Here is a 54,412-nt window from a genome sequence, read left to right on the forward strand (position 1 = left end):
ATTTGCGTGCGGCGCTGGAGTGGTCGTTCACGACTGCGGGCCAGGGCCGCGACGGTGTGCTGCTGGCGACGGACCTGCTGTATCACTGGATCACCAGTTATTACCTGGCCGAGGGCCGTTACTGGCTGGGTCGCGCGCTGGAGAGCCAGGCGGGGCAGCCGGCCGACCGTGGCCGGGCGTTGTGGGCGGCGACGTGGCTGGCGTTGCTGCAGGGTGACGTGCAGGCGGCGTACGCGCTGCTGGAGGAGGGGCATCGGCTGGCGGAGCGGCTGGAGGACGAGCCGCTGCTGGCGTACATGCGGATGTACAGCGGCATGGTCGCGATGTGGGACGGCCGTTCGGGGGAGGCGATCGCGCGTTATCGGCAGGCGTTGCCCCGGTTCCGGTCGATGGGTGATCCGGTGCCGCTGGCGTTGGGGTTGCTGCGGCTGGCGCTGGCGCATTCCAACCAGGGTGAGGCCGAGCAGGCGGTGGCGGCGGCCGAGGAGGGGTTGGCGCTGTGCGAGGCGGGCCAGGATCGCTGGCATCGGTCGTACACGATGATGGTGCTGGGCATCGAGCTGTGGCGGCAGGGCGATCTGGAGCGGGCCACGGAGCTGGAGCGGCGCAGTCTCGACGTCAACCGGTCGCTGGGCGATGTGCTGGGTGAGGCGATCACGATCGAGGTGCTGGCGTGGATCGCGGGTTCGCGCCGGCAGTACCAGCGGGCGGCGCGGCTGCTCGGCGTGGTGACGGGTGTGTGGGGGATGGTCGGTGCGCCGTTGAGCGGGTACGGGCATCTGGCCGAGTACCACGACGCGTGTGTGCGGCGGGCGCGTGAGGCGCTGGGTTGCGCGGCGTACGAGGCGGCGTTGCGGCGCGGTGCGGGGATGGAGCGCGGTGAGGCGGTGGCGTACGCGTTGCGGGAGGGCCGGGCGGCGCCGCGCGGCGGGGCGGCGGATTCGGGTGCGGGGCCGTTGACGCGGCGTGAGGCGCAGATCGCGCGGCTGGTGGCGCAGGGGATGACGAACAAGGAGATCGCGGCGTCGCTGGTGATCGCGCAGCGGACCGCGGAGGGGCACATCGAGCACATTCTGACGAAGCTGGGGTTCACCTCGCGGGCGCAGATCGCGGTCTGGGTGGGTGAGCAGGGCCGTGCGGGGGCTGGACCCGATTCCGGGGATTCCGGGGATTCCGGGGATGCGGTGGAGGAGAGGCGGGCCGGCGGGGCTGTCTCCTGAGGTCGGGTCGTCGCTGGCCAGGTCGTCGCGGGGGGAGAGGCGGCCGGGACCGGTCTTGGGCGATGGGTGAGCACCGGTGCCGGCCGCCGTTGACGGTTCCCTCTCAGGGGGCGGGGGTGGCGGTTCCAGTCACGCCACCTTCTCGCCTTCCTGGCGGCACGCGCGTGCGGCGGGCGGCGGGTCGTGCTCGCCGTCGTGCGCGTGCGGCGCCGCGGGCCTCGCGGCGTGGGAATCCGTCGCTCATGGTGGGTGCCCCCGTGGTCGGGGGTACGGCTCCAGGATGCTCCGCCGCGGCTCGTCGCTGGACGGGGAGAAATCCCCGTGTCGGTACCTGTCGGCGCGGCGCTTGCCGTTCTGCCCGGCGGTATTTCTATTCGCGCAGGTGTAGGGTGGCGGGCATGGTTCGTCCTCCGTTGACTCCTGAAGAGCGCCTGCGCGGCGAGCGGCTCGGTTCGGTGCTGCGCGAGGCGCGCGGTGAGCGGAGCATCGTCGAGGTCGCCGCGGCGGCGGGTATGTCGGCCGAGACGCTCAGGAAGATCGAGACGGGCCGGATCGCGACGCCCGCGTTCTTCACGATCGTGGCGCTGGCTGACGTGCTCGAGGTGTCCCTCGAGCGGCTCGTGCACCTCACGACGCCGGCCCGCACTCCCTGACCGGCGCCCCATGATCGTCGTCGGCGGTGTCCACGATCGCGGGACGCAGCACTGCGAGACCACGGCGCTGGGCGTGCTGCTGCGGCATGAGGGTCTCGACCTGTCCGAGCCGCTGCTGTTCGGGCTGGGCGCGGGCCTGTCGTTCATCTACTGGGACGGCAAGAACCTCGACTTCCCGTTCCTGGGCGGCCGGGTCAAGCCGTTCGAACTGACCAGGAACCTCACCGCCAGGCTCGGCCTTGACCTGCAGGTGCAGGAGACCACGTCGCCGCGCAAGGCGTGGGAGAGCGTGCGCGCCCACATCGACGCGGGACGTCCGGTGGGGTTGCAGCTCGACTGCTACCACCTGGAGTACTTCCGCTCGGCGGTGCATTTCGGCGGGCACGTCGTGGCCCTGTACGGCTACGACGAGCAGGAGGCGTACCTGGTGGACACCGGCCCGCAGGGAGGGGCGGTGCGCACGAGCCTGGCGAGCCTGGCGGCGGCGAGGTCGCAGCGCGGCCCGATGACGGCAAGGAACCGGTCGTTCACGATCGCCGTGCCGGACCGGCCGCGTCCCTGGCGCGACCAGCTCGTTCCGGCTATCCACGCCTGCGCGGAGGCGTTCCTGGCCGCGCCCATCGCGAATGCGGGGTATCGCGGGATCGCCAAGGCCGCCGCCCGGGTGCCCGCGTGGTGGGAGCGCGCCGGTGACCCGGAGCGTGACCTGCGGCAGGCGGCGCTGCTCATGGAGCACGGCGGCACCGGCGGCGGGCTGTTCCGCGCCCTGTACCGGGATTTCCTCGGCGAGTGCGCGGAACTGATCGACGACGGCGACCTGCGTACCGGGCATCGCCTGTACGGGGAGGCGGCCGGGTTGTGGACGGACGTGGCGAGGCTGATCGCCAAGGCGGGTGAGAGCGGGGATCCGGCGTACCTGTCCGAGGCGGGAGCGGTCCTGCGGGAGGTGTCGCGCATCGAGCACGAGGCGATGCAGGTGCTGCGCCGGCTGGAGCTGGCGCGCTGACATTCCGCGCTGACATTCCGCGCTGACACGACGGCGGCCCGGCGCGATCGAATCGCGCCGGGCCGCCGTCACGCCGCGCGTCGTCAGCGGCTCTCGGCTGCCAGGCGCAGGCCCAGGGTGACGAGGACCGTGCCGCTGACCGCGTCGAGCCGCCGCCGGATCGCCGGGCGGCGGAACCACGCGCCGGCCCGGCCGACCGCGGCCGCCAGCGCGAGGTACAGGACGGTCTCGATGGCCACCTGGAGCACCGCGAGCAGCGCGGTGGTGGCGAACAGCGGCCGGTCGGCCGGCACGAACTGCGGATAGAACGCGATCATGAAGGCGGCGGCCTTCGGGTTCGCGAGCATCACCACCGCTCCCTCGCCGAACGCCCGCCACCACGACAGCGTCGAGCCGGACTCCGTCGCCACCTCTTGGGCGGCTTCGCCCGTGGTGCGGCTGCGCCAGGCCGAGCGCCAGGCCTTGATTCCGAGGTACAGCAGGAAGCCCTCGCCTACCACGCGCAGCACCAGGTAGGCGACCTCCGAGGCGGCCACCAGGGCGGCGAGCCCGGCGGCGGCGAGCAACGCCCACACGTACAGGCCCGCCTCCAGGCCCAGCACCGTGGGCACCGCGCCGCGGAAGCCGTGCAGGGCCGCGCGGCGCAGGATCAGCGCCATCGCCGGGCCCGGTGATGCGGAGATCAGCACCACGGCGAGGGCGAAGGCGGGCAGGGAGGAGACGAGGTCCATGAGGCTCATCATGGTGATGCGGGTTGCATCGGATCAACGCGTTTTCGCCGGTGCGGGCGAGGGCAACCCCGCACCCGTCCTCGGCGCGTCCGCTCGGCGGGCTGTGGCGTGGTCTCGCGCGCCGGGGCGTCGTGGCGGGCTGGCTAGGCTGCCCGCATGACTGATGCGGTGGGACAGGCCGGGCCTTCCGGGGTGTGGGCCACAGCGGTGGGGGTGGCCCGGGTGCGGGCGATGGAGACGGCAGGCGAGCGGCCGCTGTTCCGCGACCCGCTGGCGCAGGCGTTCGCCACGGCCGGCGGGCGAGACCCCGGGGCGGCGCCGCCTGCGCGCGCGGACGAGGCGTCGCGGCGCCGCTGGCTCGGGGTGGCGTTCTCGATCGTCATCCGGACGAAGTTCCTGGACGACCTGCTGGAGCGGGCGGTCGCGTCCGGGGTCCGGCAGGTGGTGCTGCTCGGGGCCGGGATGGACAGCAGGGCTTTCCGGATGGACTGGCCGGCGGGGACGCGGTTGTTCGAGGTCGACACGGCTGAACCGCTGGAGTTCAAGGCGTCAGTGCTGCGCCAGGAGCGAGCCGTTCCGCGTTGCGAGCGGATCGTCGTCCCGGTCGACCTGCGCGACGACTGGCCGGGCGCGCTGGCCGCGGCCGGGCACGATGCGGCGCGGCCGACGGTGTGGATCGCCGAGGGCCTGCTGATCTATCTGCCCGAGGACGCGGTGCGGTCGCTGCTCGACCGGGTCGGAGCCCTGTCCGTCCCGGGCAGCAGGATGGGCCTGACGCTGGGCTCGCGCGGTGTGGTCGAACGTTTCCGCGACGACGCGGCCGCGGGTTCGGCCGCGTCGATGTGGGTGTGGGAGATGCCGGAGGACCCGGTCGCCTGGCTGGCCGGCCTGGGCTGGGAGGCGGAGACCTTCACCCTGCGTGAACGCGCCGAAGTCTACGGTCGCCCGCTGTCCACCCCGCCCCAGCGGGACGAGGGCCCCGGCGGCCTGGTCTCGGCGGTACGCCCGGCACACTGACGGGCCGGCCCGCCGACTGACCGATCATGACCCGTTCAGGCGGTTGAACCACGTTCTGGTACGGCGGAGCAGGTCGATGCGGTGGGCTCGCTCGACGATGTTGTGGCCTTCGCGCGGGTAGACGACGAACTCGTGTTCGACGTCGTATCTGCGCAGGGCCCGGTGGAGGAACTCCGCCTGGCTGAGCGGGACGTTGGTGTCCTGTGCGCCGTGCACGATGAGGACCGGGGTGCGGATCCTGGATGCGTAGGAGATGGGGCTTCGCTCGTCGTGCGGGTGCGGTCCCGTGCCCTCCCAGCCGGTGCTGCCGCCGAGCGCCTCCTCGAACGCGCCGAGTTCGCCGGTCGCGGCGAGCATGCCCCAGTCGGTGACCCCCGCGCCCACCAGCGCCGCCTTGAAGCGGTCGGTCTGGCCGACGGCCCAGGCGGCCAGGTATCCGCCGTGACTGTAGCCGCCGATGCCCAGCCTGTCGGGGTCGGCCACTCCCTGCTCGATCAGCAGGTCGATGCCGGTGAGCACGTCATGCCACTCCTGGCCGCCGACGGTGCCGTTGGTGGCGAAGGCGTGCCCGTGACCCTCGCCACCCCGCGGGTTGGGCAGGAAGACGGCGTGACCCGCGGCGGCCAGCCACTGCGCGGGCTCGTAGTAGTGCAGGAGCAACTGGTCGGCCCAGCGTCCGTAAGGTCCGCCGTGCGTGAACGTGACCAGGGAGAACGGGCCGTCATCGCGGGACTTGCCGGGCGGCAGGACGAGCAGGCCGTCCAGCTCCAGCCCGTCTTCCGCGCGATAGGACAGGCGTTCCTGGGCGCCCCACCCGATGGCGCGCAGCTCGGGTGCGGTGTCGGTGCGCCGTAGCAGGGGCCCATGGACGGGGCCCGCGAACACCGAGCGCACCTCGTGCGCCTCGCTTCTGGCCACCGCGACCGTCGCGCCGTCCGCGGCGGCCGTCAGCCACCACGCAGCCCCCCGCAGCGGCAGGACCTCGACGAGCGTGCGCGTGGCCGGGTCGAGGCGATGGATCGCCGAGTCCAGCCCGTCGGCGACGAGGACCAATCCACCGGACGCCAAGGTGAGCGGGCAGACCGACGCCCCTTCGGTGAGATTGCGGTGCACCCCTTCTGCCGGCGCGACGTCCGGCGCGACGTCCATCACGGCGTTCCCGCCGGCGATGCCGGGCGGCGTCGTCGCGATGTACGCCACGTGCCAGCCGTCGGCGGCCTCCCACCAGGTGAGCGAGCCGGCCGACACGGCGGCCGCGCCCAGGTCGCGTACGTCGTGGGTAGCCGGGTCGAGCAGGTGCAGGTGTGGTGTGAGCTCGCCGGGGTCGGGATCGGGCGACTCCTGCGTGAGTACGGCGAGCATCCCGCCGCCGGGCCGCTCGGCCACCTCGACCACATGCCGCCCCTGGAAGACCTGCGGGGTTTCGATGGTGCCGCCGCGCAGGTCGAGCAGTCGCAGGCGGCTGTGGTCGGCGGCCTCGCTCCACACCCACGGATCACTGTCGCCGGGGTCCGGTGAGAGGACGACCACGGTGTGGGAGTCGGCGAGCGGCAGGTAGCTGTCCACCGGTTGGCCGCCGACCGAGGTCTTCCACGATTCGCGGTCGCCGCCTTCGGGCCGCTCCCGGTGCAGCTGCGCTTCGGTGCGGAAGTAGACGTACTGCGAGTCGGGTGACCACCGGGGGCCGGACCCTTCGCCCAGCTTCCTGGCTGGCGCGTGCCCGTCCACGGCGGTCACCCAGACGGTGCTGCCGGGCACCACGCCGTACGCCACCCACCGTCCGTCCGGCGAAACCACCGGAAAAACCGGCATATGTGCGTCAGCTACCATCTCTTCGGTCAGCATCGCCCGATGATCGCACAGAACCCCGAAGCGGGCGCGCACTGCCGAGGCCGGCCGGCTTCAGGGTCTGCGAGAGGGCCGGAGCGGTTCGGCGGCCGGTGTACCGGAGCCCTGCTCGGGGGCGTACATGCCGGCGAGCAGGCGCAGGCGTTCCTCGGAAGCGCTGCCCGGCTCGGCGTGGTACGTGATCAGCGTCTGCCCGCCCGTGCCCGGGACCAGCAGCTTTTCGTAGCGCAGCTCCAGGTGGCCGACCTGGGGGTGCAGCAGCAGACTGGTGCCGCTGGTCTGGTGCTTGACGTCCTGCCGGGCCCAGAGCCGGCGGAACCGCTCGCTGCGCAGGGAGAGCTCGCCGACGATCTCGAGCAGGCGCGGGTCGTCGATGTCCGCGCCGGCGACGGAGCGCAGGTAAGGGACGATCCGGGCGGTCATGTCCTCCCAGTCCTGATGGAGTTCCCGCATCTCCGGTTCCAGGAAAGCGGCGAGAATGCCGTTGCGGCCGGGGGCGTTGAACGGGGAAAGGGCGACGGCGAGGCTGTTGGCGGCGAGGACGTCCATGTACCTGCCGTGGAGATACGCCGGGGTGAGCGGCCAGGTGCCGATGAGGGCGCGGATGCCCTCGCCCGCCTTCTCCGGTTGGCGGGAGCGCCTGCGCCGGGTGCCGGCCGGTGCGGCGATCCGCAGCAGGTAGGCCGTGGCCTCCTCGTCCAGCTGCAGCGCGCGGGCGATGGCGAGCAGGACCTGCTCGGAGGGGTTGTGGTCGCGGCCCTGCTCCAAGCGGTTGTAGTAGTCGGAGCTGATGCCCGCGAGGAAGGCGACCTCCTCGCGGCGCAGCCCGGGGACGCGCCGGTTGCCCTGGTCGGCCACCCCTGCTTGGCCGGGCTGGACCAGGGCCCTGCGGGCGCGCAGATATCGGCCCAGGGTGTTGGCGTCTGCGGTGGCGGTCATGCCGTCCAGGGTAGGAGGCCTGCGCAGGAGCTCTGGCAGGCCCTGCCGGTCCCTGTCTCAGCCCTGCCTGGTTCGCCTGGCGGCGTTCGGCGCAGGATGACGGCACAGTTGGCAACCAGACAGGGATTCGTCGCATGTCACAGCTCTTCACCACTCCGTTCGACCGCACCAGCACCGCCTCCGAGGTGATCGAGGGTGTCGACCTGTCCGGCAGGCGGGCGGTCGTCACAGGAGCCAACTCCGGCATCGGCCTCGAGACGGCGCGCGCTCTGGCGGCCGGCGGCGCCGAGGTCACGCTCGCCGTGCGTCGTCCCGACGCCGGCGAGCGGGCCGCGGCAGAACTGCGCGCGCTCACCGGGAACGACGCGGTCCACGTCGCCCGCCTGGACGTGTCCGACCTGGAGTCGGTACGCGCGTTCACCTCCGCCTGGCAGGGCCCGCTGCACATACTGATCAACAACGCCGGAATCATGATGCCGCCGCACCTCCAGCGCGGCATCGGCGGCCATGAGCAGCAGTTCGCCACCAACTACCTGGGGCACTTCGCCCTGAGCCTGGGGCTGCGCCGCGCTCTCGCCGCGGCGGACGGTGCGCGCCTGGTATCGGTGTCCTCCGGCGGCCACCTGTTCTCCCCTGTGGTCTTCGACGACATCGACTTCCGTTTCCGTCCGTACGACGCGCTCGCCGCCTACGGCCAGTCCAAGACCGCGACGGTCCTTCTGGCTGTCGAGGCGCAGCGCCGCTGGGCCGGCGACGGCATCATGGCCAACGCCCTGCACCCCGGTGCGATCGCCACGAACCTGCAGCGGCACACCGGCGGCCTGAGGACGCCTGAGCCCCACCGCAAGACGGTCGGGCAGGGTGCCGCGACCAGCGTGTTCCTCGCCGCGTCTCCCCTGGTCGAAGGGGTCGGCGGGCGCTATTTCTCGGACGTCAACGAGGCGCCGGTGCTCGATGCCCGCCCGGCGCGGCTCGGTGTCGACGGCGTGGCCCGCTACGCGCTCGACCCGGTGAACGCCGAACGCCTCTGGGAACTGGCGAGCGACATCGTCCGCTGAGTAAGGTCAGGCGACGTCGATCACGATCTTGCCTTGTGCGGTGCCGCTCTCCACGGCGGCGTGGGCGTCGGCGACGTCGGCGAGCGTGAAGTGTCTGGGGTCGAGCAGCGGCTTGAGTGCGCCCGCGTCGGCGAGCGCGGACGCCTCACGCATGATCTGCCCGTGATGCTCCCGCCCCCGGCCGGTCAACAGCGGCAGCAGGGTGAAGACACCGGAGTAGGTGGCCCCGCGAAAGGACAGCGGCGCGATGCTGTGGGTCCCCCAGCCCAGGGCGCTGACCACGTGACCCGTGTAGGTGCGCACCGCCGCGAAGGACGCGTCGAGCACGGCACCGCCGACGGTGTCGAAGATGACGTCGAAGCCCTCGCCGCCGGTGTGCTGGGCGACGTACTCCTGCACCGGGGTGGTGGTGTGGTCGATAGGGGTGGCGTGCAGGCGCTCGACGACCTCCAGCCGCGAGGGCGAGGCGGTGGCGAACACTTCGGCGCCGCGGGCCCGGGCGATCTGCACGGCCACGTGGCCGATGCCGCCGGCCCCGCCGTGGATGAGGACCTTCTGCCCCGGGCGGACCTGAGCCCGGTCGATCAGCCCCTCCCAGGCCGTGATGACGACCAGGGGCAGGGCCGCGGCCTCACGCATGCTCAGCGAGGCCGGCTTACGGGCGAGCAACCGGGCGTCGACGGCGGCGTACTCGGCGAGCGAGCCCTGCACGTCGCCGACGCCACCGGTCATGCCGTAAACCTCGTCGCCGGGTGTGAAGCCGCTGACGCCCGCGCCGACCTGTTCGACCACGCCGGCCAGATCCAGGCCGAGGACGGCCGGCAGGGTGCGCCGGGCGTGGGCGGCCTTGCCTGCCCGGATCTTGGTGTCCAGCGGGTTGACGCCGCTGGCCTTGATGGTGACGAGCACCTGGCCCGGGCCGGCGTCGGGCTTGTCGATCTCGGTGAGGATCAGCGGAGTGCCGAACTCTCGGAGAAGTGCTGCGCGCATGACTGCGCCTCCTTGTCGGGTTGGGTTGCGTCGCAGGCGGCGCGGCGGTCAGGTGTGACTGGTGACGAGCAGGCGGGCGGCGGATTTCGCTTCATCCACGACGGTACGGTCCTGGAGCAGGCGTCCTGAGGCCAGGGCGCCGTCGATCAGGAGCCCGATATGGCGGGCGAGTGTCTGCGGGGCGGCGGCGCCGGCCTTCTCGCTCAGCTCGGTCAGCCATGCCTGACGGCGCTGCGTGTGCTGCACGGTGATGGCCCGGGCCTGCGAGTCGAGGTCCGCCTCGACCGCCGCGCTGACGAACGGACATCCGAAGAAGCCGTGCCGGTCGAAGGCGGCCGTCAGTGCGTCGAACACCCCGACGAGTTGCTCGCGGGGATCGGCCCCGGCGCGTGCGGCGGCGTCCTGCAGTTGCGCCGTCCATGAGTCGTCGGTTGTGCGTAGGTACGCCGCGACGAGCTCGTCCTTGGTGCGGAAGTGCACGTACAGCGTCGATTTCGCGACGCCCGACGCCGCGATGACCTGGTCGATGTGCACGCCGCGAAGCCCGTTCGCGTAGAACAGGTCGGCCGCCGCGGTGAGGATTTTCTCCTCGGATCTCGTCTTCCTGACCTGCGCCACCACCACAAACCCCTTAATCGGACTCTTTCGTACGATTAAGTGATGCTAGCGCGGGCTCCTGGTTCGGAAGCGGCCGCCCCTGGCCTGCGGGGCGGTGGGCGGCCAGGGGTCCCCCTTCCCCCGGCCGCCGTTCCCCCCCCGGGAAGGGGCTACCAGGCGGTGGCGCCGCCGTCGGCCGCGTAGTTGGCGCCCGTGATGTACGCCGCCCGGTCAGAGGCGAGGAAGGCCGCCAGTTCGACGATCTCCTCCGGCCGGCCGAAGCGCTTCAGGAGCGTCTTGCGGGTGATCGCGTCCCTGGCCGCCTGGTTGCCGGCGAGGTCGCGGTCGCTGGCCGGGGTGAGGATCGGCCCGGGGCTGATCGACACCGCGCGGATGCCGTGGCGCGCGCCTTCGAGCGCCAGTTGCCGGGTCATGCCGATGACGCCGGCGTTGGCCGCGCTGTGCGCGATCATCGGCGGCATCTCGCCGGCGATCGTGCCGGCCATGGAGGCGACGTTGATGATGACGCCGCCGCCGCGCCGGACCAGGTGCGGCCAGGCGAACTTCGTCACGAAGAACGTGATGTCGAGTTCGCCGGTGATGGTCGCCCGCCAGTCCTCGACCGACAGGTCGGGCATCGGGCCGAAGCGGGGCAGGGCCGCGTTGTTGTAGACGACGTCGAGCCCGCCGTAGGCGGCCGCGGCGTCCTCGACGAGTTGCCGCGCCTGGTCGGGGTCGGTGAGGTCGACGGGTGCGATGCCGGTCATGTCGCCGCCGGCGCTGCGGACGAGTTCGACCGTCGCGTTGTTGGCGTCGACGTTGATGTCGCATCCGACGACTTTCGCGCCTTCCCGCGCGAAGATCAGCGACGCGACCCGGCCCTGTCCGCCGGCGGTGCCGGTGATCAGCGCCACCTTGCCGTCAAGCGTTCCCATGAGTGCTCTCCTGGTCGGTGAGGTCAGCGGGTGCGCATCGGGGCGAGCGCCCGGCTCCAGGCCACGACCTGGTCGAGCATCGCGGTGAGCGATTCGCGCTGGAACTCGCCGGGGGTGAAGACGCTGAAGTCCTTGAAGTCGGTGAACAGTGACAGCGCCACCTGGGCGCGCACGTCGGCCATCTGGAGTTCGCCGGCGATCAGGCGCAGGTGTTCGACGGCGCGGGTGCCGCCGACCGAGCCGTAGCTGACGAACCCGACGGCCTTGTTGTTCCACTCGGCGTAGAGGAAGTCGATGGCGTTCTTCAGCGCGCCGGACGTCGAGTGGTTGTACTCGGGGGTGACCATGACGAACCCGTCGAAGGAGGCGATCGTGTCGGCCCATGCGCGGGTGTGCGGCCGGCTGTACTGGCCGAGGGACGGCGGCATCGCCTCGTCGAGGTGGGGGAGCTTGTAGTCGAGCAGGTCGACGAGTTCGAAGTGGGCGTCGGTGCGCTGGGCGGCGACCTGGTGCACCCAGTGGGCGACGGCTTCGCCGTTGCGGCCGGGGCGGGTGCTGCCGATGATGATTCCGATCTTGGTCATGACGATATGTCCATTCCTGTCCGGAAATAGTTGCTTCGCGAAGAAAGAGTATGAGTACTTCGTTCGCGAAGCAACTAGACTGGGAGCATGACCACATCGCAGCCACCGGTGAAGCCGCTCACCCCCGAGGAGGAGGCGCTGGTCCGCGCACTGCCGCGGCTGATCTACGCGCTGCCCCGCGCGATCGACGCCGACATGGTGCGCGAACAGCAACTGCCGCTCATCGAGTGGACCGCCCTGGAACGGCTGCGCGAGGCACCGCAGCGGCGGATGAGAATGGGCGAGCTCGCACTCGCCTGCGAGCTGTCGCTAAGCGGGATGAGCCGCATCGTCACCGTCCTGGAACGGCAGGGCCTGGTCGAACGGGTCAGATGCGACGACGACGCCCGCGGGCTGAACGCCGTCCTCACCGACGCCGGCCTCGCCCGCCTGGAACAGGCGTGGCCGAGCAACCTCGCCAGCGTGCGCCGGCACTTCCTCGACCACCTCGACGGCATCGACGTCGGCCGCCTCGCCCAAGCCATCCAGAACGTCGCGGGCACCCCCTGACCACGGCGCGCACCCGCCCCGGGGCGCGCCTCACCCACTCGCCCGGCGGCCACCGACGCTCGGCCGGCGGCCGCTGAGGCCCGAGGCCACCGAGGCCGCCGGGGCCGCCGGTGCCTCCCCGGGGTCAGCCTGTGGAACGTCCGGGGCCGCCCCAGGGCCGCCCCAGGCAGCCTGTGGAACGTCCGGGTCAGCGGGCGGGACGGTCGCGCAGCAGCGGATGGGCGCGCATCGCCACCTCCAGCTCGCCCGGCAACTCGTCACGGTAACGGCCCAGCGTCGACAGGTCGCTGTGCCCCAGCACCCGCCGCACCGCGTCCATGTCGACGGCGTCGGCCAGCAGATGCGTGGCCGTCGTGTGCCGCAACCCGTGCGGGGTCACCGTACGCCGCTGATCGGCCGGCACCCGCGCCTGCACCCGGTCGATGACCGCCTGCACGTCGCCGCGCGCCAGCCGCCGCCCCCGCCACGACAGCAGCAGCGCCTTGTCGGCCACCTGCGGCCGCCCGCGCACCAGATATTCCTGCAGCACCTCGGCGACGTCGCCCGGCAGCGGCACGTCACGCGTGCGGCCGCCCTTGCCGAAGATCCGCCAGTAGCGGACCCCGTCGTTGGTGAAGAAGTCTTCGACGTTGGCGCGTACCAGCTCCGACACCCGCGGCCCCACCGTCGCCAGCAACAGCACGATCACCGCGTCACGCAACTCCATGCGCTGGTCGCGGCGCTTGCCCCGCTCCTGCGGCTGCTCGGGCAGCTCCCGCGCCGCCCCGATCAGCCCCTGCGCCTGCTCACGCGTCAGCGCCCGCCGCTCGGCACGCAGCCCGCCCCGCTCGCGCGCCGTCACCGTCGCGCGCGTCATCGGATTGAGCTGCACCCACCCGGCCAGCGTCGCGTGCTTGAACAGCGCGGAAATCGAACGGCGAAAACGCGCCTGCGACGACGGCGACTGCCCCGCACCACCCGGCTGAGCCGGATCAGCCGGGCCGGCCGCCGCACGCCGGCCGTCGGGCCTGCGCGCGAACGCCAGCAGGATCGCATCGACGTCGGCGCCCGACAGGTCGTCGAGCACCACCTCCGCGCCGGCCAGCTCGACCAGCGTGGCCACGTCACGCGCGTAGACCTCGGCCGTCGCCGGGGACAGCGCCCCCGTCAGCGTCTTGGCCCGCACCAGCTCGACGTAGCGCCCGGCCGCCTCCTCCACCGTCACCCGGTCGAGCTCCGCAGGCCGCACCGCCAACCCCCTTCAACCCTCGCACCCGAAAGGCAACCGAAAGATCCAAGGACGACGGTAGCGGCCCGCACCGACAGAAAATCAGATGTCGCGGAACGTCTCGATGCGCGCCCCGAGGGCGTTGAGCCGTTCGGCCAGGTCCTCGTAACCGCGGTTGATCACATACACGTTCCGCAGCACCGAGGTGCCCTCGGCCGCCATCATGGCCAGCAGCACCACCACCGCCGGGCGCAGCGCCGGCGGGCACATCATCTCCGCGCTGCGCCACCTGGTCGGGCCCTCCACCAGCACCCGGTGCGGGTCGAGCAGCTTCACCGACGCCCCCAGCCGGGTCAGCTCCGTCAGGTAGATGGCCCGGTTGTCGTACACCCAGTCGTGGATCAGCGTCGACCCCTGCGCCGAGGCCGCGATGGCGGCGAAGAACGGCACGTTGTCGATGTTCAGGCCGGGGAACGGCATCGGATGGATCTTGTCGATGGGGGAGACCAGCTTCGACGGCCGCACCGTCAGGTCGACCAGCCGGGTACGGCCGTTGGCCGCCGCGTACTCCCGGCCGCGGTCGTGGTCGAGCCCCATCTCCTCCAGCACCGCGAGCTCGATCTCCAGGAACTCCACCGGCACCCGGCAGATCGTCAGCTCCGACGACGTCACCACCGCGGCCGCCAGCAGGCTCATCGCCTCGACCGGGTCCTCCGAAGGGGAGTAGTCGACGTCGCACTCGATGTCGGCGACGCCGTGCACCGTCAGCGTCGTCGTCCCGATGCCCTCCACCCGGACGCCGAGCTGCTCCAGGAAGAAGCACAGGTCCTGCACCATGTAGTTGGACGAGGCGTTACGGATCACCGTCACCCCGTCGTGACGCGCCGCCGCCAGCAGCGCGTTCTCCGTCACCGTGTCGCCGCGCTCGGTCAGCACGATCGGCCGCGACGGCGCCGCCTGCCGGTCGACCCGCGCGTGGTAGAAGCCGCCGGTGGCCGTGATGTCCAGCCCGAAGTGCCGCAGCGCCGACATGTGCGGCTGCACCGTACGCGTGCCCAGGTCGCAGCCGCCCGCGTACGGGATCTGGAACTGGTCGGTGCGGTGCATCAGCGGACCCAGGAACATGATCACGCTACGCGTGCGGCGCGCCGCCTCGGTGTCCATCGCCTCCAGCTCCAGCCGGGCCGGAGGCACGATCTCCAGGTCGCTGCCCTCGTTGATCCACCGCGCGCGCACCCCGATCGAGGCCAGCACCTCCAGGATGCGGTAGACCTCCTCGATCCGCGCCACCTTCCGCAAGATCGTGCGGCCGGAGTTGAGCAGCGACGCGCACAACAGCGCCACGCACGCGTTCTTCGACGTCTTGACGTCGATGCTGCCCGACAGGCGGCGACCGCCCACCACCCGAAGATGCATCGGCCCGGCGTACCCGAGCGAGACGATCTCACTGTCGAGCGCCTCGCCGATCCGGGCGATCATCTCAAGACTGATGTTCTGATTTCCGCGCTCGATCCGGTTCACCGCGCTCTGGCTCGTCGCCAGGGCATCCGCCAGCTGCAGCTGTGTCCACCCGCGATGCTGGCGCGCGTCCCGGATCAGCCGACCGATCCGCACAAGGTAATCATCTGCCACAACAGCGAACCATATCTCACATATGAGATGTAGCCACTCCTGTAGCGGCCGACGCGCCGGAAAGCTCCCGATGCGGCGCCAGATGCTCCGGCGTCGCCTGCGCCGCGACCTTGTGCACGAACGCCCGCCGCGCCTCCCGGAACCCGTTGCGGTCGTCGAACATGTCGCGGCTCATCTCCGCCAGCTCCTCGGCCCGGTAGGCGTCCAACGGCCGGCGCCGCTCGTCGGCCTCACGCGCCTGCCGCCGCGCCGCCAGCAGCCGGTCATAGCCCGGATCGGCCGCCAGCCGCTCGGCGTACTCCAGCACCCGCCGCTCGAACTCCATCCGCGGACCCACCAGCGCCTTGTCGGCCAGCCCCAGCTCCACCGCCTGCGCCGCACTGATCGGCAACGCCTCACCGGTCAGCCGCAGCGCCTGCTCGGCGCCCACCCGGCGCGGCAGCACGTACGTCCAGTACTCGCTGCCGAACAGCCCCATCGTGCGGTAATGCGGGTTGAGCACCACCGACTCGCGCACCACCACCCGGTCGGCGCCCAGCCCCATCATCACGCCGCCCGCGCCCGCGTTGCCCGCCATCGAGGTGACCACCAGCTGGCCCGTACAGTCGAGAATCTCCCGGCACACCGCGTTGATCGCGTTGATGTTCATCCACGCCTCCAGCTCCGGACGGCGCGAGGCCTCGATCACGTTCAGATGGATGCCGTTGGAGAACACCTCCCCGCCCCGCACCACCAGCACCCGGGTGTCCTGCGTGGCCGCGTACCGCAGCGCCGAGGCCAGCCGGCGGCACTGCTCGGTCGACATCGCCCCGTTGTAGAAGTCGAAACTCACCACCCCGACACCCTGGCTGCGGTCGTAGGTGATCTCGCTGTAGCCGCTGCGCTCCGGAACGCCCGCCACCACCTCGCCCAGCGCCATCGCCGCAGGCAGTTTCACCTCGCCAGGACCCTCCACCCGCAGATGACCCACCCACACCGTGCCGTCGCCGGTGTGCACCAGCACCGCCCCCTCGCGCCGCGCCGCCACCACACCCGGCGCGCCGCCCGCGAGCTCGGGACCCCGGTGGACGTCGAACACCCGCACCGGCATCCCGCACAGCACCGAACGTCCGCCGGGGGAGCCGTCGGCCGCACGCACCCGCCGCAGGATCTGCTCGGTCGGCTCGGCCCAGGAGAACTCCCGGTCGGCGTGCCGCATCGCCCGCCGCAGCCGCCCGCGCACCTCGGGGGAGCGGTAGTCGAGCGGCACCGGCGCGAACGCCGCCTGGCCCGCCTTGGCCGCCACCTCCACGGCCAGCTCCACCGCGGCGTCGGCGACCGGCCCGTTGTACAGCGCCGACTTGCGCGGCGCCTCGGCCGGCACGCCGAAGAGCCGGTAACCCCAGATGGGGCCCGCGTCCATCTCCTCCACCGCCTGCAGCGCCGTCACGCCCCATTCGCGCTCGCCTTCGGCGATCGCCCAGTCCAGCGACGACGGCCCGCGGTCACCGGGCGGCCCGGGGTGGATGATCACCGTACGGTGGGCGCGCCAGAGCGCCTCCGGCACCCGCTCCTTCAGGAACGGGCAGAGGATCAGATCGGGCTTGGCCAGCGCGGCGGCCTCCACCATGGCCGCCTCGGAGACGGCCAGCTCGACGCTCACGTCGTGACCGGCCCGCCGCAGCTCCATCCAGCACCGCTGGGTCAGGCCGTTGAACGACGAGCAGAGCAGCAAGATACGCAACGCGGAACTTCTTTCCAGTCAGGGGGAACGGCGCGTGGGGGACGGTGCGCCGGGCGGTGTGGTCGGCGGCTCGTGCGTGGCGAACTCACCTGTCCCAGAACTCACGATCGTCCCGTACGGCCCATCCATGGTCCCCGATATTGACACGAAACCACCACCGTTGGTGACAATTCACGTCAAACTCGTCCCGAAGCGAGACCTTCGCGCAAAGCCCCGGACCGGGTTACCCTCGAAGTGCATGGGGGGCCTCGACACCGGAAGGCACCCCCCAGGAGCCCCACCGGCCGAGGCAGGCCAACCGAAGGGCTTCCACTCGATGCAGGAGTTCATCTCCACCGCCGGCGACCTCGCCGGCCTCCTCGCGCTGATCAGCAGCATCCCCAACACCGTCCTCGCACTGCGCCGACTCACCGCACCACGCCACCGCGACAACCACGACAACTGACCACCCACGGCCCCGCACCGGGGGAGCGGGGCCGCCCCTCCAACCTGGTGACTACGCTGAAAGCACCACCACAAGGAGGCCACGATCAGCATGGGTGACGGGCACCAACCCGAGCACCACGACCCGCTCGGCACCACATGGCAGACGCACCGCCCCGCCGTCTTCGGCGTCGCCTACCGACTCCTCGGCAGCGTCGCCGACGCCGAGGACGTCACCCAGGACGTCTGGCTACGCGCGGCCGCCACCGACCTGCACGACATCGCCGACCTGCGCTCCTGGCTCGTCACCGTCGCCGCACGACGCTGCTACGACATCCTCAAGAGCGCCCGCCACCGCCACGAGACCTACGTCGGCCCCTGGCTGCCCGAACCCCTCCTGACCGGCCCCGACGCAGCACAACCCGTACTCGTCGACGAATCCGTCAGCACCGCCATGCTCCTCGTCATGGAAGAACTCACCCCACCGGAACGCGTCGCCTTCGTCCTGCACGACGTCTTCGGCACCCCGTTCAGCCACATCGCCGACGTCCTCGACGTCTCCCAGCCCAGCGCCCGCCAACTCGCCTCCCGCGCACGACGACGCGTCACCCAAGCCAAACAAACCACCCCGCAAGCCTCCAAAGCCGAACGCGAACGCGTCCTCACCGTCTTCCGCGCCGCCTACGAAACCGGCGACCTCGCCGCCCTCGTCAAACTCCTGCACCCCGACGCCGTCTACCTCACCGACGGCGGCGGCAAGGCCTTCGCCGCCCGCAAACCCATCCACGGCGGCGCACGCATCGCCGAGGTCATGCTCCGCGTCGCACACCAATGGCAACCCGACCGCATCGACCTCACCGAGATCGGCGGCGAACCCGCCCTCACCCTCCACAAGGACGGCCGCGTCCTCGCCGTCGACACCGTCCAGATCGCCAACGGCCTCATCACCACGTACCGCAGAGTCCTCAACCCCGACAAACTCGGACACATCTGAGCTGTCACACCACGAGGGTCCACCTCGTCTCCCTGAAGAGAACGCAACAAGGGCGACGACAAACAGGGGGAACCGACCACACCACGCGTCGCCCCTCCTCAGTAAGGACCCGCATGCAAGCCATCACTGTGCAAGACCGCACCGCCGGTCCCACCGGGATGTCCCTGACGGACATGCCCCACCCCCAAGCCGCCGAGAACGACGTCATCGTCCGCGTACACGCCGCCGGCTTCACCCCTGGCGAACTCGACTGGCCCGCCACCTGGACCGACCGCGCCGGCCGCGACCGCACGCCCACCATCCCCGGACACGAACTGTCCGGAGTCGTCGCAGAACTGGGGTACGGCACCACCGGCCTGGCCATCGGACAACGCGTCTTCGGCCTCACCGACTGGGCCCGCAACGGCACACTCGCCGAATACACCGCAGTGGAGGCCCGCAACCTCGCCCCCCTCCCCGCCGACATCGACCACGTCACCGCCGCCGCACTACCCATCTCCGGCCTCACCGCCTGGCAGGCCCTGTTCCACCACGGCCACCTCACCACCGGCCAGACCGCCCTCATCCACGGCGCCGCAGGCGGCGTCGGCTCCATCGCCGTCCAACTCGCCCGCGAAACCGGCGCCCGCGTCATCGCCACCGGCCGCGCCGCCGACAGGGACAAAGCACTCACCCTCGGCGCCGACACCTTCATCGACCTGCACAACGACCGACTCGAAGACGCAGGAGAGGCCGACGTCGTACTCGACGTCATCGGCGGCGACATCCTCGACCGCTCAGCCGCCCTCGTCCGCCCAGGCGGCACCCTCGTCAGCATCGCCGCCCCGCCCAGAACCCACCCCACGAACGGCCGCGCGATCTTCTTCGTCGTCGAACCCGACCGCGCCCAGCTCACCGAACTCGCCACCCGCGCGAGACAAGGACTGCTCACTCCCTTCGTCGGCGCCGTACGACCCCTCGCCGAAGCACCCGCCGCGTTCACCCCCGGCCGACGCGTCCCCGGCAAGACGATCATCCGCGTCACCCAGGACCCCGCATGATCGCAACCCGGATCGCCGCCGCCCTCCTGACCGCCACCACCCTGACCGCGACCACAGGCTGCTCAACCGAACGATCCGCCCAAGCTCAGGAACCAGCACCCACGGCCACGGCCGCCACCTCCGAGAGCCTGAAACCCCTCATCAAGCAGCCCCTCCCCGACGTGGACGGCAAGACCTTCACCTCGGCAATCGTCGAACTGCCACCCAACGTCCGCGCCACACCACACCGGCACGGCCAGGCCTTCGTCTACGCCTACGTCCTCGACGGCACCGTACGCAGCCAGGTCGACGACCAGCCCGTGACCACCTACCACCAGGGCGACAACTGGGTCGAGCAACCAGGCGCCCACCACGTACTCACCGAGAACACCAGCCCCACCGAACCCGCGAAACTCCTGGTCGTCTTCGTCTCCAACACCGGCGACGCCCTCAAGGTCAACGACCCCACCTCCTGACACCCGACACGAAAGAACCCCACACCCATGACCAACCGCGTCAACATCAGCCAGCAGCACCCCGCCACCTACCAGGCCCTCATCGCCGTGTCGATGGAAGCGGAGAAAGCCGCCACCGCGGCAGGCCTCGACCCGCTCCTGGTCGAACTACTGAGAATCCGCACCTCCCAGATCAACGGCTGCGCCTTCTGCCTACGCATGCACACCCGCGACGCCCTCAAGAAAGGCGAGAACCCCGACCGGATCGCCGTCCTGCCCGCCTGGGCAGAAACCAGCTACTTCTCCGACACCGACCGCGCCGCCCTCCGCCTCGCCGAAGCCATCACCCTCGTCCCGGACGGCCACGTCAGCGACGACAACTACCAGGCCGCCGCGACCGCACTCACCGCCGACCAGATCTCAGCCGTCGCCTGGATCACCACCGTCATGAACGCCTTCAACCGCGTCGCCATCACCAGCCGCTACCCCGTCGGCAACTGACACCGACACGCGCACACCCAACCGGGGCAGCTCCCACCAGCCGCCCCGGCCCACCGCAGAAGCCCACCTCCCACCCCGCTACCGCCCCGCCGAGACGGCCGCCGCAGGCGGCACCCGACACGTCAGCCCCGATACCGCAGGCCGGCACCGGAGGAGGGGAGCGGGAAGCCGGCGGCGCGAAACAAGCGGTCCCGGGACGACGCCGCCTCCTGCAAGACCGTCGCACCACCCCTGAGCACACCGCCCTCCTTGAGGACCCGGCCGGCCACGACGACCAGGTCCACGTTGCCCGCATGACCGCCCGCGACGATCGAGGCCGCGGCATCGGTGGCGGGCAGCAGATTGACGTCATCCAACCGGATCATGATCAGATCCGCTTCCTTGCCCGGCGTGAGGCTGCCCGCACGGTCGTCGATCCCACAGGCCCGCGCACCCTCGACGGTGGCGAAAGCAATCAGGTCGGCGGCATCGAAGGTAGACAGGCCGTCGGCCCGATCCATCGCACCGCCCGCTCCCGCCACGATGAGCTGCTGGTAGGCGAGTGCCGCCCGCATGACGCCGAACATGTCACCGCTGACGATCGTCTCGGTGTCGACACTCAGGCTCGGGCGCACGCCCGCCGCGAGCAGACGGTTGGTCGCCGGCTGGCCGAGGCCCGGCATGAAAACCTCCAGGGCGGACGCCACTGACGCCGTGGCACCATGACCGGCCAGCATCCCGAGCTCCTCGTCGGACGACGTGCAACAGTGGATGAAGGTCATGTCACAGCCGAGAAGCCCGGCCTCGGCGAGCCGCCGGATCGCCTGCTGCCGCGCTCCCCGTTCTCCGAGCCCCACGTGCATGCTGATGCGCAGCCCCAGGTCCCTCGCGAGCCGGATGTCATGATCCGCCACCTCCAAGGTGGACAACTCCGGGCCACGGAGCATCGCGTTGAGCGTGACGCGGGCGCCGTCGTCGGCGAGCACCTCGCCGCGGACGCGCCTGATGTCGTCAGGATGGGTCCGTACGCTGCCGAACTGCCACTCCTCAGCCTCCGTGGACGGCCAACCGTGGTCGAAAACAGCGCGGACGCCCGATTCCCAGTGCGCGGCGATCGCAGCGTCGGTGTGCTCGGGGCTGTTGCTGATGTGCGACTCGTCCCGCACCGTGGTCACCCCGGAGTCGATGGACATCATGTCGGCCGCCAGGTTGCCGATGTACACGTCCTCCGGCTCGAAGTACTGGCCGAGACCTATCTGGACGCGGCGGCGGTACTCCTCGTAGGTCCAGGCCGGGCCGAGGTTCCGCAGCGCTCCCTGCCAGTTGTGCCGGTGCGTGTCGATGAAGCCGGGGAGTACGGCACCGCCGGAGCCGTCGATCACGCGGGCGTCGTCGTCCTGAAGCTCGCGACCGACAGCCTGGATCGTGCCACCCGTCACGAGGACGTCGCCGACGAGATCACCGAGCCGTTCGTCCTGCGTCATCAGGTACGCGTTCTTGATCAGGATGCGGTCGTGAGACACCATGCTTCGTCCTTCCGTGGCTCGTTCAGGTGGTCCTGGCGGCGGACGCGCGACGGGAGGCGATCCACACCGCCGCGAAGGGTGAGGAGCACCCCGGCGACGGTGAACAGGCCGGGGGAGCGGTCACCTGACGACCTCCACGCTGATCTCCTACATGACGCGCGGCGATGGCCGATCCCGCCGGGCGGCGACAGGCGTGGACGAGGGGAGTGGACGGTCGGTTCGCATCGGCGGCGTGATCAGCGGATCCTTGCGTGTGCACGAGGCGTTCCGTGGGATGACCTGTCACGTGGTCGGCCACCGACAACTATGCGGAGGACGCTTGACGTCGACGACGCCCCCACGGATCGAGCAGCCGTCGCATCGAAGGAACCAGCCCTTGTGCGACTTTTCCGGCAGATTGCGTAAACCAGACAGAATCCATCTTCTGTTTGGTTTCGGGAAAAGAGTGTTTGACCGTCCGAAGGCGGGTGAGAGAGGGACTTCGGCTCATAAGCGGTTGACGAAGCGACTGGCGGCGCGGTGGCTCATGCCGGTTTCACCGCGTACGAGGAAGACGGCTTCCTGGATCTGGCCGTGGGACTTCAGCTCCCGGGCTTGATCAACAAGATCGACGCTGACGCCGGGGCTGTTACGTGGCCGGTGTGCGAGACGCACGGCGAGAACGATCAGCCAGATGGCGGCCGCGGTGAGGACGGCGGTGACAGCGACGACGCTCGGGCTGATCTGCAGGGCTGGCAGGGCGAGCATGCGGGCCGTCTTCCCGCGTTCGTACGGTTTATGCGAGCCGTCGATCGTTGCTCGATAATGAACATTATGTCAAGTAAGCATCGTCAGCCTCTCCCCACGAGGAGGATCACCTGACTCGGGAATCCCCCGTCGTCAGCGTCCTTGCACGGCACGGCTCGGCGCCACGGGTCACCTTCTCGGCCTGGGCAAGCACATCGGCGGCGACGGCTGCGCGGTGCGTACGTTCGAGGCACCGCTTCCCGGTCGCCGGCGAGCCGGAGTTCGGTGACGAGCCGCTCAATGCCGGTGCGCGCGGCCTTGGCTCGCTCGGCCGTCGTGCGTGAGGGGTCGGTGTCTTACACGGTGCGGTCCGCCAAGGTTCTCGGAGCCTGCTCCCCTGCCGCCCGGGCGGCCTCGCGCCGGTGAAGCTGCCGTGCGGTCGCACCTGCTGTCGGTGATCGGCTGGTACCTACCTGTTACTTTCCGGGCAGTCGGACGGCGATCATGGCGATGTCGTCCTGGCATGTCGTGGTCAGCCCGGTGAGCAGGTTGTCGCAGAAGTCGTCGAGGGCTGCGTGGGCCAGGGACGCGCCCCTGCGGCGCAGCCGTTCCAGTCCGTTGTCGAGGTGTTCGCCCGGCACTTCGATCAGGCCGTCGGTGTAGAGGAGCAGCGTGCTGTGCGGTGGCAGCGTCGTGACGGCGCTGGTGCGTGGCAGGTCGGAACCCACGCCCAGGAGGGGGTTGACGGCATCGGGGAGGTAGTGGGCCTCCCCCTCGTCGGTCACGAGCAGGGGTGGCGGGTGTCCGGCCACTGAGTAGCTGAGCGTCCAGTCAGCGTCGTCTGGGTGATGCAGACGGGCGAGGATGCAGGTCGCCGTCCACTCCGGGTGGAGCGATTCGGCGGCGACGTTCAGTCGGCGGAGGATCTCCCCTGGGGATTCGTCACGGTCCATGGCCAGCCCTCTGAGCATGTTGCGCAGCTGGCTCATGGCAACCGCTGCGGTGAGGTCGTGCCCGGCGACGTCGCCGATGGTCAGGAGGGTGGAGCCGCACGGCGAGACGAAGGAGTCGTACCAGTCGCCACCGATCTCCACCGCGGTGGCGCATGGCTGGTAACGGGTGGTGATCTCGAGTCCTGGTACGTGTGGCGGGTCCGGGAGGAGGCAGTGCTGCAGCGCCAGGGCGATGCGCTGGGTGCGTTGGAACCGCATGGCGTTGCTGAGATGGGTGTGCGTGTGGTCGAGCATGCGGTGCAGTAGGTCGACGTCGGCCGCGCGGAGTGGTTCACGGTCTTGGCAGACGACGGCGGCCACTACTGCTGCCACCGTGCCGTCCACGACTACTGGCAGCAGGGTCAGGCTGTTGACCTGGGCGGCGGTCCACCAGTGCCTGACGTCGTCCGCGACGCCTGACGGGGATTCGCCCTTGCGGAAGTTCCAGTGGATCGGTCGGCGGGTTGTGACGGTTCGGACGAAGTGGGGGTCGGAGGTGAACGTGGCTCGGCCTGTGGGTGGTGGGGCGACTCGGGTCCGTGCGATGGAGATGAGGAGTTCGGCGGCCGAGGGTGGGGGTTTGGACGGGTTGTGTGTCTCCGGTAGTACGTAGATGCCGCATCCGTCTGCCAAGGTGGAGACGATCACTTCGGCGAGCGCGTGCAGTACCTCTTGGGGGCCTGCGAGGTCCTTGGTCGCTGTGGCGGCCTGGTGGAGTAGCTTCCTGCGTCGTTCCTCCTGCCAGTCTTGCTCGATGTCGGTGATGGTGCCGACCCATTCGAGTGTCTGGCCGTCCTCGATGATGGGTACGGCGCGACTGCGGACATGCCGGTAGGTGCCTTCGTGTGTTTTGAGGCGGAAGGTGTGGTCCCAGCGGTTGGTTTGGCTGTTCACCGCTTCGAGCCATGTTGTCTTGGTTTGGTCGCGGTCGTCGGGGTGTACGGTGTTCAGCCAGCCGTCGCCGCGGTACTCCTCCCAGGCCAGGCCGGTGTACCTCTCCCAGTCGTGGCACGGCTCCTTGGGCTTTCCTTGCGGGTCGGCTGTCCAGATCGCTTGTGCTTCCAGTCGGGCCAGGTTCTGGTAGCGCTGCAGGGTGGTGCGTCGCTCTTGGCGGAGGTGCTCCATTGCCCTGGTGATGTGTGTCTGTTCGGTGACGTCCGCGGTCATGATCAGCAGGCCGGGCTCGCCGTTCTCGAGTGTGACTTTCGAGATGCCGACCGAGACGTAACGTGTTGCTTGCGAGGGGTCTGGTTCTCCGAGGTCGACGGGGATTTTTTCCAGGCTTGTGGCTTTACCTGTTTCCAGGACCTGGTCGAGTTGCGCGAAGAGGTTTGTCTGGTGGAGGTCGCCGAACGCCTCGCGGGCGGGCACGCCGAGCTGACGCTCGCCGACGATCTTCTTGTAGGCCTGGTTCATGTAGATGAGCCGGTGGGTGGAGCCGCTGGTCACGGCCACGCCTACTGGGTCGGGGTCGAAGATGTCGAGGGCTGCGCCGGCCAACGTTGGGGCGTTGGTGTACCTCATGGTCTCGTCTCTGTTTGCGCCTTTGGCGAGAAAGCTAAAGGTGCGGGCGACGTACGCGGTAGGTGAAATTCGCACTCTTTGTACGGAGATTGCGGAGGATCTCCGAACGTTATGTGTCGAATCCGTCGCGGCGCCGATTAGGCCGCTCTTCGTCAGAGTCGCGAGGTTGGGCTGGCCGTGGGCGGCCCCGGGGAGGCGCGCGGACAACTGCCGGCCCTCTCCCCCGCGGGTTGACGGTCGGGTTGACCTTCGGTTGATTTGGTGGGCCTGTTGGGGTGTGACGTTTTAGGGTGGGTGCTTCTGCTATTGCACCGCGAGAGGAGCTTCCGTGGGGAACGAGTCGGTGCTGTGCCCGGTGTGTCGGGGGGTTTTGCCCGCGTCCGGTAAGGGATCGTACACGGCTGTTCGGGGTCGGTTGATCGTGTCGAACGGTTACTGTGCGGGTGGTTGCGCCGAGGTGGTGGAGCAGCCGGTGGTGGATGAGTCTCAGGTGCGTACGCAGGAGATGGCGCGTACGCGTCCGGTGGAGGCGCTGGGCGTGGTGGTCGCGCGCTGAGGGGTCAGTGGTGGCCGTCGGTGGTGTGCCAGTAGTCGCGGGTGTGGGTGGCCAAGCCGTCGGGGTCGAAGCGGGCGAAGACGCAGCCGGCGATGGTGATGGGTTTGCCGTTGTCGTGGGCGTGGACGCGGAATTCGATGGCTGCGTGGTCGCCGTCGACGATGGGGTTGGCGAAGGTGACGTGGGGGTCGGTTTCGTCGGTGAATGACCAGCGGATGTAGTCGGCGATGGCCTGTTTGCCCTGGTGTGGTGGGCGGAAGGGCATGCTGGTGTGGGTGGCGTCGTCGTGGTAGAGGGCGATGATGGCGTGGGTGTCGTGGTGGGTCCAGCCGTGTTGCCAGGTGTCGGCGAAGCGTTGGGCGGCGTGGCGGGTGTCCATGGCGGCCCTGTTCAGGGTGTGTAGGGGTGTACGGCGGTGACCGCGCTGGTGGGCAGGGGTCCGTACAGGTGGGGGTAGCCGTTCTCGATGCGGATGTCGAGGTGGGTGGGGTCGATGTCGAGGACGAGCAGTGGTTCGGTGAGGTGGGCGTAGAAGGCGTTGTGGACGGCGCGTAGCTGGGTGTGGTCGGCGCTGCAGTGGATGAAGCCTTCTTCGTCGAGGGTGCGGCCGAGGGTGGAGATGCGGTACTCCCCCGCGTGCTGGGCGGCTTCCCAGTCGGTTCGCAGGGCGAGGTGGTGGATGGTCATGGGGTCCATTCGGTGGCGAGGATGGCGTAGATGGTTTCGCTGGTCCATTCGCCTTTGACGTACTCGTTGTCGATGAGGGTGGCTTCGCGGCGCATGTGGAGTTTTTCCAGGACGCGGGCGGAGGCGGTGTTGCGGGCGTCGAGGCGGCCGGCGATGCGGTGCAGGCCGAGGCCGTTGAAGCCGAGTTCGAGGAGGGGGCGGGCGGCTTCGGTGGCGTAGCCGTGTCCGTGGTGGGCGGGGTTGAGGACGTAGCCGATCTCGCCTTGGCGGTGTTGTTTGCTGGTCCAGATGAGCAGGCAGTTGCCGATCAGTTCGCCGGTGTCGCGCAGGGTGATGGCGAGGTCGATGGCGTCGCCTTCGTCGTGGATGGCGGTGCGGTTGATCTTGTTGTCGAGGATGGTTCGGGTGGCGTCGCGGTCGCATGCTTCCCAGTAGAGGTAGCGGACGACGTCGGGGTCGGAGTAGTAGGCGTGGAGGGCGTCGAGGTCGGCGTGGGTGAAGGGGCGCAGGGCCAGGCGGGGTGTGGTGATGGGGTAGTCGGGTTTGAGCACGGGGGCAGTGTAGGGAGGGGTTTGGTGGGGCGGCAACGGTTTTGGGCGCGGGTCAGTGGGCGCCGGCGAGGTTGAGGATGACGACGCCGATGATGATGAGGAGGATGCCGCCGATCTTGAGTGGGGTGAGGGTTTCGCCGAGGAAGAGGGCTCCGATGAGGGCGATGGCGGCGGTGCCTGCTCCTGCCCAGATGGCGTAGGCGGTGCCGACGTCGAGGTGGAGTTTGAGTACGCGGGCCAGGAGGATGAAGGAGGTGATGTAGCCGGCGGCGACGACGGCGCTCCAGCCGAGGTGGGTGAAGCCGTTGCTGAGTTTGAGTGCTGAGGTGGCGAGCACTTCGCTGGCGATGGCGAGGGCGAGCAGGAGCCAGGGCATCGGGGTTCTTCCGGTAGTGGTACGGATGGCCTGACTTTAGAGGGGGTGCGGGCGTGCCGGGTGTGGGGGTTCCGCTTGAAATGGAAGTCGAATGCGTGTTCCACTGTGGGGTGTGGGTTGGGACGCGCTGGAGCTGGTCGAGGGGGTCGACGAGCGGCCGCTGATCGAGCGGCGTGCGGTGCTGCGTGGCGGTTTCTACGAGATGCAGGCTCGTACGGTGATCGAGCGGGTGCCGGTGGAGGTGGGGATCGCGCAGCGGTGGGGGGTTTCGCCGTATCGCGGGTGTGTTCATGCGTGTCGTGGGTGTGGTGCTCGGGCGGGGCATCTGCGGTTGGGGCTTGATGCGGGGCGTGACTTCGACACGCGGGTCGTGGTGCGGCCGAACGTGGTGGAGCGGTTGCGGGTGGAGCTGGCTCGTTGGGAGGGCGGCGAGCTGGCGGTCGGGGTCGGTGGTGACTGTTATCAGGCGGCGGAGTCGACGTACCGGTTGATGCCTGGGGTGATGGGGGCGTTGGCGGGCGCGGGGGTGCCGTTCACGGTGTACACGCGCAGTGCGTTGGTGGCGCGGGATGCGGCGTTGCTGGTTCGGGCGGGGGCGCGGGTTGCGGTGTCGATCGCGTTCGTGGACGAGCGGATCCGGCGGGTGGTCGAGCCGGGGGCGCCGTCGGCGCAGGCGCGGTTGGAGTTGGTGTCGGCGCTGGTGGAGGCCGGGGTGGAGTGCCGGGTGCTGATGGCGCCGGTGTTGCCGTTGCTGAGTGATGCGGCTGATCAGTTGGCGGCGACGGTGCGGCGGATCGCGGCGGTGGGGGCGCGGGCGGTGGAGCCGGTGGTGTTGCGGCTGCCGCGGGCGACGCGGGCGTGGTACGTGGAGTGGCTGGCGCGGGCGCATCCGCAGTTGGTGCCGCGTTATGAGGAGTTGTACGACGGGGTGGGGTTGCCGTCGCGGGATTATGAGCGGCGGATCGTGGAGCAGATCGAGCAGTTGTGCCGGGTGTACGGGATGGCGTGCGGGGCGCCGGAGCCGGCGCGGGTGCGGCCTCGGGTGGCGCAGTTGTCGTTGGTGTGAGGCGCGGGTGTGCGGCCTCTCCCCCGTTGGTTACCAGCGGCTGCGCTACTTCCCCGACTTGGACTCGCCGCGCTCATCGTGCACGTGCAGCTGCACCCCCTGGTGAAACCGGCATCGACGAACGCCTGCATGGCCTTCAGCAGCTCCGGGCGCTCCTCCCTGGCAGCGGCCTTCGGCTCGGTCGCGCTGCTGTCCGCGCTGCTGGCCGCGCTGCTGGCCCGGGGGTGGCCGTCCCGGCCGGCAGTGCGGCGGCCAGCGCTGTGATGGCTACGCGCCGCAGGGCTTGATCGTGGGTGGCGGTTGGGTTCTCATGGTTCCTCGTCTTCAATATCGTGCTCAGGGCGAACCGTTCGCCGGGCACTGCGGGGGTGGGCAGGCCGGGTGCCGGTAGGCGGCCGTGTGCTCGTCGGCTCGCCTGCCGGCATGTCCCTGGCGTGTTTGGTGCTCAGGTCTGGCTACTGAGCCGGTCCGGTCTGCTCGTTGCCGAAGACTTCCGCGACGAGGCGCTGGGTCGCCTGCTGGAAGGCCGCTCCCAGGGACATGGCGGGGTCGTCGACGTAGTTGAGCGCGGCGGTCAGGGTCTTGCTGCCGTCAGGGGTGCTGTACAGGAGCGCGGCGTGACCGGCCATGCCGCCGTTGTGGGTGATGACGGTGCCGCCGCCGGGCGCCTCCTGCACGAACACGCCCAGGCCGTAGCCGGCCTTGGCCTCCGGGGTGCACATCTCGGCCAGCAGCTCGGCCGGTAGCAGCTTGCCGCCCAGCAGGGCGGAGATGAACGTGTGCAGGTCACGGGTGGTGGAGATCATGTCTCCGCCGCTGGAGATCCAGGACGGGTTGTGCCGAGTGACATCGACTGTCTGGGTCTGACCGTCCTCGTCGTAGCGGTAGTAGGCGTGCGCGTGCGGCTCGGGGATGTCCGTCTCGTCGGCCGGCTGGACGGTGCCGGTCAGACCGAGCGGCCCCAGGATCAGCCGGTGCATCTCCTCGGCGACCGGGCGGCCGGTGACCTTCTCGATCAGCAGGCGGGCCAGCACGTAGTTGGTGTTGGCGTAGCTCCAGTCGGTGCCGGGCTCGAACCGGGCCGGCTTGGACAGCGCCAGCCGGACCAGCTCTTCGGGCCGGTAGGTGTGGAAGCGGTTGTCCACCCAGTCCTTGCCCGCGGGGGTGGCGGGGATTCCCGGCGCGAACGTGCCGTCGGGGTCGAAGTCGCCGGTGAAGTTGAAGATTCCGCTGGTGTGCTGCAGCAGCATCCGCACGGTGATGCGCCGGTCCAGCCCGAACTCGGGCAGGTAGTCGTCCACGGAGGAGTCCAGGGCGATCCGGCCCTCGGCGACGAGTTGCAGCACCACGGTGGCGGTGAAGGTCTTGGTGTTGCTGCCGATCCGCACATGCCCGTCAACCGGAGGCTCGGTGTTCTGGCCCAGCTCGGCCACTCCGGCGCTGCTGGCCCACTCACCCCGCTTGTCGTGCACTCGCAGCGACACTCCGGTGAAACCGGACTCGACGATCTCCTGGATGACCTTCTGCAGTTCCGGGCGATCCTGGGCGGCAGTGTCCGTCGGCACGCTCCTGCTGCCGGAGGTGGCTGAGGCGGCGTCGAGGGCTTCGGTGATCTTGCGAGCCATCTCCGTCATGGCGGGGCCGGCTTCGCCCCTGGTGGTTGCCTCGACGGCGATCAGGACGGTGCGGCGGAAATCGCCGGCCTCGGCCGGATCCTGCTGCTTGAGCAGGGTCATGGCCGCTGTCAGGGCCGGCAGCACCTGGTCGGCGAGGTCGGCCACGGTCTTGCCGTACTTCACGCCCTTGGGCGCCTTGGCGAGCACATGACCGATGTGGCCGGTCGCCGATGTCAGGGCGACAGATCCTTCGGTGGCGGCCCGGTGCGCCGAGCCGGCGGCACCAGCCGCGGACATCAGCGACACGGCGCCCCACGCGGCGGTCTGCAGGGTGAGCCGGTCCTGCTCGGTAAGGGTGAGGGACATGGTGACGTATTCCTTATAAAGGTGAATTTTCACATGAACGGACACATGATGGAAGGGTGTGCTGATGGCTAGCGGGGTCTGGATCCGAAGGGAGACCGCCCGGTTGCCGTCCTGGCGTCGCCGCTGACATGGCAGCGTCTGGCCGGCGGTAAGCACGATGGCTGTCCGCGCCGTGGGTGAGCGCGTGCACGCCGGTGGGGACCGGGGCTTCGGTTGCCGCCGGTCACGGCGGCCACCGTGCGGCGAAGCTGGGTGCGTAGTCCTTCAGCCTGACGAGGTGCGTGCGGGGCATCTCCCGTGTGCCGGCTGCGATCATGTCCGGCGCCTCCTGGGTGGGCATGCCCATGAAGAACCGGTCGGCGTCTTCGCGTCCTATCTGCTGGTGTTCGGCGACGAAGCCGCGCATCTCCCGCTCGTAGGCGGCGAACGCCGCCGCGTGCTCGCCGCCGGCGACGGCCAGTTCGCCGGCCAGGATGTAGGCGCCGATCAGCGCCTGGGAAGCGCCCAGTCCCGAGGTCTGCGCCGCGCAGTAGCCGGCGTCCCCGAGCAGCACCACCCGGCCCGAGGACCAGTGGCACATCTCCACCTGGGCGTTGGCGTCGAAGAAGAAGTCCTCCGCCCTGCTCATCTCCTCCAGCAGGCGCGGGATGGGCCCGCCTTCGCCGGCGAACTGTCCGGCCACGATGCGCTTGTGCTGCGCGACGTCGTCACGGTCGTAGGCCAGCGGTCCGGAGGTGAAGTGCAGCACCGCGTGCGCCTCGGCGTTGTTGCGCATGCTGAGGATGTCGGCCGCCTTGCCCGGCATGCTGGGGAGCCGGCCGGCGGGCAGGCCGAGGTCGAGGGGCAGGCTGAAGGTCGCCGTGTAGATGCCCAGATGCGGGACGAACCACTCGCGTGGCCCGAAGACCAGCGAGCGGATACCCGAGTGCAGCCCGTCGGCGCCGGCCACCAGGGCGAAGCGGCGCGGCCGGCCACGTTCGAAGGTGACCCGCACGCCGTCGGCGTCCTGCTCCACCGTGGCGATCGAGTCGCCGAGGATGTGCTCCACCTCCTGGCGGGTGGCCTCGTACAGCAGGCCGATCAGCTCACCTCTGAGGATCTGCAGGTGGTGCGGGCTCCCGTCACGGTCCGCACGCGCCGCACCGCCCGGCCGCGTGTTCAACTGCTGAATCCGCTCCAGCAGGGCCATGCGGTCCAGCACGTCCAGAGCCTCGCCGCGCAAACCCGCCACGCCCCCGCCCGCACGCACCCGCGGGGCCCGCTCGACCACGGTGGGGGTGAAACCGTGGTGGCGCAGCCAGTACGCCAGTGCGGTCCCGGCGAGGCCGGCGCCGGAAATGAGGACGTCCATCACCCTGCTCCATCGAACCAACGAATCGTTCGATTCGAGGATCAAGTACGGTGAGCACCCAGAACAATGATGAATGCTGAAAGATCACCTTCAGCGGGAGTAAACGGAGCAGGTCAGGCGTGGAACTGCGCGACATCGAGATCTTCCTGACGCTCACAGAGGAGCTGCACTTCGGCCGTACCGCCGCCCGGCTGTGCCTGTCACCCGCCCGCGTCACCCAGGCGATCCAGAAGCAGGAACGGCAGATCGGCGCGCCACTGTTCGAGCGCACCAACCGCACGGTACGGCTGACACCGGTCGGGCGGCAGCTCCGCGACGACCTGCGGCCTCTCTATGCCGGGCTGAAGCACAGCATGGAGCGCGCCCAGCTCGCCGGCCAGGGCATCACCGGCATCCTGCGCGTCGGCATGCTGCCCGCCAACGCCTACGACCTGCGTGCCTACTGGGACGTCTTCCGCCTGCGGCATCCGCAGTGGAAGCTGCGCGTCCAGAAGGCCCAGTTCAGCGACGCCTTAGCCACGCTGCGCCGCGGTGACATCGACGTCCTGGTCGCCTGGCTGCCCATCGACGAGCCCGACCTCACCGTCGGACCGGTCCTGCTCGCCGAACCCCGGGTGCTGGCCGTCTCCACCGGCCACGAGCTCACCCAGCGCACGTCGGTCTCGCTGGAGATCGCCGCCGACTTCCAGCACCCGCAGTCCGACACCCGGCCCGGCTACTGGTACGACGCCTACATTCCCCGCGAGACCCGCCGCGGCCGCACGATCGAGCGCGGCCCCGTGGTGCAGAACACCGAAGAAGCCATCACCCTCGCCAGCATGGCCGAGATCGTCGTGCTCTTCCCCTCCCACATGACCCGCTACTGGGCACGGCCCGACATCACCTACCTGCCCGTCACCGACATGGGACCGCTGCCGTACGCGCTGGTATGGCGCAGCGAAACGGACAACGAGCCCATCCGCGCCCTGGCCGAGGTCGTCCGCGACCTTGGCCCCCTCACGCCACAGAGCTGATCGCCGAACGACAGGGTGGACCCGGAAACGCCTCGCCAGACCGGACGTCATCAGGTTCAGCGCCCCTGGGAAGAGCCGCAGCCCATTTCAGCCAATCGACGGCAGGGGGGACCGGCGAGGCGGCGTCGTGTGAGCGAACGTGAGCACGGGTATCTCCCACCGTTTGCGTAACTGGCTTCTTCTGTAACCGCTCGGCTACCAACCGGTATGCCACATTTGTGATGGCGACGCAATGTGCCGGAGACATAACAAACTGCTACTTTGCGGCCTGGGCTCATGAAGGATGCTGTGGTCAAGCCGCACAGCGGCAGTCACCCAGCGTTACTTTTGCGGTTGGTGACACGGGCCCGAGTGCAGGCCCCTCTGGACCCGTAACGGCGACGGTTCAAGTTACAAGTTTTGACATCTGTTACCCGCTCGCTTAGCGTTCCTTGTATGGAGCAGAGAACACTCGGCGCCGACGTCTGTGTGGGGGCGGTCGGGCTCGGTTGTGCCGGCATGTCCGGCGCGTACGGACGCAGCTCCGACGAGCAGAGCATCACGACGCTTCGCAACGCGCTCGACGCCGGGATCACGTTCATCGACACGGCCGACCACTACGGGATGGGGCACAACGAGACGCTCATCGGGCAGGCGCTGCGACCCGGCGATCGCGACCGCGCCGTGGTGAGCGTCAAGTTCGGCGCGTTGTTCGGTGTGGACGGCAGCGTGCGCGGCATCAACGGCCGGCCTGAGGCGATCCCGAACTTCCTGGGCTACTCGCTGCAGCGGCTGGGCACCGACTACGTGGACATCTATCGCCCGGCCAGGCTCGACCCCGCCGTCCCGATCGAGGAGACCGTCGGTGCCGTCGCCGAGATGGTGCAGAAGGGCTACGTGCGCGGCATCGGGCTGTCCGAGGTCGGCGCCGAGACGATCCGCCGCGCCCACGCCGTGCACCCGATCACCGACGTCCAGATCGAGTACTCACTGTTCAGCCGCGGTGTCGAGGACGAGATCCTGCCCACCTGCCGCGAGCTGGGCATCGGCGTCACCGCCTACGGGGTGCTCGCCCAAGGAATGCTGACCGGGACGTGGCGACCGTCGGCCGGCGACGCACGGCATCGCGGGCACCTGCCCCGCTTCGAAGCCGGCAACATCGAGACCAACCTCGCGTTGGTCGAGCGGCTGCGGGAGATCGCCACCGCCCGCGGCGCCACGGTCGCGCAGCTCGCGGTCGCGTGGGTGCTCGCGCAGGGTCGCGCGCACCGGGACATCGTCGCGCTGGTCGGGGCCAGCCGACCGCACAGCATCACCGAGGCGGTGGACGCCGCCGGCCTGCGGCTGACCGAGGACGACCTGGACACGATCGAGCAGGCCGTCCCTCCAGGGGCGGTCGCGGGAGAACGCTACGCCCCCGCCCTGCTCGCGCTGCTGGACAGCGAGCGAACGGGCGGCAGGCACTGATGCCTGCCCGAACCCCGCTGGATGCGAGCGCCATCCTGGCGGCCACCGAGGAGATCCTGCGCCGCCACGGACCGGACAAGGCAACGGTCGTCGACGTCGCCCGGGCACTCGGGGTCAGCCACGCCGCCGTCTACAAGCACTTCCCCTCCAAGCAGGCGCTGCGCGAGTCCGTGACCCGGCGCTGGCTCGACCGCAACCGCGACGCCCTCGCCGTCATCGCCGCCGACAGCGCGGTCCCGCCGGTGCAGCGACTGCGCAGCTGGCTGCACGCCGTCCTGGCCGTGAAGCAGGCCAAGATTCGTGAGGACCCGGAGCTGTTCGCCGCCTACGGAATGCTCGCGGCCGCGCACAGCAGCGTCGCCACCGACCACGTCGCCGACCTCTTGGGCCAACTGACGGCCATCATCGCCGACGGCGCCGCCGACGGCAGCCTCCGCATCGACGACGCCGAGGCCACCGCCCGCGTGGTCTTCAACGCCACCGCCAAGTTCAACCACCTCGCCCACGCGGCCGAATGGCAGAACCCCGGCATCGGCGCCGAACTCGACGAGGTGTGCAGCCTGCTGCTCGAGGGTCTTCACGCCCCCACATCGCCGTAGCCGAACCCGGTCGATCACACGCCGCGCCTCGTCGGCGGCGCGGTCGGCCCTGCCCATCGCCACCCAGGCGGCAACGCATAAGGAGTACGAACGACCATGGTTCAAGCAATCGGAGTGACACAGCCAGGCGGACCGGACGCTCTCGGCGAGTTCGACCTACCAGCTGAACCGATCGGCCCCGGTCAGGTCAGGATCCGGGTGAGCTGCGCCACGGTGAACCCGACCGACGCGATGATCCGTTCTCGTCCGCGACAGGGTGAGACGGACGCGGTGCGGGTGCCGGGCATGGAGGTGGCCGGCGTGATCACCGAGATCGGTCCCGCCGTCGACCGCCCGTTCGCGATCGGGGACGCCGTCATGGCCATCGTGGTGCCCTCAGGTGCGCACGGCGGCTACCGGGCAGACCTCGTCGTGTCGGCACGCTCTGTCGCGAAGATCCCGGCCGGGCTCTCGGACGTCCAGGCCGTCACCATCCCGATGAACGGGCTCACCGCCCGGCTCGCACTCGACACGCTGGCGCTCCCGGCCGGCGCGAGGGTCGCCGTCACCGGCGCTGCCGGCACCGTCGGCGGGTATGTCGTCCAGCTCGCCAAGCAGGCCGGGCTGGTCGTCGTCGCCGACGCCGCCCTGCAGGACGAGGCTTTCGTCCGCGAGTGCGGAGCCGACGAGGTCGTGCCGCGGGGGGACGACTTCGCCGCAGTGGTCCGCCGCCACCACCCGGGCGGCGTCGACGGGCTCGTCGACGCCGCCGTGCTGGAGGCCGCCGTGCTCCCTGCCGTCAAGGACGGCGGCACCGTCGTCACCGTCCGCGGCTACCAGGGAGACGGGACCGACCGGGTCCGCGTCGCCCCGATCTTCGTCCGCGACTACGCCGAGGCCGCGGCCGAGCTCGACCGGCTCGCCGAACTCGCCGGTGCGGGACGGCTCACCGTCCGCGTGGCCGGCCAACTGCCCGCCTCCCGAGCCGCCGACGCGCACCGTTCGCTCGAACGGCGCGGCGTTCGCGGGCGGTTCGTCCTGCGGTTCGGCTGACCGATCCTTGCGCAGGGTTGCACATGACTCCCGCGAGCGTCGTCACCGCTGGACAAGCCGTCGCCGCCGTCGAACCGCGAAGGGCGACCGAGACGAACCTGCTGCTTGTTCGGATCGCCGCACTGCGGCGTTTTCCTGCGCGTATGGCGCTGCTAGGGAGTCGCACCCGGTGTGGGGGCCACGCGCTCGAGCTTGGTCCAGCCCGTCCAGCCTCGCTGCTTCAGCAGTTCGATCAGCCGACGCGCCGGCGGCACAGTGTCGAACGCCAGCGTGTCCATCAGCTTGACGAGCGGCAGCTCGATATCGGTGTCGTCGACATAGTCCTCGCCCCGCTCGTCGGCCATACGCGTGATGTAGGCGGCCAGCTTGTCGGCCAGCTCGACCAGCCGCGGGTCGTCGTCGGCTCGGTCAAGAGCCTGGCCCAAGGTGAGGTAGAAGTCGACCAGCCGGGGATCGTCGAGCTGCTCCCGCTTGCGTGACATCCACTCCGGGACTCGCTCGGGTGAGTGCGCGGCCAGCGGTATCCAGCCGTCACGCTCGGCCTGGACGATCCGCTCGTCGACCCCGAGCGCCCGCAGCCGGTCGAGATACTCGACCACTTCCTGGGGCAGGACCAGGCTGTCCCCGGAGGCGAGCCGGGCGATTCGCTCGCGGTGCCGCTGTCTCTCCCGGATCTCCGCCTGCAGCCGCCTGTCGATGTCCGCGACCGCCGCGGCGAACTCCTCCTCCCCTGCCCGCAGCAGCTCCCGCACCCGCGCCAGCGGAACCCCGGCCTCGGCCAGGGTTCGGATTTTGATCTGCTCGATCACGGCACCGGCGTCGTATCTGCGGTAGCCGGAATGATCCCGGTCGGGCTCCGGCAGCAGCCCCTTGGCGTGGTAGTGCCGCACTGCGCGCACTGTCACCCCCGCGTACGACGCCAGCTCGCCAATGGTCAGCATCAGACCAGTCTCCAGGAATTACTCAAGAGATCGCCCGACCGGCTGGGCCTGGTGCGTCCAGGAGGATCTGGGCGATTTGCGGGGCATGGGTGAAGACCAGCTGATGATCGGCGTCGAGCCAGCTGGCGGCAATGTGCGGATGCTCGCGGACAAGCCGCTCGACGCCGGCACGCCAGTTCTGGTTGAACCGCGGCGCAGGCCCCTCGCTGCTGTCGCCGGCCATCGAGGTCGACATGATCATACTGACGGGACGGTCGATGTTCCTGTACCGGTCGAGGATCTCGGACCGGATCACGTCGATCTCGAGGTTCAGGTCGAGAATCTCCTGGGCGCTGAGCAGCACCTGACGCGCGGTGCCCCGCTCGGCCTCCTGCTGAGTCGCCAGGTCCTCGCACATGGCGCGGAACGCCGGCAGGACTGCCTCGGTGATGAACGGTTCGGGCACCGGGTTCGCCCCGTCGATGAGAACGAGCCCGGCGACGGTGTCGGGATGCTCGCAGGCATAGTGCACGGCCAGGTCGGCGCCCAGCGAGTAGCCCACCAGCATGGGCGCTGTGGGGAGGCCGAGGTTGCCCAGCTCCGCCATCACTGCGGCGAGATCGTTGAGGAAGTCCTCGAAGGAGTACCGGTCGGCGGCCGAGGCGAGGCCATGCCCCCGCAGGTCGAAGGTCACCACGTCGTGATCGCGTCTCAGCAGCTCGGTCAGCTCACGTAGGTGGGCCTGGGTCGAGCTCAGGCCAGGGCACAGGACCAGCGGTCGTCCCTGACCGCCGCGAGACACCGGGATCGTGACGCCGTCGTGGTGGATCGTGAAGCGCCGGATCGTCCTGTCGCCTCTCTCCGCCCGCTCTCCGTCATCGTTGTGCTCGTCGTACGGCTCGGCGACCTCAATCGCCTTGGCGGTTTCCGTGGTCATGCCACCATGCTGAAAGCTTGACCCTGCGTCAGGGTCAAGCGGCGCGGCAACATGACGCCCATACATCCGCGATCGCCCTCGTCCGTTCCGGGGGTGCCGGGTAGGGGCAGGTGCTCGGGCTGGTCCGCCGATGTGCCTGGAGGTCAGGTGTGTGTACGCGTCTGTGCAGCGTAGGCCCCGCTGGTTGGCGGGCCTGCTGGGCGTCGCGGCGTTGGGTGTCGGTGGTGGTGAAGCGTCGTGATCGTCGGGTGCCCGGGGTGATCAGCGGCGGGCCGGGCTCACCGCTGATCGGGTGTCGCTCGTCGGTTGTGGTCGCGGTCGCCTGGCGACGGTGTCGCGCGGGGCGGGTGGTCAGCCCATGCTTTTGGCGCCGTCGAGGGATTCGCGGATGATGTCGGCGTGGCCGGCGTGCTGGGCGGTCTCGGCGATGATGTGCGTCAGGACGCGGCGGGCCGTCCAGGTGGTTCCGGGTTCGTTCCAGGGGGCCTGCGGCAGCGGGTGGGCGATGTCGAGGTCGGGCAGGGTGGCGAGGAGCTCGTCGGTGTGGCGGGCGACTTCGGCGTAGGTGTCGAGGAGGCCGGCGAGGGTTTCGCCGGGCAGCATGCGGAAGGCGTCGGTCCACTTGGCGAAGTCGGCTTCGGTCATGGTGTCGAAGTCCTGGGCCGGTCCGTTGAGGATGAAGTCGGTCCAGCTGCGTTCGGTCGCGGTGACGTGCTTGATGAGGCCGCCGAGGCAGAGTTCGCTGACGGTGGTGCGTCGGGCGGCTTGTTCGTCGGTGAGGTCGCGGGTGGTGTGGCGCAGGAAGTGGCGGCTCTGGGTGAGGGCGGCGAGGAGGTCGGCGCGTTCGCCGGTGAGGGTGGTGGTGGTCATGGGGTCCTGCCTTTCGGTGTCTTCCCGTCGGTGAGGTTCACGTTAGGGAAGATTGCGGCAGGTTTCGTTCCGCGATTCGGGTGAGGCGGTGTTGCGGGAGCAGGCCGGGCCACTCCCCCACGGTGGAGGGGGGATGCGGGTGCGGCGGCAGCTTTCGTGGTGGGCGACGAGGCGGCCGTCGCTGTCGGCGATGCGCATGCCGCCGCTGTCGGCCCGGGTGGTGACCTGCCGGTTAAGGGGGTGCTCCCCCACGGGCCGCTACGGCCGTGGGGGCGAGTCAGGCGACGGCGCTGTCGAGCATGGCGGTGGTGATGGCGGGGGGTGATGTCGGCGGGGTCGCCGGGTGGTCACGCGTTGTCGGAGGTGAGGGCGCTGCCCTTCTTCCACTGGGAGAAGGACATCTGCCAGTAGCCCCAGCCGTTGTTCCATTCGAGTGCGCGGTTGGTGCCGGTGATTTCGACGACGTCGCCGCGCTGGACGTGGTCGTAGAACCATTTGGCCTGGTCGGGGCGGGAGTTGATGCAGCCGTGGCTGACGTTGCGGACGCCTTGGGAGGAGATGTTGTCCTTGGCGTGGACGTATTCGCCGGAGTTGGAGATGCGGACGGCGTGGTTGATCAGCTCGTCGTAGTAGCCGGGGTCGCCCTTCTTGCGGCCGGGCGAGATCATGCGGACGGGGTTGCCGCGTTCCATGGTGAGGTGGACGCCGGAGGTGGTGGTGTATTCGCGTGTGGTGCCCATGCCGGCGCTGATGCGCATGGTCTGTACGCGCTTGCCGTCCTTGTAGACGTACATCATGTGCTTGTTGACGTCGACCTTGCTGATCTGCTTGGCGCCGACGTCGAGGGTGGCGGTGTAGTCCTTGACGCCCCACAGGCCCTTGCCGGCTTTGACGCCGGTGATGTCGGCGTTGAAGGTGACCTTCTGGTGGGCGGGCCAGTAGGTCTCGGTGCGGTAGATGACGACCTTGTCGTTGATCCAGCGCCAGGCGCCCTTGACGGGCTTTTCCGCGTCGACCTTGAGTGCCCGTTCGACGGCGGCCTTGCTGGTGACGGGCTGGTTGAAGGTGACGATGATGGGCGCGCCGACGCCGACGGTCTCGCCCTTGCGGTTGGGGGTGACGTCGGCGACCTGCAGGGCGCGCTCGGGTGCGGCGGTGGTGAAGGAGGCGGTGACGTTGGTCGGGCCGGCCTTGGCCGCGACGGTGTAGTCGGTGGACGGCTTGAGCCCGCTCTTGGAGGTCCAGCGGGTGCGGTCGGCGTTGTAGGAGCCCTTGAGGTGCTGTCCGCCGGCTTCGACGGTGACCTCTTCGAGGGGGCCGCCGGCCGCGGTGACGACGACCTTCTTGTCCGGGCTGACTTTGGTGGCGCCTTCGGCGGGGGTGACCTTGATGGTGGGCGCCTCGGGGGTGGCGACGGTGGTGCCGTCCGGGCTGCCGGGCTGCTGCTGGCCAGAGCCGCTCGAGCAGGAGACCGTCAGCGTCGCCGCGGCGAGCAAGGCCAACGCGGAGGCGTATCTCTTGCGAGCGGGTGCAAAGTTCAAGGCTGTCCTTTCCACGGTACCTAAAGGCACGACAAAGACCTTAATATTCCTCCTGGTAAGACGCCGAAGCATTTGACCGAGTTGTGTCACATTTGTGTCACTTCGGCGGGAGTGGGATGCGGGTCAGCGCAGGTCGAGGCGGTGCGTCAGGCCGGTGTGCCGGCGGCCCGCCCCCCGGGTGCGTACGGCCTGGGCGAGCGCCCGCCGCGAGCCGACGATCACGACGAGTTTCTTGGCGCGCGTGATGGCGGTGTAGAGCAGGTTGCGTTGCAGCATCATCCAGGCGCTGGTGGCCAGCGGGATGACGACCGCCGGGTACTCGCTGCCCTGGGAGCGGTGGATGGAGACGGCGTAGGCGTGCGCGAGCTCGTCGAGCTCGTCGAAGGCGTAGTCGACGTGCTCGTCCTCGTCGGTCAGCACGGTGAGCTTGTGCTCGTCGGGACGGATGTCGGTGACGATGCCGACCGTGCCGTTGAACACCCCGGCCGCGCCCTTGTCGTAGTTGTTGCGCAGCTGGGTGACCTTGTCGCCGACGCGGAAGACGCGGCCGCCGTAGCGGCGTTCCGGCATGCCCTCGCGGGCGGGGGTGAGCGCCTCCTGCAGGGCGGCGTTGAGCGCGCCGGCGCCGGCGGCGCCGCGGTGCATCGGGGCCAGTACCTGGACGTCGCGGCGGGCGTCGAGCCGGAAGCGGCGCGGGATGCGGCGGGCCACGACGTCCACGGTGAGGGCGGCGATCTCCTCGGGCTCCTCGCAGGGGAACAGGAAGAAGTCCTTCATGCCCTCCAGGGCGGGGTGGCGGCCGGTGTTGACGCGGTGGGCGTTGACGACGACGCCCGACTCGGCCGCCTGGCGGAAGACCTGGGTGAGGCGGACACGGGGGACGCCGTCGGCGGCCAGCAGATCTTTGAGCACCTCGCCGGCGCCGACGGAGGGCAGCTGGTCGACGTCGCCGACGAACAGCAGATGGGTGCCGGGCGCGATGGCTTTGACGAGTTTGTTGGCCAGCAGCAGGTCGAGCATGGAGGCCTCGTCGACGACGACGAGGTCGGCGTCGAGCGGGTTGTCGCGGTCGAAGGTGGCCTCGCCGCCGGGACGCAGCTGCAGCAGGCGGTGGACGGTGGTGGCCTCGTGCCCGGTCAGCTCGGCCAGCCGTTTGGCGGCGCGGCCGGTGGGCGCGGCCAGGATGACCTTGGCGCGTTTGGCGCGGGCCAGCAGCACGATGGACCGCACGGTGAAGCTCTTGCCGCAACCGGGGCCGCCGGTCAGCACGGCGACCTTCTCCGTCAGCGCCAGGCGGACGGCCTGGCGCTGCTCGGCGGCGAGGTCGGCGCCGGTCTGGTCGTGCAGCCAGCTCTCGGCGCGCTCCCAGTCGACGTCGGCGAACGCCTTGAGCCGGTCGTGGCCCGTACGCAGCAGTGACAGCAGGCCGAAGGCCAGGGACGTCTCGGCGCGGTGGAAGGGCGGCAGGTAGACGGCGGGCACGACGTTGTCGCCGGCCGGGACGGGCTCGCGCACGACGCCCTCGTCGGCGACGAGTTCCTCCAGGCAGGTCGTGACGAGGTCGGCGGGCACGTCGAGGATCTTGACGGCGTCGGCGACGAGGTTGGGCGCGGGCAGGTAGCAGTGGCCGTCGTCGGCGGCCTGCGACAGGGTGTAGCGCAGGCCGGCCTTGACGCGGTCGGGGCTGTCGTGCGGGATGCCGACGGCCTGGGCGATGGTGTCGGCGGTCTTGAAGCCGATCCCCCACACGTCGTCGGCGAGTTTGTAGGGCTGGTCGCGGACGACGGCGACGGAGTTCTCGCCGTACTGCTTGAAGATGCGCACCGCGATGGAGGTGGAGACGCCGACGCCCTGCAGGAAGATCATCACCTCTTTGATGACCTTCTGTTCCTCCCAGGCGGCGGCGATCATCTTCGTCCGTTTGGGGCCGAGTCCGGGCACCTCGACGAGGCGTTCAGGGTGCTGCTCGATGACGTCGAGGGTGTCGGTGCCGAAGTGGTCGACGATGCGCTCGGCCATCTTGGGGCCGATGCCCTTGATCAGCCCTGAGCCGAGGTAGCGGCGGATGCCCTGCACGGTCGCCGGCAGCACGGTGGTGTAGGACCACACCTCGAACTGGCGGCCGTAGCGGGGATGGGAGGTCCAGCGGCCGCGCAGCCGCAGCGACTCGCCGACCTGGGCGCCGAGCAGCGGCCCGACCACGGTCAGCAGCTCGGAGCCGGAGCGTTCGGTGGCGACGCGGGCGATGGTGTAGCCGGTCTCCTCGTTGGCGTAGGTGATGCGTTCGAGGACGGCGTCGAGGGAGACACCGTGTGCATCGTCCGCGCCGGGCTTCACGCCAACCCCTTCTCCGCCGGTCTTTTCGTGGCAAGGGTAGACCAGGCGGGCCGCGGCACGGAGAGGTGATCGGGTCGGCCGGTGTTCGTGCAGGTGGCGGCCCGCGGTGCGGCGTGCGGGTTAGGGCGGTGCGAACCAGGAAAGGCGGAGGGCGCCGCGGAGGTTCGCGGCTGACCGTTTCGGAGGGAGAGCCATGCTGGGGACGACCGGCCGCAGGCGGACGCTGGCGACGGCCGCCATGGTGGCGATGATCGGGCTGACGGGGGCGTGCGGCGACGACGACGGTGCTCGCGACAATCCCGCCCCGGCCAACACGCAGGTCCCGGGCGACAACGACCGCGACGACAACAACGACCGCGACGACAACGATCGGGATGACAACGACTGATCAGGTGGTACGGCGAACAAGAGGTCCCGGCTCGTCCGGGACCTCTTGGTTCGCACGCAGCCGGACGGCGCGGGCGAGGTGGAGCCGGCCGGGTCGGTGTCGATGGCGTTGCTGGTCGTGGGCGTTGCTGGTCGTGATGGCGGGCGGTCGAGGTCGACGGCGGTCCCGGCGTGGTGGTCACCACCCCGGAAGGGGTGGACTCGGTGGCCTGCCTGAATCTGGTCGACGGCAGGATCAGCACGATCCGGCTGGTCCGCAACCCGGACAAGCTCACCAGCATCGCCCGCACCTGACCCCACAGCGGCCAGATGCGATGCCGGCTCCCGCCGCCTGCCGAGTGCCCACCGTCGCGTCCGGGTTGCAGGCGGGCGGCGCGAGAGCGGGTTCCCGGCTTCTTGCCCTGTGGCGGCCACCGTTGACTCCGGAGAGTTTGTCCCGTCGGTCAGCTCCGTACGTGCAGGGCCTTCGGGGAGGATCGGACCGGATTTTGGCGCTACTGCTCGGCGTGTCCGGCTCGATGTGGCCAGAAGGGGTGACCACCCTGGCCGGGAGGTGGACAGCCGCCTGCGCACCGCTCAAATGCGCGAAGCGTCCAGCCCATTACCCCGGCATCGGCAAGCCCTGGACTCCACCGTGACCAGGTACGGGCCGCCGCTGCGCCCGTTGCTTGTGCGTCTATTTCGCTCTTGATGCCCTCTCAGATGGTCGACTGCGAGCCTGCCCTGGCCCGTCCTGTTCTTCCCGCCCCTCTCGGTGCGCCGACATCGGAGACTCGGCCGTTGACGGGAGGGCCGCGGCGATACAGTCGAGGATGCGCTGGAGTCCGTGCCGGAACTGGTCGTCGCGACTCAGGTGGAGCCGGTGTGCCTCCATCACGATCTTGCTGAAGATCGGGTACTCCCCGCTCTCCAGCAGCTGCTCGACGTGCGGGCCGTTCCGCACCATCCACTCCGACTCGCTGAGCCCGCTGCGGCGGACCTCCTCGGCCCAGCCGATTTCCTCGCGGACGGCGCCCTCGACGTAGCCATTCAGCATGGCCATGAGGGCGAGGTTCTCGTCAATGGAGACGTGGGCGTCGAGGGCACCCATCACCCGTTCGATCACGAGCAGCTGATTGGGGCCGAAGCTGGGGAGTGACCGCTGCACGGTGGCGATCCACGGGTGCCGCAGCCACATCGCCCGCAGCCCGCCGGCGTAGCGCGTCAGATCCGCGCGCCAGTCGCCCGAGGGCATGCCCTCGACGTCGATCTCGCCCTGCAGCCGGTCGGCCATGAGCTCGATCAGGTTGTCACGGCTCGGGACGTAGCGGTAGAGCGACATCGCGCCCGCGCCGATCTCAGCGGCGATGCGCCGCATGGTGGCCGCCTCCAGCCCCTCGGCGTCAGCGATCCGGATCGCCGCCTCGGTGATCTGCTCGCGGCTGTAGGTGGGCTTCGGCCCGTAGGCCGGGCGCTCGGGTCGCATCCAGATGTTCACGTACTCGGCGTCTGCCATCGTCCACCTCCTAGGTTGCGTACATCGTACCCGGTCTCTTAGCCTGGCCGCCATGACCGCGTACGACGTACCCAGTGGAGGGATCATGGCGGATCCGATCGTGGTCGCCGAGGGGCTGCACAAGTCCTTCGGCGACACCCAAGCGCTGCGGGGGCTGGACCTGAGCGTTCCGAGAGGAACGGTCTGTGGCGTGCTGGGGCCCAATGGCGCCGGCAAGACGACCGCGGTACGCATCCTGGCGACCCTGTCCGATCCCGACGCCGGGCACGCGCGCATCGCCGGGTACGACGTCGTCCGCGACGCCGGCCAGGTGCGCGCCAGCATCGGCCTCGCAGGCCAGTACGCCGCCGTGGACGAGAAGCTCACCGGCCGCGGCAACCTGCGCATGTTCGGCCGGCTCTACCACCTGCCGCGAAGTCAGGCGCACCGGCGGGCCGATGAGCTGCTGGAGCGCTTCGGCCTGATGGACGCCGCCGACCGGCCGGTTGGCGGCTACTCCGGCGGCATGCGGCGCCGCCTCGACCTGATCACCTGCCTCATCCTGCGCCCCGAGGTGCTCTTCCTGGACGAGCCGACCACCGGCCTGGACCCGCGCAGCCGCGGCGAGATATGGGACAGTATCCGCGAACTGGTGGCCGACGGCACCACCGTGCTGCTCACCACGCAGTACCTGGACGAGGCCGACCAGCTGGCCGACGACATCGCCGTCATCGACCACGGGAAAGTGATCGCCACCGGCGCTCCGGACGAGCTGAAGGCCACGATCGGGGACCGCCTCGACGTCGTCCTCGAAGACCCCGCCGCACTTGCGACGGCGGCAGCCGTACTCAACACCCTGGCCGGCACCGAACCCACGACGACCGACGCCGACCGGCTCAGCGTCGCCCTGCCCGCCACCGGCCTCCGGCTCGCCGGCATCGTCCGCGAGCTCGACCGCGCCGGGGTCGCCGCCGCCGACGTGAGCCTGCGCCGCCCCACCCTCGACGAGGTGTTCCTGCGCCTCACCGACCGCAAGGAGTCCGTCCGATGACCGCTCTCACCTCACCACTGGGCCGCCTGCGCTGGACGTTCGCCGACGGGCTGACCCTGGTCGGCCGCGAGCTGGGACGGCTACGGCAAGAACCTGGACAGATTGTCGCCGCGCTGATCTTCCCGGCCGTCATGGTGGTGCTGTTCGGCTACGTCTTCGGCAGCGCCATCCAGGTGCCGGACGGCGGCGACTACCGCGAGTACCTCATGCCCGGCCTGTTCGCGATGGTGACCTTCTCCGCGTGGTTGGGGGTCATGACGCGGGTGGCCGCCGACGCCTCCCGCGGTGTGATGGACCGGTTTCGCTCCATGCCGATGGCGCGCTTGGCGGTGCCGTTCGGGCAGACCGGCGCCGACCTGCTGACCGGCCTGCTGATGCTGGCCATCATGGTGGGCGCGGGCCTGCTGGTGGGCTGGCAGCCGCACCGCGCCCTGATCCCCACGGCCCAGGCGTTCCTGCTGATGATCGTGCTGCGGTACGCGCTGAGCTGGGTGGGCGTCTATGTGGGCCTGGCGGTGAAGAACGAGCAGGTCGCCGACGCGATGGTGCCGCTGGGCCTGCCGTTCACGATGCTGTCGAACGCGTTCGTCCCGACCGACGGCATGCCGGGCTGGCTGCGCTTCCTGGCCGACTGGAACCCGGTGAGCGCGCTCACCGCCGCCTCACGGGAGCTGTTCGGCAACCCTGGCGCCCCGTCCGGAAACGTGGCCTGGCCACTCGCGCATCCGGTGACCACCGTCCTGCTCTGGTCGGCCGCACTGCTGGCGATCTTCATCCCGCTGTCGCTCCGCGCCTACATGCGCAGAGGACGCTGAACGCTCCAGGCATCTGCGAACCGCGTGTTCTCCTCCGAATAGTTCTCCTCCGAAAGGCATCAAATGGAGCAAAACGTCCACGAAGACGTCACCACCACCGCTACCTCTCCTGCGCGACCGCTGGTCATCGGTGGCTTGATCGCCGCGGTGGGTCAGTTCACCGGGATCAGCCTGGTTATCGGCGGCATGCCGATCTCGGTGTTCGGGTTTGCCGTGCTGACCGTTGTCTTCTCCGTGGTGGGGCTGGTGCTGGCTCGCAACGGTACGCCGTCCGTGCACGGTATTCGTCCGTACCACGGTTGTGCTCACCGTGTTGTCGCTGGTACCGGATGTGCTCATGGACGCGTCCGCAGCCACGAGTCGGTAGCGCTGGCGCAACTGGCCCCGGTTGCCGAAGGCGATCTTCCGCGCCAGGCGGTGGCGGGCCTCCTGCACGTTCAGCTGGGTGCCGATCATCCGTCGGTAGCCTTCGTCGGCAATGAACTGCAGCAGATGCAGCACTGGACGGCGCTTGCCCGCGAGTGCTTCCAGCGCCTTGGCATCCAGCCGCAAGAACTGCTCGAGTTCGGCCGCCGACACCTCGGGCCGGAATCGGCGATAGCGGGCTACTTCCCCATCTGAGAGGAAATCCACAGGCATGAGCAGGCACGCTAGGGCGCTCAACCAGGGCAAACAGCCGTCGTCACTAAATCGTCGTCAAGATCGTCTCTCTAGCGCCAAAATCCGGGCCGATCCTCCCCGGAGGCCTGCATCACGAGGCGGATCTGTTGTGGTCGAGCCAGAAGGGGTCCTCCCAGCGGGCCTCCCAGGTGAGGCTGAGCAGCCGTACCAGGTGCAGGAGACGCTCAGAGGCTCCGTGGGAGCGCAGGCGCTCGGGGGCGTGCTCGACCAGCCAGGCGGTCAGCGTGGTGCGCATGGTCAGGGCGGCCTGTCCGCCGTGCCAGGTGTCCCAGGGGAGGTCGTCGTGCAGCAGGTCGCGCTCCCAGTAGGCCACGGCTTCGGCCAGGCGTTGGTCTGCGAGGGGGTCGGTCTGCGTCTGCCAGATGGCGAGCCAGGGGGCGAGGGTGGCGCAGGACTCGGAACATGCCTCGAGCACCTCGTAGGCGGGGACGGCCGCGTCGGGGCTGGTGAGGCTGGAGACCCACCACGCGTTCAGGAATCTCTGGACCGCGTCGGTCTGCTCCGCGGGCCAGTGTTGCCAGTCGGCGCGGGTGAGTGAGTGGCCGACGTCGCCCATGCCGCACATGGGCATCACCTCGCCGTTGACGAGGGCGGAGGCGAGCTGGGGCAAGATACGGCGCAGCACCGATGCGTTGTCGTTCCAGTCTGTGGCCCACCAGGTGCGCCGCAGGAGGTCAGGGTCCAGTTCCACGTCCGGTGTCTTGAGCAGGGCGAGCTCTTCGGCGCTTCCCCAATGGCACGAGCAGTTGTGCTCGCCGGGGAGGGCGGTCATGCCGCGGAAGGCAGTGGCCAGGGCGTCGAGAGCAGCGTCGAGGCGGCGGCGTGTGCATGCCTGGTCGGGGTCGGTCATCCGTTCGGCCTTCAAGGACTCCGGGAACTCGCGTCCGCCGAAGATCGCTACCTTACCGGACTTTCGGCCATGAGCGTCTGTTGCGGCCCCCCGTGACGGCAGCTGGTGGTCAGACGGTGAAGCCGCCGTCGACGTCCCAGTGGGCTCCGGTGACGTACCAGGCTTCTGGGCGGGCCAGGAAGGCGACGACGGCGGCGATGTCGCTGGGCTGGGCGTAGGTGTCGACGGCCATGGCCTGGCGCATGACGTCGGCGAAGTCGCTCGTGGCGGGGTTCATGTCGGTGTCGGTGGGGCCCACCTGGACGTTGTTGACCGTGATGTGGCGGGGGGCGAGCTCGCGGGCGAGGCCCCTGGTCAGGCCCGCGACGGCGGCTTTCGTCATGGAGTACACCGACAGGTCGGGCACCGGGACGCGGTCGGCGTTGATGCTGCCGATGGTGATGATGCGGCCGCCTTCCCCGAGGTGGGCCAGGGCGGCCTGGATGGCGACGAACACGCCTTTGACGTTGACGGCGACGATGCGGTCGAAGTCGTCGAGGGAGAAGTCCTGGGCCGGGCCGGCGAAGAGAAGCCCGGCGTTGTTGACGAGGATGTCCAGACCGCCGAACTCGCCGGCCGTCCGGTCGACGGCGGCCTGGACGGCGGCGGGGTCGCCGCTGTCGGCCTGGATGGCGATGGCCCTGCCGCCGTCCTGGGCGATCGTCTCGACCAGGGCGTCGGCGGGGGCCTTGCCGCCGGCGTAGGTGAGGGCGACGGAGGCGCCGTCGCCGGCCAGGCGGTGGGCGATGGCGGCGCCGATGCCGCGGGATCCTCCGGTGACGAGGGCCACCTTGCCGGTGAGCGCTGCGGCTTCAGCCTGGGTCATGTCCGCTGCCCTTCGTGCTCGCGCTGCTGGGTGTGGGCGAGCGGCGAGGGGCGCTACGGTGCCCGGCCGCCGGAGGGTGCCTCAGAAAGCGTACAAAGCGGCCGGGAAAGTGCTGGTAAAGCCGGATCGCGGGTCAGTCGTCGTGGGCGATGAGCTTGAGCTGCCGCCACAGCAGGACCACGAACACGGCCGAACCGGCGAAGGCGAACCAGAAGGGCGCCGCCACGCCGAGCTGGGTGGCCAGCAGGCCGCCGATCACCGACCCGACGACCAGGCCGGCGTACACGCAGATGGCGTTGACGCTGCCCACGCGGCCCTGCAGGTGGGCCGGGACGGCGCGCTGGCGGACGGTGACCGAGGTGGTGCCCCAGATGAAGGCGTGCGCGCCGAAGACGAGGAAGATGCCGCCGGCGACCCAGGGCGAGTGCGTCAGGGCCAGGCCCAGGTGGGTGAAGGTCTCGATGACGAGCCCGATGCGCATCAGGGTGCCGAGGCTGACCTTGCGGGTGATGGCGCCGTACAGGCCGGTGCCGACGAGGCCGCCGATGCCGCCGATGGTGGTCATCAGGCCGAAGCCCATGGCGCCGAGGCCGAGCTGGTCCTGGGTGTAGAGGACGAGGACCGACCAGGCCGCGCCGAACGTGAAGTTGAAGATCAGGATGGTGAGGACGAGCGTGCGGACGGCGGGGTGGCGGAAGGTCCAGGTGAAGCCTTCGGCGAGCTCGCGCAGGGTGCCGGTTCCCGGGTCGCCGGACTGGCGGCCGTGCGCCGGCAGCGTGATCCGGGAGACCAGGACGATGCCCCCCATGACCAGGAGCAACTGGGCGGCGAACGGCCAGGCCAGGCCGAGGCCGAACAGCGCCGCGCCGATCGGCGGCCCGGCGAGCTGGTTGAGGGTGACGAGCCCGGTGGTCAGGCGGGCGTTGGCCAGGGCGAGGTCGTCGCGGGCGACCATCATGGGGGTCAGGGTGGCGGTGGTGTTGTCGGCGAACACCTCGGTGATGGAGCGCAGGGTGAGCCCCACCAGTGCCGTCACCACGGTCAGGGAGCCGGTCGCCATGAGGACGATGAGCGCCACCAGCACCACGGCGCGTACGGCGTTGGCGGCCAGGACGATCGTGCGCCGGTTGTGCCGGTCGGACAGAACGCCCGCGTACAGGCTGAACAGCAGCGGCGGAGCCCAGCTGACCAGGGCCGACAGCGAGATCATCAGCGGGTCGCGGGTCAGCGTCGCGATCAGCAGGGGGCCCGCGGCGGCCGCGATGCCGTCGCCGAGGTTCGTCAGCCAGCTGGAGGCCAGCAGCCAACGGAATCCGGAGCCGAGCCGGGTAGGCAGGACTCGCTCCACCACAGTAGTCACGAGCGCAGAACCCTACTTTTGCGCAGGCAGGCGCGGCAAATGGGTTTTCCTCGCGCGGGTGCGCGCGAGGAAAGATCAGCGTGCCAGCTGGTTGAAGGGTGTGGTCCCGTCCAGCAGGCCGTGCTGGGTGGTGACGATCGGCAGGCGCCGCACGGTCGGGTCGTCGAGCAGGCCGACCTGGGCCAGGACGGCGGCCTGGTCCCAGTAGATGCGTTCGCCGGCGACGGCGGTGCCTTCGAAGGTGACGATGCCGATCACGGGGATGCGGACCTGCCGGCCGGTGGGGGGTACGGCGGGCAGGATCCACGGGATCTCGATGTCGTGGGTAAAGGTGATCAGCATCTCGTCGACGATGCTCGCCTCGCCCACGGTGCGGCTCAGCGACGCGATGGACATGTCGGCGGCGTTGCGTCCGACGAACCAGCGCCGGTAGAAGTCGCGCACGCCGTCGTACCCGGTGCCGCCCATGCCGGTGGGCACGTGCAGGACGGTCGGGTCGGCGGTCATCGTCCGCATGGTGGCCTCCACGTCGCGGGTGACGAACTCGGCCGCGGTGTGGGCGTCCCATGCGCGTTCCATGGCTTGGCGATCAGCCATCTGGCTCCTCCTCGATGAGATGATCAAGCATGACCGAGAAAGGCTGTGTTGCGGGGGTTTTCGCGGATATGTGATCCGGCGCCGGACACCGCGACATCGGGGACGGCCAGGAACGGTCCGGCACCGCCCTTGGGATCAGCCCGCGTAGCGGGTGGCGATCGCGGCGGCGCGGTCGCGCAGGGAGGTGCGCAACCACTGCGGGGCCAGGGCTTCCGCGCCCGTGCTGAGCTGCCACAGCGCCCATTCTGCGTGCCGCGCGTCCTGGAAGGACACCTGTAACCGCAGCCGGCCGTCCGCGTCGGTTTCCTCGCTGTGGACGGCCACCGCGGTGCCCACCAGCTCCTCCCGCCGCCCCGGGTCGACGCGGACCAGCACGGTGACCTGGTCGCCGCCGGTCCGGAACCGCGTGCTGCGTTCCTGCCAGGCCCGGTCCAGATCGACCCGGTCAGGTCGCTGTGCCGGTTCGGACAGTTCCTCGGCGGCCAGAACCCGCGACAGCCGGTAGGTGCGCTCCGCGCCGGACCTCGTGGCCAGCAGGTAGCCCCGCTCGCGTACGGTGACCAGGCCGATCGGGTCCACCGTGCGCCACTTCGGGGTCTGGTCCACCGCCGCGTAGCGGATGCGCAGCTTGTGTCCGGCGAGCACCGCACGCCGGACCTCTGCCACGACGGCGTCAGGCACCTCCTCGGCGACCGTCCGACGCGAGAGCAGGTCGGTCTCCGGGTCGATGAGCAGTCGCTCCGCCGCGCCGGCCGCGGTGTTCCTGTAGCTCTCGGGCAGCGCGTCGACCACCTTGAGCATCGCCGAAGCGAGCGCCGAGCCGAGGCCGAACGCCTGCGCGCCGCGCCGCGATCCGGCGATCAACAAGGCGAGGGCCTCGTCGTGGTTCAGCCCGGTGAGCTCGGTACGGAAACCTGGCAACAACGCGAACCCGCCGTGCCGGCCGCGTTCGGCGTAGACCGGGACGCCGGCCGCGGACAGCGCCTCGATGTCGCGCAGCACGGTGCGGGTGGACACCTCCAGCTCGCGGGCCAGCGCGGCCGCCGACAGCCGGCCGTGCCGCCGCAGCAGCAACACCAGCGAGACCAGCCGGTCGGCACGCATACGAAAACGTTAGCGAAATACGCGACAAAGGATGTCGTGATTTACCGGAAGGCTTGTCACCACGGCCACCGAGGCCGGTGTACGTCCCTGCATCGAACGGAGCTGATGTGGCAATGCAGCGAACGGCAGTCAACCCGTGGGTGTGGTCGGTGGAGATGGGCTACAACCAGGGCGAGATCGTCTCCGGGCACACCAGGACGCTCTACTGCGCCGGGCAGAGCGCGATGAGCGGCGACGGCAAGCCCCAGCATGACGGTGACATGGCGGCGCAGCTGGCGCTGAGCCTGGACAACCTGGAGGCCGTGCTCGGCCAGGCCGGCATGTCTCTCGCGGGCCTCGTCCGGCTCAACGTCTACACCACCGACGTCGATCTGCTCTTCCAGCACTACAGCGTGCTGGCGTCGCGGTTGGGCGCCGCCGGGGTGGCGCCGCCCACCACGATGCTGGGAGTGGCCCGGCTGGCGATCCCCACCCTGATGGTCGAGCTCGAGGGGACCGCCGTCGGGTGATGCGGCATTTCCGTACGTCGGGCAGCAGGTGGGCGTCCGCGTAGCCGTGGCGGGCCAGGCGGTGCCGGGACCGGCAGCGTGTGTCAGCTGGGGCGGGCGCGCAGGTGGGCGCGTTCGCCCTGCTTGCCGAAGATGACGAGGAGTTCCACGGGCTGGTCGTCGGCAGGCCCGAGCCAGTGCGGCAGGTGGGTGTCGAACTCGGCGACCTCGCCGGGGGTCATGACCAGGACGTTGCCGCCGAGGTGCAGGCGCAGGCGCCCATTGAGGACGTAGACCCACTCATAGCCCTCGTGCGTCCGCGGTTCCGGCTCGCCGGCGCTGGGGGCGATGACGAGCTTGTGGGCGTGCAGCCCTCCGGGGCGGCGGGTGAGCGGCACGTACGTCATGCCGCCGCGCGTGACGGGCTTCAGGTGGACGCGCGGGTCGCCGGTCTGCGGCGCGCCCACGAGCTCGTCCAGGGGGACGCCGTGGGCGTGGGCGAGCGGGAGCAGCAGTTCGAGGGTGGGTTTGCGGCCGCCGCTCTCCAGCCGGGACAGGGTGCTCTCGGAGATGCCGGTGCGTTCGGCGAGGTGGGCCAGGGTGATGCCGCGCCGGCGGCGCAGCTCCCGCAGGCGGGGGCCGACGGCGGCGAGCACGTCCTGCAAGTCGTTCACCCCTCATTCTCGCCCAGGACGGTACGAAGGTGCGCGAACGGGTGGGGTCGGCGGCGCGACTACTCCTGCTGCAGGTCACGCCGCTGGAACGCGACGATCCCGGCCGCCAGGAGCGCGGCGGTGACCAGCAGGAGTCCCAGCAGCGGACCGGCGTCCACGGGCCTGCCCAGCGTCTGCGGGACGTGGGAGAACGGCGACAGGTTCATGACGGCGTCGTCCAGCTGGAGCAGCTCGCCGAGCTGAGCGAGCAGGGCGAAGGCCACCAGCGCCGCCCACGCCAGCGCGGTCAGCCGGGGCAGCAGCCCGAACAGCAGCATCGCGATCCCGGCCAGGGTCCAGGTGGCGGGCACCTGCAGGAGCGCCGCGCCCAGCATGCGGGCGGCCTGACCGGCCGGTCGGCCGATCCGCAGGCCGTGCGCGAGCCCGGCCGACAGCCCTCCCACCGACATGATCAAGGCGCTGCCGCCCAGGGCCAGGGCCAGGTGGCTGAGGCTCCATCGGCGGCGGGTCACGGCCGTGGCCAGGACCGATTCGGCGCGCAGCGCCGACTCCTCGCCGCGCAACCGCAGCGTCGCCTGGACCGCGTAGCCGCCGGCGACCAGGGCCAGCACGCTCAGCTCGGCGGTCAGGAACGCGTCGGTCAGCGCGTCGGTGCCGCCCATCCGCGCCAGGAGCGCGGCCATGTGCGGGTTGTCCGCGACGAGGTCACCCAGGCTGTGCGCCAGGGCGCCGAACAGCGTGCCGGCGATCGCGAAGCCGACCGCCCAGCCGAGCAGTCCGCCGCGCTGCAACCGCCACGCCAATGCCACGGGGCCGGCGAGGGACGCTCTGGCGTCCGGCCGCCCAGGGCGCGGCGGCAGGAGGCCGGCGCCGAGGTCGCGCCGCCTGGCGAGCAGCGCGGCCGCGGCCACCAGCGCCAGGGCGGTGACGGCGAACAGGGCGATCACCCACCAGCGTTCCCCGGCGAAGGCCCGCACCCGCTGCGCCCAGCCCAGCGGGGACGACCACGCGAGCGCTTCTGCCTTGGCGGCGTCGCCGAGCGCCCGCAGCAGGAACGCGAGCCCGAGCGTCGCGCAGGCAAGGGCACTGGCGGTGCGCGCGTGCGTGGTCAGCTGGGCGGCGGCGAGGGCGACCCCGGTGAACACCCAGCCCGTGCCGCCCACGGCCGCGCCGAAGGCGAGCGCGCCCGCCGCGGGCAGCCCCTGGCCGGCCAGGCCCACCGTGATGAGCAGGGTGATGACGGCGTTCGCGGTGACGGCGACGGCCACCGCCGCGGCCGGGACCGCCTGGCGGCCCACCACGCAGGAGCCGAGGAGTTCGGCGCGGCCGGTCTCCTCCTCGGCGCGGGTGTGCCGGGTCACGACGAGAATGCTCATCAGGGCGGCCAGGGCCGAGGCCATGGTGGTGGCCCGCCATGCGGTCAGCCCGCCGACCGAGGCGGCGTCGAAGACCGGTCCGGTGAGCGCCTGCAGCGCGGGGGTCGCGCCGATGGTGACGCCCAGCGCGATGCGCTGGCCGGCGTGCGGATACAGCTCGGCGATGGCCGAGGCGCTGACGGTGACGAGGCCGGCGATCACGACGATCCAGACGGGCAGCAGGACACGGTCACGGCGCAGCGCCAGCCGCACCAGGGTGAGCGTGCCGTTCATGCCACGGCCTGGTAGTGGCGCAGGAAGAGCTCTTCCAGGGTGGCCGGCCGGCAGGTCAGTTGGCGCACGCCGGCGTCGGTGAGCAGGCGCAGCGCCGTCTGGAGGTGTTCGCCGTCGATCTGGAAGCTGACGTGGGAGCCGCTGACGGTCAGAGCGTGCACGCCCGCCAGCTCGTTCAGCAGGTGGGGGACGTGGTCGAGGTCGGCGCTGATCGTGGTGCGGGTGAGGTGGCGCAGCCCGGCGAGCGTACCGGTCTCCACCGTGCGGCCGTCGCGGATGATCGTGACCTGGTCGCAGAGCGCCTCGACCTCCGCGAGGCTGTGGC

56 protein-coding genes and 1 pseudogene (2 of these 57 only partly in view) are annotated in these 54,412 nt (G+C 70.2%); 23 read left to right on the plus strand and 34 right to left on the minus strand.

Translation table 11 applies throughout. The annotated features are described in order from the left end of the window. From BLR04_RS19250 to BLR04_RS19260, 3 genes are all read left to right on the plus strand, one after another. Positions 1 to 1,220 carry the 3' portion of an ATP-binding protein gene (locus BLR04_RS19250; RefSeq protein ID WP_245740339.1) on the plus strand. 1,141 nt of this gene lie to the left of the window's left edge, so the window shows 1,220 of its 2,361 coding nt (coding positions 1,142–2,361); its start codon lies off the left edge, out of view; the stop codon is at positions 1,218 to 1,220. Positions 1,221 to 1,618: 398 nt separating this feature from the next. Continuing rightward, a complete protein-coding gene (locus tag BLR04_RS19255) occupies positions 1,619 to 1,873 on the plus strand; it encodes a helix-turn-helix domain-containing protein (protein ID WP_090766890.1) in 255 nt (84 codons plus the stop codon). Positions 1,874 to 1,883: 10 nt separating this feature from the next. Further along, entirely contained in the window at positions 1,884 to 2,879 is a 996-nt protein-coding gene (locus tag BLR04_RS19260) for a BtrH N-terminal domain-containing protein (protein WP_090766893.1), read from the plus strand. Positions 2,880 to 2,962: 83 nt separating this feature from the next. Here BLR04_RS19260 and BLR04_RS19265 read toward each other — a convergent pair whose 3' ends face one another. Further along, the gene (locus BLR04_RS19265) at positions 2,963 to 3,610 is read right to left on the minus strand and encodes a LysE family translocator (RefSeq protein ID WP_090766896.1); all 648 of its coding nucleotides are present in this window, start codon (positions 3,608 to 3,610) and stop codon (positions 2,963 to 2,965) included. 156 nt (positions 3,611 to 3,766) lie between these two features. Between BLR04_RS19265 and BLR04_RS19270 the strand changes: the two genes are divergently transcribed. Then, positions 3,767 to 4,627 (plus strand): SAM-dependent methyltransferase, encoded by an 861-nt coding sequence (locus BLR04_RS19270; protein ID WP_090766899.1) that lies wholly within the window; start codon positions 3,767 to 3,769, stop codon positions 4,625 to 4,627. Positions 4,628 to 4,651: 24 nt separating this feature from the next. Here the strand turns inward: BLR04_RS19270 and BLR04_RS19275 are convergent, their stop codons facing one another. Continuing rightward, complete coding sequence (locus BLR04_RS19275; RefSeq protein WP_245740340.1) at positions 4,652 to 6,424, minus strand: S9 family peptidase; 1,773 nt, start codon at positions 6,422 to 6,424, stop codon at positions 4,652 to 4,654. A gap of 105 nt (positions 6,425 to 6,529) precedes the next feature. After that, the gene (locus BLR04_RS19280; protein WP_090766906.1) at positions 6,530 to 7,414 is read right to left on the minus strand and encodes a helix-turn-helix domain-containing protein; all 885 of its coding nucleotides are present in this window, start codon (positions 7,412 to 7,414) and stop codon (positions 6,530 to 6,532) included. Positions 7,415 to 7,548: 134 nt separating this feature from the next. Between BLR04_RS19280 and BLR04_RS19285 the strand changes: the two genes are divergently transcribed. Beyond that, positions 7,549 to 8,472, plus strand: a complete 924-nt coding sequence (locus BLR04_RS19285) for an SDR family NAD(P)-dependent oxidoreductase (protein ID WP_090766909.1) — start codon at positions 7,549 to 7,551, stop codon at positions 8,470 to 8,472. A 6-nt stretch (positions 8,473 to 8,478) separates the two neighbouring features. On the opposite strand, the gene BLR04_RS19290 is transcribed toward BLR04_RS19285, so the two are convergent. The 4 genes from BLR04_RS19290 to BLR04_RS19305 form a co-directional block, all read right to left on the minus strand. Then, positions 8,479 to 9,462 carry a zinc-dependent alcohol dehydrogenase family protein gene (locus BLR04_RS19290; protein WP_090766912.1) on the minus strand — a complete coding sequence of 328 codons (984 nt, stop codon included), beginning with the start codon at positions 9,460 to 9,462 and terminating at the stop codon, positions 8,479 to 8,481. A 48-nt stretch (positions 9,463 to 9,510) separates the two neighbouring features. After that, entirely contained in the window at positions 9,511 to 10,083 is a 573-nt protein-coding gene (locus BLR04_RS19295; protein ID WP_245740341.1) for a TetR/AcrR family transcriptional regulator, read from the minus strand. A 146-nt stretch (positions 10,084 to 10,229) separates the two neighbouring features. Then, positions 10,230 to 10,994, minus strand: coding sequence for an SDR family NAD(P)-dependent oxidoreductase (locus BLR04_RS19300; RefSeq protein WP_090766917.1), 765 nt, complete (start codon positions 10,992 to 10,994; stop codon positions 10,230 to 10,232). A 23-nt stretch (positions 10,995 to 11,017) separates the two neighbouring features. After that, positions 11,018 to 11,578: an NADPH-dependent FMN reductase gene (locus BLR04_RS19305; protein ID WP_090766920.1), complete on the minus strand. Its 561-nt coding sequence runs from the start codon at positions 11,576 to 11,578 to the stop codon at positions 11,018 to 11,020. An 87-nt stretch (positions 11,579 to 11,665) separates the two neighbouring features. Between BLR04_RS19305 and BLR04_RS19310 the strand changes: the two genes are divergently transcribed. Continuing rightward, positions 11,666 to 12,127 (plus strand): MarR family winged helix-turn-helix transcriptional regulator, encoded by a 462-nt coding sequence (locus BLR04_RS19310; RefSeq protein ID WP_090766923.1) that lies wholly within the window; start codon positions 11,666 to 11,668, stop codon positions 12,125 to 12,127. Positions 12,128 to 12,314: 187 nt separating this feature from the next. Here the strand turns inward: BLR04_RS19310 and BLR04_RS19315 are convergent, their stop codons facing one another. The 3 genes from BLR04_RS19315 to BLR04_RS19325 form a co-directional block, all read right to left on the minus strand. Further along, complete coding sequence (locus BLR04_RS19315) at positions 12,315 to 13,355, minus strand: tyrosine-type recombinase/integrase (RefSeq protein ID WP_090767304.1); 1,041 nt, start codon at positions 13,353 to 13,355, stop codon at positions 12,315 to 12,317. 81 nt (positions 13,356 to 13,436) lie between these two features. Then, positions 13,437 to 14,948, minus strand: coding sequence for a helix-turn-helix domain-containing protein (locus BLR04_RS19320; protein ID WP_245740342.1), 1,512 nt, complete (start codon positions 14,946 to 14,948; stop codon positions 13,437 to 13,439). Between the two features lie 34 nt (positions 14,949 to 14,982). Then, positions 14,983 to 16,689 (minus strand): enoyl-CoA hydratase-related protein, encoded by a 1,707-nt coding sequence (locus BLR04_RS19325; RefSeq protein ID WP_090766929.1) that lies wholly within the window; start codon positions 16,687 to 16,689, stop codon positions 14,983 to 14,985. Positions 16,690 to 17,005: 316 nt separating this feature from the next. Here BLR04_RS19325 and BLR04_RS42385 point away from each other — a divergent pair, with 316 nt between their 5' ends. The 5 genes from BLR04_RS42385 (at position 17,006) to BLR04_RS19345 (ending at position 20,081) form a co-directional block, all read left to right on the plus strand. Further along, on the plus strand, positions 17,006 to 17,134 hold the full coding sequence (locus tag BLR04_RS42385) for a hypothetical protein (protein WP_281191531.1): 129 nt from the start codon (positions 17,006 to 17,008) through the stop codon (positions 17,132 to 17,134). A 90-nt stretch (positions 17,135 to 17,224) separates the two neighbouring features. Further along, a complete protein-coding gene (gene sigJ, locus BLR04_RS19330) occupies positions 17,225 to 18,106 on the plus strand; it encodes an RNA polymerase sigma factor SigJ (RefSeq protein WP_090766932.1) in 882 nt (293 codons plus the stop codon). 113 nt (positions 18,107 to 18,219) lie between these two features. Beyond that, entirely contained in the window at positions 18,220 to 19,146 is a 927-nt protein-coding gene (locus tag BLR04_RS19335; RefSeq protein ID WP_176903177.1) for an NADP-dependent oxidoreductase, read from the plus strand. Then, positions 19,143 to 19,601: a cupin domain-containing protein gene (locus BLR04_RS19340; RefSeq protein WP_090766935.1), complete on the plus strand. Its 459-nt coding sequence runs from the start codon at positions 19,143 to 19,145 to the stop codon at positions 19,599 to 19,601. The genes BLR04_RS19335 and BLR04_RS19340 overlap by 4 nt, the downstream gene beginning before the upstream one ends. Before the next feature lie 27 nt (positions 19,602 to 19,628). Next, positions 19,629 to 20,081, plus strand: a complete 453-nt coding sequence (locus BLR04_RS19345; protein ID WP_090766938.1) for a carboxymuconolactone decarboxylase family protein — start codon at positions 19,629 to 19,631, stop codon at positions 20,079 to 20,081. Between the two features lie 122 nt (positions 20,082 to 20,203). On the opposite strand, the gene BLR04_RS19350 is transcribed toward BLR04_RS19345, so the two are convergent. The 3 genes from BLR04_RS19350 to BLR04_RS19360 all read right to left on the minus strand — a co-directional run bounded on the left by BLR04_RS19350 (position 20,204) and on the right by BLR04_RS19360 (position 24,828). After that, positions 20,204 to 21,586 carry an amidohydrolase family protein gene (locus tag BLR04_RS19350; RefSeq protein ID WP_090766941.1) on the minus strand — a complete coding sequence of 461 codons (1,383 nt, stop codon included), beginning with the start codon at positions 21,584 to 21,586 and terminating at the stop codon, positions 20,204 to 20,206. Between the two features lie 486 nt (positions 21,587 to 22,072). Beyond that, on the minus strand, positions 22,073 to 22,333 hold the full coding sequence (locus BLR04_RS19355) for a hypothetical protein (protein WP_090766944.1): 261 nt from the start codon (positions 22,331 to 22,333) through the stop codon (positions 22,073 to 22,075). 455 nt (positions 22,334 to 22,788) lie between these two features. Continuing rightward, entirely contained in the window at positions 22,789 to 24,828 is a 2,040-nt protein-coding gene (locus BLR04_RS19360; protein WP_090766947.1) for a SpoIIE family protein phosphatase, read from the minus strand. Between the two features lie 421 nt (positions 24,829 to 25,249). On the opposite strand from BLR04_RS19360, the gene BLR04_RS42390 reads away from it, so the two are divergent. After that, positions 25,250 to 25,384 (plus strand): hypothetical protein, encoded by a 135-nt coding sequence (locus BLR04_RS42390; RefSeq protein WP_281191534.1) that lies wholly within the window; start codon positions 25,250 to 25,252, stop codon positions 25,382 to 25,384. 4 nt (positions 25,385 to 25,388) lie between these two features. Here the strand turns inward: BLR04_RS42390 and BLR04_RS19365 are convergent, their stop codons facing one another. From BLR04_RS19365 to BLR04_RS19380, 4 genes are read right to left on the minus strand one after another with little or no spacing between them, the layout of a single operon-like run. Further along, positions 25,389 to 25,763 (minus strand): nuclear transport factor 2 family protein, encoded by a 375-nt coding sequence (locus tag BLR04_RS19365; protein WP_090766950.1) that lies wholly within the window; start codon positions 25,761 to 25,763, stop codon positions 25,389 to 25,391. An 11-nt stretch (positions 25,764 to 25,774) separates the two neighbouring features. Continuing rightward, the gene (locus BLR04_RS19370; protein ID WP_090767313.1) at positions 25,775 to 26,071 is read right to left on the minus strand and encodes a DUF952 domain-containing protein; all 297 of its coding nucleotides are present in this window, start codon (positions 26,069 to 26,071) and stop codon (positions 25,775 to 25,777) included. Next, positions 26,068 to 26,622 (minus strand): GNAT family N-acetyltransferase, encoded by a 555-nt coding sequence (locus tag BLR04_RS19375; RefSeq protein ID WP_090766953.1) that lies wholly within the window; start codon positions 26,620 to 26,622, stop codon positions 26,068 to 26,070. Before BLR04_RS19375 ends, BLR04_RS19370 begins: the two co-directional genes overlap by 4 nt. Positions 26,623 to 26,674: 52 nt before the next feature. Further along, positions 26,675 to 26,998, minus strand: coding sequence for a DMT family transporter (locus BLR04_RS19380; RefSeq protein WP_090766956.1), 324 nt, complete (start codon positions 26,996 to 26,998; stop codon positions 26,675 to 26,677). Positions 26,999 to 27,089: 91 nt separating this feature from the next. On the opposite strand from BLR04_RS19380, the gene BLR04_RS42395 reads away from it, so the two are divergent. Together BLR04_RS42395 and BLR04_RS39790 are read left to right on the plus strand one after the other, a co-directional pair. Then, complete coding sequence (locus tag BLR04_RS42395) at positions 27,090 to 28,064, plus strand: radical SAM protein (protein ID WP_281191535.1); 975 nt, start codon at positions 27,090 to 27,092, stop codon at positions 28,062 to 28,064. Between the two features lie 84 nt (positions 28,065 to 28,148). Then, a complete protein-coding gene (locus tag BLR04_RS39790) occupies positions 28,149 to 28,328 on the plus strand; it encodes a hypothetical protein (protein ID WP_143022107.1) in 180 nt (59 codons plus the stop codon). Positions 28,329 to 28,519: 191 nt separating this feature from the next. Here the strand turns inward: BLR04_RS39790 and BLR04_RS19390 are convergent, their stop codons facing one another. Both BLR04_RS19390 and BLR04_RS19395 read right to left on the minus strand, forming a co-directional pair. Continuing rightward, entirely contained in the window at positions 28,520 to 30,046 is a 1,527-nt protein-coding gene (locus BLR04_RS19390; RefSeq protein WP_245740343.1) for a serine hydrolase domain-containing protein, read from the minus strand. 223 nt (positions 30,047 to 30,269) lie between these two features. Further along, positions 30,270 to 31,397, minus strand: coding sequence for an FAD-dependent monooxygenase (locus BLR04_RS19395; RefSeq protein WP_090766960.1), 1,128 nt, complete (start codon positions 31,395 to 31,397; stop codon positions 30,270 to 30,272). A gap of 119 nt (positions 31,398 to 31,516) precedes the next feature. On the opposite strand from BLR04_RS19395, the gene BLR04_RS19400 reads away from it, so the two are divergent. From BLR04_RS19400 to BLR04_RS19415, 4 genes are all read left to right on the plus strand, one after another. Further along, positions 31,517 to 32,410 (plus strand): LysR family transcriptional regulator, encoded by an 894-nt coding sequence (locus tag BLR04_RS19400; protein WP_090766963.1) that lies wholly within the window; start codon positions 31,517 to 31,519, stop codon positions 32,408 to 32,410. A 435-nt stretch (positions 32,411 to 32,845) separates the two neighbouring features. Next, on the plus strand, positions 32,846 to 33,856 hold the full coding sequence (locus tag BLR04_RS19405; RefSeq protein WP_090766966.1) for an aldo/keto reductase: 1,011 nt from the start codon (positions 32,846 to 32,848) through the stop codon (positions 33,854 to 33,856). Then, positions 33,856 to 34,455 carry a TetR/AcrR family transcriptional regulator gene (locus BLR04_RS19410; protein WP_090766969.1) on the plus strand — a complete coding sequence of 200 codons (600 nt, stop codon included), beginning with the start codon at positions 33,856 to 33,858 and terminating at the stop codon, positions 34,453 to 34,455. Before BLR04_RS19405 ends, BLR04_RS19410 begins: the two co-directional genes overlap by 1 nt. A gap of 96 nt (positions 34,456 to 34,551) precedes the next feature. Then, entirely contained in the window at positions 34,552 to 35,487 is a 936-nt protein-coding gene (locus tag BLR04_RS19415; RefSeq protein ID WP_090766972.1) for an NADP-dependent oxidoreductase, read from the plus strand. A 152-nt stretch (positions 35,488 to 35,639) separates the two neighbouring features. On the opposite strand, the gene BLR04_RS19420 is transcribed toward BLR04_RS19415, so the two are convergent. From BLR04_RS19420 to recD2, 5 genes are all read right to left on the minus strand, one after another. Next, the gene (locus BLR04_RS19420) at positions 35,640 to 36,428 is read right to left on the minus strand and encodes a MerR family transcriptional regulator (RefSeq protein WP_090766975.1); all 789 of its coding nucleotides are present in this window, start codon (positions 36,426 to 36,428) and stop codon (positions 35,640 to 35,642) included. 22 nt (positions 36,429 to 36,450) lie between these two features. Beyond that, positions 36,451 to 37,410: an alpha/beta fold hydrolase gene (locus BLR04_RS19425; protein ID WP_245740345.1), complete on the minus strand. Its 960-nt coding sequence runs from the start codon at positions 37,408 to 37,410 to the stop codon at positions 36,451 to 36,453. Between the two features lie 285 nt (positions 37,411 to 37,695). After that, entirely contained in the window at positions 37,696 to 38,214 is a 519-nt protein-coding gene (locus BLR04_RS19430; protein ID WP_090766981.1) for a DinB family protein, read from the minus strand. Positions 38,215 to 38,561: 347 nt separating this feature from the next. Next, on the minus strand, positions 38,562 to 39,716 hold the full coding sequence (locus tag BLR04_RS19435; protein WP_245740346.1) for a L,D-transpeptidase: 1,155 nt from the start codon (positions 39,714 to 39,716) through the stop codon (positions 38,562 to 38,564). A 162-nt stretch (positions 39,717 to 39,878) separates the two neighbouring features. Next, positions 39,879 to 42,092 carry an SF1B family DNA helicase RecD2 gene (recD2, locus tag BLR04_RS19440; protein ID WP_090766986.1) on the minus strand — a complete coding sequence of 738 codons (2,214 nt, stop codon included), beginning with the start codon at positions 42,090 to 42,092 and terminating at the stop codon, positions 39,879 to 39,881. Between the two features lie 193 nt (positions 42,093 to 42,285). On the opposite strand from recD2, the gene BLR04_RS19445 reads away from it, so the two are divergent. Together BLR04_RS19445 and BLR04_RS42400 are read left to right on the plus strand one after the other, a co-directional pair. Continuing rightward, the gene (locus BLR04_RS19445) at positions 42,286 to 42,480 is read left to right on the plus strand and encodes a hypothetical protein (RefSeq protein ID WP_090766989.1); all 195 of its coding nucleotides are present in this window, start codon (positions 42,286 to 42,288) and stop codon (positions 42,478 to 42,480) included. A 170-nt stretch (positions 42,481 to 42,650) separates the two neighbouring features. Continuing rightward, positions 42,651 to 42,773 carry a hypothetical protein gene (locus tag BLR04_RS42400; protein WP_281191538.1) on the plus strand — a complete coding sequence of 41 codons (123 nt, stop codon included), beginning with the start codon at positions 42,651 to 42,653 and terminating at the stop codon, positions 42,771 to 42,773. Positions 42,774 to 43,155: 382 nt separating this feature from the next. On the opposite strand, the gene BLR04_RS19450 is transcribed toward BLR04_RS42400, so the two are convergent. After that, on the minus strand, positions 43,156 to 43,974 hold the full coding sequence (locus BLR04_RS19450) for a TetR/AcrR family transcriptional regulator (RefSeq protein ID WP_090766992.1): 819 nt from the start codon (positions 43,972 to 43,974) through the stop codon (positions 43,156 to 43,158). A gap of 85 nt (positions 43,975 to 44,059) precedes the next feature. On the opposite strand from BLR04_RS19450, the gene BLR04_RS19455 reads away from it, so the two are divergent. Together BLR04_RS19455 and BLR04_RS19460 are read left to right on the plus strand one after the other, a co-directional pair. Continuing rightward, positions 44,060 to 45,004: an ATP-binding cassette domain-containing protein gene (locus BLR04_RS19455; protein ID WP_176903178.1), complete on the plus strand. Its 945-nt coding sequence runs from the start codon at positions 44,060 to 44,062 to the stop codon at positions 45,002 to 45,004. Next, on the plus strand, positions 45,001 to 45,819 hold the full coding sequence (locus tag BLR04_RS19460) for an ABC transporter permease (protein WP_090767000.1): 819 nt from the start codon (positions 45,001 to 45,003) through the stop codon (positions 45,817 to 45,819). Before BLR04_RS19455 ends, BLR04_RS19460 begins: the two co-directional genes overlap by 4 nt. 300 nt (positions 45,820 to 46,119) lie before the next feature. On the opposite strand, the pseudogene BLR04_RS42790 reads toward BLR04_RS19460, so the two are convergent. The 6 genes and pseudogenes from BLR04_RS42790 to BLR04_RS19490 form a co-directional block, all read right to left on the minus strand. Further along, positions 46,120 to 46,458, minus strand: a pseudogene (locus BLR04_RS42790) (Tn3 family transposase); the annotation flags it as partial. A 112-nt stretch (positions 46,459 to 46,570) separates the two neighbouring features. Beyond that, positions 46,571 to 47,350, minus strand: coding sequence for a hypothetical protein (locus tag BLR04_RS19470; protein ID WP_090767003.1), 780 nt, complete (start codon positions 47,348 to 47,350; stop codon positions 46,571 to 46,573). A gap of 109 nt (positions 47,351 to 47,459) precedes the next feature. Then, entirely contained in the window at positions 47,460 to 48,215 is a 756-nt protein-coding gene (locus tag BLR04_RS19475; RefSeq protein WP_090767006.1) for a 3-oxoacyl-ACP reductase family protein, read from the minus strand. 133 nt (positions 48,216 to 48,348) lie between these two features. Beyond that, a complete protein-coding gene (locus BLR04_RS19480; RefSeq protein WP_090767008.1) occupies positions 48,349 to 49,575 on the minus strand; it encodes an MFS transporter in 1,227 nt (408 codons plus the stop codon). A gap of 75 nt (positions 49,576 to 49,650) precedes the next feature. Further along, positions 49,651 to 50,172, minus strand: a complete 522-nt coding sequence (locus tag BLR04_RS19485) for a nuclear transport factor 2 family protein (RefSeq protein ID WP_218129065.1) — start codon at positions 50,170 to 50,172, stop codon at positions 49,651 to 49,653. A 135-nt stretch (positions 50,173 to 50,307) separates the two neighbouring features. After that, on the minus strand, positions 50,308 to 51,276 hold the full coding sequence (locus tag BLR04_RS19490; RefSeq protein WP_090767013.1) for a helix-turn-helix transcriptional regulator: 969 nt from the start codon (positions 51,274 to 51,276) through the stop codon (positions 50,308 to 50,310). Positions 51,277 to 51,389: 113 nt separating this feature from the next. On the opposite strand from BLR04_RS19490, the gene BLR04_RS19495 reads away from it, so the two are divergent. Next, positions 51,390 to 51,785: a RidA family protein gene (locus BLR04_RS19495; protein ID WP_090767015.1), complete on the plus strand. Its 396-nt coding sequence runs from the start codon at positions 51,390 to 51,392 to the stop codon at positions 51,783 to 51,785. Between the two features lie 83 nt (positions 51,786 to 51,868). On the opposite strand, the gene BLR04_RS19500 is transcribed toward BLR04_RS19495, so the two are convergent. The 3 genes in view from BLR04_RS19500 to BLR04_RS19510 are tightly spaced (at most 59 nt apart) and all read right to left on the minus strand, a layout consistent with a single transcriptional unit that may run on beyond the window. After that, positions 51,869 to 52,438, minus strand: coding sequence for a helix-turn-helix domain-containing protein (locus BLR04_RS19500; protein ID WP_218129066.1), 570 nt, complete (start codon positions 52,436 to 52,438; stop codon positions 51,869 to 51,871). Positions 52,439 to 52,497: 59 nt separating this feature from the next. After that, on the minus strand, positions 52,498 to 54,087 hold the full coding sequence (locus BLR04_RS19505) for an ABC transporter permease (RefSeq protein ID WP_090767018.1): 1,590 nt from the start codon (positions 54,085 to 54,087) through the stop codon (positions 52,498 to 52,500). Then, positions 54,084 to 54,412 carry the final stretch of an ABC transporter ATP-binding protein gene (locus tag BLR04_RS19510; RefSeq protein ID WP_090767021.1) on the minus strand. It continues 565 nt past the right edge of the window, so only the last 329 of its 894 coding nucleotides appear in the window; its start codon lies beyond the right edge, outside the window; it ends in the stop codon at positions 54,084 to 54,086. Before BLR04_RS19510 ends, BLR04_RS19505 begins: the two co-directional genes overlap by 4 nt.

Source organism: Nonomuraea maritima (genome assembly GCF_900100395.1).
Lineage (GTDB): Bacteria > Actinomycetota > Actinomycetes > Streptosporangiales > Streptosporangiaceae > Nonomuraea > Nonomuraea maritima.

What these genes read in the sequence shown, in the direction of transcription:
- BLR04_RS19255 (WP_090766890.1), top strand. Translation starts at nt 1,619, where the DNA reads ATGGTTCGTCCTCCGTTGACTCCTGAAGAGCGCCTGCGCGGCGAGCGG.
- BLR04_RS19260 (WP_090766893.1), top strand. Translation starts at nt 1,884, where the DNA reads ATGATCGTCGTCGGCGGTGTCCACGATCGCGGGACGCAGCACTGCGAG.
- BLR04_RS19265 (WP_090766896.1), bottom strand. Translation starts at nt 3,610, where the DNA reads ATGGACCTCGTCTCCTCCCTGCCCGCCTTCGCCCTCGCCGTGGTGCTG.
- BLR04_RS19270 (WP_090766899.1), top strand. Translation starts at nt 3,767, where the DNA reads ATGACTGATGCGGTGGGACAGGCCGGGCCTTCCGGGGTGTGGGCCACA.
- BLR04_RS19280 (WP_090766906.1), bottom strand. Translation starts at nt 7,414, where the DNA reads ATGACCGCCACCGCAGACGCCAACACCCTGGGCCGATATCTGCGCGCC.
- BLR04_RS19285 (WP_090766909.1), top strand. Translation starts at nt 7,549, where the DNA reads ATGTCACAGCTCTTCACCACTCCGTTCGACCGCACCAGCACCGCCTCC.
- BLR04_RS19290 (WP_090766912.1), bottom strand. Translation starts at nt 9,462, where the DNA reads ATGCGCGCAGCACTTCTCCGAGAGTTCGGCACTCCGCTGATCCTCACC.
- BLR04_RS19300 (WP_090766917.1), bottom strand. Translation starts at nt 10,994, where the DNA reads ATGGGAACGCTTGACGGCAAGGTGGCGCTGATCACCGGCACCGCCGGC.
- BLR04_RS19305 (WP_090766920.1), bottom strand. Translation starts at nt 11,578, where the DNA reads ATGACCAAGATCGGAATCATCATCGGCAGCACCCGCCCCGGCCGCAAC.
- BLR04_RS19310 (WP_090766923.1), top strand. Translation starts at nt 11,666, where the DNA reads ATGACCACATCGCAGCCACCGGTGAAGCCGCTCACCCCCGAGGAGGAG.
- BLR04_RS42385 (WP_281191531.1), top strand. Translation starts at nt 17,006, where the DNA reads ATGCAGGAGTTCATCTCCACCGCCGGCGACCTCGCCGGCCTCCTCGCG.
- sigJ (WP_090766932.1), top strand. Translation starts at nt 17,225, where the DNA reads ATGGGTGACGGGCACCAACCCGAGCACCACGACCCGCTCGGCACCACA.
- BLR04_RS19335 (WP_176903177.1), top strand. Translation starts at nt 18,220, where the DNA reads ATGCAAGCCATCACTGTGCAAGACCGCACCGCCGGTCCCACCGGGATG.
- BLR04_RS19340 (WP_090766935.1), top strand. Translation starts at nt 19,143, where the DNA reads ATGATCGCAACCCGGATCGCCGCCGCCCTCCTGACCGCCACCACCCTG.
- BLR04_RS19345 (WP_090766938.1), top strand. Translation starts at nt 19,629, where the DNA reads ATGACCAACCGCGTCAACATCAGCCAGCAGCACCCCGCCACCTACCAG.
- BLR04_RS19350 (WP_090766941.1), bottom strand. Translation starts at nt 21,586, where the DNA reads ATGGTGTCTCACGACCGCATCCTGATCAAGAACGCGTACCTGATGACG.
- BLR04_RS19355 (WP_090766944.1), bottom strand. Translation starts at nt 22,333, where the DNA reads ATGCTCGCCCTGCCAGCCCTGCAGATCAGCCCGAGCGTCGTCGCTGTC.
- BLR04_RS19360 (WP_090766947.1), bottom strand. Translation starts at nt 24,828, where the DNA reads ATGAGGTACACCAACGCCCCAACGTTGGCCGGCGCAGCCCTCGACATC.
- BLR04_RS19365 (WP_090766950.1), bottom strand. Translation starts at nt 25,763, where the DNA reads ATGGACACCCGCCACGCCGCCCAACGCTTCGCCGACACCTGGCAACAC.
- BLR04_RS19370 (WP_090767313.1), bottom strand. Translation starts at nt 26,071, where the DNA reads ATGACCATCCACCACCTCGCCCTGCGAACCGACTGGGAAGCCGCCCAG.
- BLR04_RS19380 (WP_090766956.1), bottom strand. Translation starts at nt 26,998, where the DNA reads ATGCCCTGGCTCCTGCTCGCCCTCGCCATCGCCAGCGAAGTGCTCGCC.
- BLR04_RS42395 (WP_281191535.1), top strand. Translation starts at nt 27,090, where the DNA reads ATGCGTGTTCCACTGTGGGGTGTGGGTTGGGACGCGCTGGAGCTGGTC.
- BLR04_RS19390 (WP_245740343.1), bottom strand. Translation starts at nt 30,046, where the DNA reads ATGTCCCTCACCCTTACCGAGCAGGACCGGCTCACCCTGCAGACCGCC.
- BLR04_RS19395 (WP_090766960.1), bottom strand. Translation starts at nt 31,397, where the DNA reads ATGGACGTCCTCATTTCCGGCGCCGGCCTCGCCGGGACCGCACTGGCG.
- BLR04_RS19405 (WP_090766966.1), top strand. Translation starts at nt 32,846, where the DNA reads ATGGAGCAGAGAACACTCGGCGCCGACGTCTGTGTGGGGGCGGTCGGG.
- BLR04_RS19410 (WP_090766969.1), top strand. Translation starts at nt 33,856, where the DNA reads ATGCCTGCCCGAACCCCGCTGGATGCGAGCGCCATCCTGGCGGCCACC.
- BLR04_RS19415 (WP_090766972.1), top strand. Translation starts at nt 34,552, where the DNA reads ATGGTTCAAGCAATCGGAGTGACACAGCCAGGCGGACCGGACGCTCTC.
- BLR04_RS19420 (WP_090766975.1), bottom strand. Translation starts at nt 36,428, where the DNA reads ATGCTGACCATTGGCGAGCTGGCGTCGTACGCGGGGGTGACAGTGCGC.
- BLR04_RS19425 (WP_245740345.1), bottom strand. Translation starts at nt 37,410, where the DNA reads ATGTATGGGCGTCATGTTGCCGCGCCGCTTGACCCTGACGCAGGGTCA.
- BLR04_RS19430 (WP_090766981.1), bottom strand. Translation starts at nt 38,214, where the DNA reads ATGACCACCACCACCCTCACCGGCGAACGCGCCGACCTCCTCGCCGCC.
- BLR04_RS19445 (WP_090766989.1), top strand. Translation starts at nt 42,286, where the DNA reads ATGCTGGGGACGACCGGCCGCAGGCGGACGCTGGCGACGGCCGCCATG.
- BLR04_RS19450 (WP_090766992.1), bottom strand. Translation starts at nt 43,974, where the DNA reads ATGGCAGACGCCGAGTACGTGAACATCTGGATGCGACCCGAGCGCCCG.
- BLR04_RS19455 (WP_176903178.1), top strand. Translation starts at nt 44,060, where the DNA reads ATGGCGGATCCGATCGTGGTCGCCGAGGGGCTGCACAAGTCCTTCGGC.
- BLR04_RS19460 (WP_090767000.1), top strand. Translation starts at nt 45,001, where the DNA reads ATGACCGCTCTCACCTCACCACTGGGCCGCCTGCGCTGGACGTTCGCC.
- BLR04_RS19470 (WP_090767003.1), bottom strand. Translation starts at nt 47,350, where the DNA reads ATGACCGACCCCGACCAGGCATGCACACGCCGCCGCCTCGACGCTGCT.
- BLR04_RS19475 (WP_090767006.1), bottom strand. Translation starts at nt 48,215, where the DNA reads ATGACCCAGGCTGAAGCCGCAGCGCTCACCGGCAAGGTGGCCCTCGTC.
- BLR04_RS19485 (WP_218129065.1), bottom strand. Translation starts at nt 50,172, where the DNA reads ATGGCTGATCGCCAAGCCATGGAACGCGCATGGGACGCCCACACCGCG.
- BLR04_RS19490 (WP_090767013.1), bottom strand. Translation starts at nt 51,276, where the DNA reads ATGCGTGCCGACCGGCTGGTCTCGCTGGTGTTGCTGCTGCGGCGGCAC.
- BLR04_RS19495 (WP_090767015.1), top strand. Translation starts at nt 51,390, where the DNA reads ATGCAGCGAACGGCAGTCAACCCGTGGGTGTGGTCGGTGGAGATGGGC.
- BLR04_RS19505 (WP_090767018.1), bottom strand. Translation starts at nt 54,087, where the DNA reads ATGAACGGCACGCTCACCCTGGTGCGGCTGGCGCTGCGCCGTGACCGT.